The 54,493-nt window shown below is 71.4% G+C and carries 53 protein-coding genes and 4 pseudogenes (2 of these 57 cut by a window edge); 25 read left to right on the top strand and 32 right to left on the bottom strand.

All coding sequences use genetic code 11. From position 1 onward, the window contains the following. The 6 genes and pseudogenes from ACFVIU_RS30620 to ACFVIU_RS30595 form a co-directional block, all read right to left on the bottom strand. Positions 1-169: the beginning of a hypothetical protein gene (locus ACFVIU_RS30620; RefSeq protein ID WP_385846474.1), read on the bottom strand. The gene continues 395 nt to the left of window position 1, outside the view; 169 of the gene's 564 nt are visible here — the first part of the coding sequence; its start codon is at positions 167-169; the stop codon falls past the left edge of the window. A gap of 185 nt (positions 170-354) precedes the next feature. Then, a complete protein-coding gene (locus ACFVIU_RS30615) occupies positions 355-1,185 on the bottom strand; it encodes a nucleotidyltransferase domain-containing protein (RefSeq protein WP_385846473.1) in 831 nt (276 codons plus the stop codon). A gap of 185 nt (positions 1,186-1,370) precedes the next feature. Then, a pseudogene (locus tag ACFVIU_RS30610) lies at positions 1,371-1,535 on the bottom strand (transposase); the annotation flags it as partial. Further along, entirely contained in the window at positions 1,529-1,831 is a 303-nt protein-coding gene (locus tag ACFVIU_RS30605) for an antibiotic biosynthesis monooxygenase (RefSeq protein ID WP_385846472.1), read from the bottom strand. The gene ACFVIU_RS30605 and the pseudogene ACFVIU_RS30610, both read right to left, overlap by 7 nt. 395 nt (positions 1,832-2,226) lie before the next feature. After that, the gene (locus tag ACFVIU_RS30600) at positions 2,227-2,601 is read right to left on the bottom strand and encodes a nuclear transport factor 2 family protein (protein WP_385846471.1); all 375 of its coding nucleotides are present in this window, start codon (positions 2,599-2,601) and stop codon (positions 2,227-2,229) included. Positions 2,602-2,682: 81 nt separating this feature from the next. Next, positions 2,683-2,892 (bottom strand): hypothetical protein, encoded by a 210-nt coding sequence (locus ACFVIU_RS30595; protein ID WP_385846470.1) that lies wholly within the window; start codon positions 2,890-2,892, stop codon positions 2,683-2,685. A 673-nt stretch (positions 2,893-3,565) separates the two neighbouring features. On the opposite strand from ACFVIU_RS30595, the gene ACFVIU_RS30590 reads away from it, so the two are divergent. The 5 genes from ACFVIU_RS30590 (at position 3,566) to ACFVIU_RS30570 (ending at position 6,646) form a co-directional block, all read left to right on the top strand. Continuing rightward, positions 3,566-4,180: a hypothetical protein gene (locus tag ACFVIU_RS30590; protein ID WP_385846469.1), complete on the top strand. Its 615-nt coding sequence runs from the start codon at positions 3,566-3,568 to the stop codon at positions 4,178-4,180. A gap of 258 nt (positions 4,181-4,438) precedes the next feature. Continuing rightward, positions 4,439-4,975, top strand: coding sequence for a cysteine hydrolase family protein (locus tag ACFVIU_RS30585; protein ID WP_385846468.1), 537 nt, complete (start codon positions 4,439-4,441; stop codon positions 4,973-4,975). 153 nt (positions 4,976-5,128) lie between these two features. Next, the gene (locus ACFVIU_RS30580) at positions 5,129-5,926 is read left to right on the top strand and encodes a restriction endonuclease (protein WP_385846467.1); all 798 of its coding nucleotides are present in this window, start codon (positions 5,129-5,131) and stop codon (positions 5,924-5,926) included. Between the two features lie 121 nt (positions 5,927-6,047). Then, the gene (locus ACFVIU_RS30575; protein ID WP_385846466.1) at positions 6,048-6,272 is read left to right on the top strand and encodes a helix-turn-helix domain-containing protein; all 225 of its coding nucleotides are present in this window, start codon (positions 6,048-6,050) and stop codon (positions 6,270-6,272) included. Between the two features lie 128 nt (positions 6,273-6,400). Beyond that, entirely contained in the window at positions 6,401-6,646 is a 246-nt protein-coding gene (locus tag ACFVIU_RS30570) for a DUF5133 domain-containing protein (RefSeq protein ID WP_385846465.1), read from the top strand. 607 nt (positions 6,647-7,253) lie between these two features. On the opposite strand, the gene ACFVIU_RS30565 is transcribed toward ACFVIU_RS30570, so the two are convergent. Next, a complete protein-coding gene (locus ACFVIU_RS30565; protein ID WP_385846464.1) occupies positions 7,254-7,742 on the bottom strand; it encodes a hypothetical protein in 489 nt (162 codons plus the stop codon). 242 nt (positions 7,743-7,984) lie between these two features. On the opposite strand from ACFVIU_RS30565, the gene ACFVIU_RS30560 reads away from it, so the two are divergent. Next, the gene (locus ACFVIU_RS30560; RefSeq protein WP_385846462.1) at positions 7,985-9,019 is read left to right on the top strand and encodes a helix-turn-helix transcriptional regulator; all 1,035 of its coding nucleotides are present in this window, start codon (positions 7,985-7,987) and stop codon (positions 9,017-9,019) included. Positions 9,020-9,063: 44 nt separating this feature from the next. Here ACFVIU_RS30560 and ACFVIU_RS30555 read toward each other — a convergent pair whose 3' ends face one another. Together ACFVIU_RS30555 and ACFVIU_RS30550 are read right to left on the bottom strand one after the other, a co-directional pair. Then, positions 9,064-10,029: an SDR family oxidoreductase gene (locus ACFVIU_RS30555; protein ID WP_385846461.1), complete on the bottom strand. Its 966-nt coding sequence runs from the start codon at positions 10,027-10,029 to the stop codon at positions 9,064-9,066. A gap of 41 nt (positions 10,030-10,070) precedes the next feature. Continuing rightward, complete coding sequence (locus tag ACFVIU_RS30550; protein WP_385846459.1) at positions 10,071-11,264, bottom strand: serine hydrolase domain-containing protein; 1,194 nt, start codon at positions 11,262-11,264, stop codon at positions 10,071-10,073. 213 nt (positions 11,265-11,477) lie between these two features. Between ACFVIU_RS30550 and ACFVIU_RS30545 the strand changes: the two genes are divergently transcribed. After that, complete coding sequence (locus ACFVIU_RS30545; protein WP_385846458.1) at positions 11,478-12,023, top strand: hypothetical protein; 546 nt, start codon at positions 11,478-11,480, stop codon at positions 12,021-12,023. A gap of 293 nt (positions 12,024-12,316) precedes the next feature. Here the strand turns inward: ACFVIU_RS30545 and ACFVIU_RS30540 are convergent, their stop codons facing one another. Beyond that, on the bottom strand, positions 12,317-13,165 hold the full coding sequence (locus ACFVIU_RS30540; protein ID WP_385846457.1) for a helix-turn-helix transcriptional regulator: 849 nt from the start codon (positions 13,163-13,165) through the stop codon (positions 12,317-12,319). A 139-nt stretch (positions 13,166-13,304) separates the two neighbouring features. On the opposite strand from ACFVIU_RS30540, the gene ACFVIU_RS30535 reads away from it, so the two are divergent. From ACFVIU_RS30535 to ACFVIU_RS30525, 3 genes and pseudogenes are all read left to right on the top strand, one after another. Then, positions 13,305-14,084 (top strand): NAD(P)H-dependent oxidoreductase, encoded by a 780-nt coding sequence (locus ACFVIU_RS30535; protein WP_385846456.1) that lies wholly within the window; start codon positions 13,305-13,307, stop codon positions 14,082-14,084. A 46-nt stretch (positions 14,085-14,130) separates the two neighbouring features. Beyond that, a pseudogene (locus ACFVIU_RS30530) lies at positions 14,131-14,219 on the top strand (IS5/IS1182 family transposase); the annotation flags it as partial. 509 nt (positions 14,220-14,728) lie between these two features. Then, a complete protein-coding gene (locus ACFVIU_RS30525; RefSeq protein WP_385846455.1) occupies positions 14,729-15,979 on the top strand; it encodes an alpha/beta hydrolase family protein in 1,251 nt (416 codons plus the stop codon). Between the two features lie 164 nt (positions 15,980-16,143). Here ACFVIU_RS30525 and ACFVIU_RS30520 read toward each other — a convergent pair whose 3' ends face one another. Beyond that, on the bottom strand, positions 16,144-16,905 hold the full coding sequence (locus ACFVIU_RS30520) for a DeoR/GlpR family DNA-binding transcription regulator (RefSeq protein WP_385846453.1): 762 nt from the start codon (positions 16,903-16,905) through the stop codon (positions 16,144-16,146). A 90-nt stretch (positions 16,906-16,995) separates the two neighbouring features. Here ACFVIU_RS30520 and ACFVIU_RS30515 point away from each other — a divergent pair, with 90 nt between their 5' ends. Then, positions 16,996-18,222: an MFS transporter gene (locus ACFVIU_RS30515; RefSeq protein ID WP_385846452.1), complete on the top strand. Its 1,227-nt coding sequence runs from the start codon at positions 16,996-16,998 to the stop codon at positions 18,220-18,222. 167 nt (positions 18,223-18,389) lie between these two features. Here the strand turns inward: ACFVIU_RS30515 and ACFVIU_RS30510 are convergent. Then, positions 18,390-18,593 (bottom strand): annotated as a pseudogene (locus ACFVIU_RS30510) (FAD-dependent oxidoreductase); the annotation flags it as partial. Between the two features lie 197 nt (positions 18,594-18,790). Between ACFVIU_RS30510 and ACFVIU_RS30505 the strand changes: the two are divergent. Further along, positions 18,791-20,164, top strand: coding sequence for a cryptochrome/photolyase family protein (locus tag ACFVIU_RS30505; RefSeq protein ID WP_385846450.1), 1,374 nt, complete (start codon positions 18,791-18,793; stop codon positions 20,162-20,164). Between the two features lie 36 nt (positions 20,165-20,200). Here the strand turns inward: ACFVIU_RS30505 and ACFVIU_RS30500 are convergent, their stop codons facing one another. The 4 genes from ACFVIU_RS30500 to ACFVIU_RS30485 all read right to left on the bottom strand — a co-directional run bounded on the left by ACFVIU_RS30500 (position 20,201) and on the right by ACFVIU_RS30485 (position 24,772). After that, complete coding sequence (locus ACFVIU_RS30500; RefSeq protein ID WP_385846486.1) at positions 20,201-21,106, bottom strand: cobalamin-dependent protein; 906 nt, start codon at positions 21,104-21,106, stop codon at positions 20,201-20,203. A 187-nt stretch (positions 21,107-21,293) separates the two neighbouring features. Next, positions 21,294-21,890: an RNA polymerase sigma factor gene (locus tag ACFVIU_RS30495; protein ID WP_385846448.1), complete on the bottom strand. Its 597-nt coding sequence runs from the start codon at positions 21,888-21,890 to the stop codon at positions 21,294-21,296. Positions 21,891-22,007: 117 nt separating this feature from the next. Further along, positions 22,008-24,140, bottom strand: a complete 2,133-nt coding sequence (locus tag ACFVIU_RS30490) for an MMPL family transporter (protein ID WP_385846447.1) — start codon at positions 24,138-24,140, stop codon at positions 22,008-22,010. A 188-nt stretch (positions 24,141-24,328) separates the two neighbouring features. Further along, entirely contained in the window at positions 24,329-24,772 is a 444-nt protein-coding gene (locus tag ACFVIU_RS30485) for a flavodoxin family protein (protein ID WP_385846446.1), read from the bottom strand. Between the two features lie 162 nt (positions 24,773-24,934). On the opposite strand from ACFVIU_RS30485, the gene ACFVIU_RS30480 reads away from it, so the two are divergent. Continuing rightward, on the top strand, positions 24,935-27,031 hold the full coding sequence (locus tag ACFVIU_RS30480; protein WP_385846445.1) for a CHAT domain-containing protein: 2,097 nt from the start codon (positions 24,935-24,937) through the stop codon (positions 27,029-27,031). Between the two features lie 239 nt (positions 27,032-27,270). After that, entirely contained in the window at positions 27,271-27,513 is a 243-nt protein-coding gene (locus ACFVIU_RS30475) for a hypothetical protein (protein WP_385846443.1), read from the top strand. Positions 27,514-27,547: 34 nt separating this feature from the next. Here the strand turns inward: ACFVIU_RS30475 and ACFVIU_RS30470 are convergent, their stop codons facing one another. Next, positions 27,548-28,441 (bottom strand): LysR family transcriptional regulator, encoded by an 894-nt coding sequence (locus ACFVIU_RS30470; protein ID WP_385846442.1) that lies wholly within the window; start codon positions 28,439-28,441, stop codon positions 27,548-27,550. A gap of 101 nt (positions 28,442-28,542) precedes the next feature. On the opposite strand from ACFVIU_RS30470, the gene ACFVIU_RS30465 reads away from it, so the two are divergent. Then, the gene (locus tag ACFVIU_RS30465) at positions 28,543-29,649 is read left to right on the top strand and encodes an alcohol dehydrogenase catalytic domain-containing protein (protein ID WP_385846441.1); all 1,107 of its coding nucleotides are present in this window, start codon (positions 28,543-28,545) and stop codon (positions 29,647-29,649) included. A 119-nt stretch (positions 29,650-29,768) separates the two neighbouring features. On the opposite strand, the gene htpG is transcribed toward ACFVIU_RS30465, so the two are convergent. Further along, positions 29,769-31,679 carry a molecular chaperone HtpG gene (htpG, locus tag ACFVIU_RS30460; RefSeq protein ID WP_385846439.1) on the bottom strand — a complete coding sequence of 637 codons (1,911 nt, stop codon included), beginning with the start codon at positions 31,677-31,679 and terminating at the stop codon, positions 29,769-29,771. A 420-nt stretch (positions 31,680-32,099) separates the two neighbouring features. Between htpG and ACFVIU_RS30455 the strand changes: the two genes are divergently transcribed. Further along, entirely contained in the window at positions 32,100-32,240 is a 141-nt protein-coding gene (locus ACFVIU_RS30455) for a hypothetical protein (RefSeq protein WP_385846438.1), read from the top strand. Positions 32,241-32,449: 209 nt separating this feature from the next. On the opposite strand, the gene ACFVIU_RS30450 is transcribed toward ACFVIU_RS30455, so the two are convergent. Then, positions 32,450-33,418 carry an ArsR/SmtB family transcription factor gene (locus ACFVIU_RS30450; RefSeq protein WP_385846437.1) on the bottom strand — a complete coding sequence of 323 codons (969 nt, stop codon included), beginning with the start codon at positions 33,416-33,418 and terminating at the stop codon, positions 32,450-32,452. Positions 33,419-33,601: 183 nt separating this feature from the next. On the opposite strand from ACFVIU_RS30450, the gene ACFVIU_RS30445 reads away from it, so the two are divergent. Next, on the top strand, positions 33,602-34,147 hold the full coding sequence (locus ACFVIU_RS30445; protein ID WP_385846436.1) for a hypothetical protein: 546 nt from the start codon (positions 33,602-33,604) through the stop codon (positions 34,145-34,147). A 149-nt stretch (positions 34,148-34,296) separates the two neighbouring features. Here ACFVIU_RS30445 and coaD read toward each other — a convergent pair whose 3' ends face one another. The 6 genes from coaD to ACFVIU_RS30415 form a co-directional block, all read right to left on the bottom strand. Continuing rightward, positions 34,297-34,734, bottom strand: a complete 438-nt coding sequence (coaD, locus tag ACFVIU_RS30440; protein WP_385846435.1) for a pantetheine-phosphate adenylyltransferase — start codon at positions 34,732-34,734, stop codon at positions 34,297-34,299. A 14-nt stretch (positions 34,735-34,748) separates the two neighbouring features. Continuing rightward, on the bottom strand, positions 34,749-35,477 hold the full coding sequence (locus tag ACFVIU_RS30435) for a GNAT family N-acetyltransferase (protein ID WP_385846434.1): 729 nt from the start codon (positions 35,475-35,477) through the stop codon (positions 34,749-34,751). A 161-nt stretch (positions 35,478-35,638) separates the two neighbouring features. Then, positions 35,639-36,166: a hypothetical protein gene (locus tag ACFVIU_RS30430; RefSeq protein ID WP_385846432.1), complete on the bottom strand. Its 528-nt coding sequence runs from the start codon at positions 36,164-36,166 to the stop codon at positions 35,639-35,641. A gap of 177 nt (positions 36,167-36,343) precedes the next feature. Beyond that, positions 36,344-38,137 carry an ATP-binding cassette domain-containing protein gene (locus ACFVIU_RS30425; protein WP_385846484.1) on the bottom strand — a complete coding sequence of 598 codons (1,794 nt, stop codon included), beginning with the start codon at positions 38,135-38,137 and terminating at the stop codon, positions 36,344-36,346. Between the two features lie 119 nt (positions 38,138-38,256). Further along, positions 38,257-38,691, bottom strand: a complete 435-nt coding sequence (locus ACFVIU_RS30420) for an NUDIX domain-containing protein (protein WP_385846431.1) — start codon at positions 38,689-38,691, stop codon at positions 38,257-38,259. Beyond that, complete coding sequence (locus ACFVIU_RS30415; protein ID WP_385846430.1) at positions 38,688-39,572, bottom strand: aminoglycoside phosphotransferase family protein; 885 nt, start codon at positions 39,570-39,572, stop codon at positions 38,688-38,690. The genes ACFVIU_RS30420 and ACFVIU_RS30415 overlap by 4 nt, the downstream gene beginning before the upstream one ends. Positions 39,573-40,201: 629 nt before the next feature. Here ACFVIU_RS30415 and ACFVIU_RS30410 point away from each other — a divergent pair. Beyond that, the gene (locus ACFVIU_RS30410) at positions 40,202-41,185 is read left to right on the top strand and encodes a sigma-70 family RNA polymerase sigma factor (RefSeq protein WP_385846429.1); all 984 of its coding nucleotides are present in this window, start codon (positions 40,202-40,204) and stop codon (positions 41,183-41,185) included. Between the two features lie 65 nt (positions 41,186-41,250). Further along, positions 41,251-41,703 carry a YbhB/YbcL family Raf kinase inhibitor-like protein gene (locus ACFVIU_RS30405; RefSeq protein WP_385846427.1) on the top strand — a complete coding sequence of 151 codons (453 nt, stop codon included), beginning with the start codon at positions 41,251-41,253 and terminating at the stop codon, positions 41,701-41,703. On the opposite strand, the gene ACFVIU_RS30400 is transcribed toward ACFVIU_RS30405, so the two are convergent. Beyond that, a complete protein-coding gene (locus ACFVIU_RS30400; RefSeq protein ID WP_385846426.1) occupies positions 41,691-42,386 on the bottom strand; it encodes a dienelactone hydrolase family protein in 696 nt (231 codons plus the stop codon). The two genes, ACFVIU_RS30405 and ACFVIU_RS30400, sit on opposite strands and share 13 nt — an antisense overlap. 257 nt (positions 42,387-42,643) lie before the next feature. Here ACFVIU_RS30400 and ACFVIU_RS30395 point away from each other — a divergent pair, with 257 nt between their 5' ends. Next, entirely contained in the window at positions 42,644-43,309 is a 666-nt protein-coding gene (locus ACFVIU_RS30395; RefSeq protein WP_385846425.1) for a phosphoribosyltransferase, read from the top strand. 33 nt (positions 43,310-43,342) lie between these two features. On the opposite strand, the gene ACFVIU_RS30390 is transcribed toward ACFVIU_RS30395, so the two are convergent. Then, positions 43,343-44,020 carry a macro domain-containing protein gene (locus tag ACFVIU_RS30390; protein WP_385846424.1) on the bottom strand — a complete coding sequence of 226 codons (678 nt, stop codon included), beginning with the start codon at positions 44,018-44,020 and terminating at the stop codon, positions 43,343-43,345. A gap of 329 nt (positions 44,021-44,349) precedes the next feature. On the opposite strand from ACFVIU_RS30390, the gene ACFVIU_RS30385 reads away from it, so the two are divergent. Continuing rightward, entirely contained in the window at positions 44,350-45,969 is a 1,620-nt protein-coding gene (locus tag ACFVIU_RS30385; RefSeq protein ID WP_385846423.1) for an ADP-ribosyltransferase domain-containing protein, read from the top strand. A gap of 34 nt (positions 45,970-46,003) precedes the next feature. On the opposite strand, the gene ACFVIU_RS30380 is transcribed toward ACFVIU_RS30385, so the two are convergent. Next, positions 46,004-46,909, bottom strand: a complete 906-nt coding sequence (locus ACFVIU_RS30380; protein ID WP_385846421.1) for a polysaccharide deacetylase family protein — start codon at positions 46,907-46,909, stop codon at positions 46,004-46,006. 229 nt (positions 46,910-47,138) lie between these two features. On the opposite strand from ACFVIU_RS30380, the gene ACFVIU_RS30375 reads away from it, so the two are divergent. Then, positions 47,139-48,119: a trypsin-like serine peptidase gene (locus ACFVIU_RS30375; protein WP_385846420.1), complete on the top strand. Its 981-nt coding sequence runs from the start codon at positions 47,139-47,141 to the stop codon at positions 48,117-48,119. 144 nt (positions 48,120-48,263) lie between these two features. Here the strand turns inward: ACFVIU_RS30375 and ACFVIU_RS30370 are convergent, their stop codons facing one another. Further along, positions 48,264-49,136 carry an SGNH/GDSL hydrolase family protein gene (locus tag ACFVIU_RS30370; RefSeq protein ID WP_385846419.1) on the bottom strand — a complete coding sequence of 291 codons (873 nt, stop codon included), beginning with the start codon at positions 49,134-49,136 and terminating at the stop codon, positions 48,264-48,266. Between the two features lie 421 nt (positions 49,137-49,557). Here ACFVIU_RS30370 and ACFVIU_RS30365 point away from each other — a divergent pair, with 421 nt between their 5' ends. The 3 genes from ACFVIU_RS30365 (at position 49,558) to ACFVIU_RS30355 (ending at position 52,471) form a co-directional block, all read left to right on the top strand. Further along, the gene (locus ACFVIU_RS30365) at positions 49,558-50,118 is read left to right on the top strand and encodes a DUF2243 domain-containing protein (RefSeq protein WP_385846418.1); all 561 of its coding nucleotides are present in this window, start codon (positions 49,558-49,560) and stop codon (positions 50,116-50,118) included. Beyond that, a complete protein-coding gene (locus tag ACFVIU_RS30360; protein WP_385846417.1) occupies positions 50,118-50,927 on the top strand; it encodes a cytochrome c oxidase assembly protein in 810 nt (269 codons plus the stop codon). The genes ACFVIU_RS30365 and ACFVIU_RS30360 overlap by 1 nt, the downstream gene beginning before the upstream one ends. A gap of 158 nt (positions 50,928-51,085) precedes the next feature. Further along, positions 51,086-52,471: a glycoside hydrolase family 43 protein gene (locus tag ACFVIU_RS30355; RefSeq protein ID WP_385846416.1), complete on the top strand. Its 1,386-nt coding sequence runs from the start codon at positions 51,086-51,088 to the stop codon at positions 52,469-52,471. A gap of 16 nt (positions 52,472-52,487) precedes the next feature. Here the strand turns inward: ACFVIU_RS30355 and ACFVIU_RS30350 are convergent, their stop codons facing one another. The 3 genes and pseudogenes from ACFVIU_RS30350 to ACFVIU_RS30340 all read right to left on the bottom strand — a co-directional run. Beyond that, a complete protein-coding gene (locus tag ACFVIU_RS30350) occupies positions 52,488-53,495 on the bottom strand; it encodes a YihY/virulence factor BrkB family protein (RefSeq protein ID WP_385846415.1) in 1,008 nt (335 codons plus the stop codon). A gap of 71 nt (positions 53,496-53,566) precedes the next feature. Then, entirely contained in the window at positions 53,567-54,043 is a 477-nt protein-coding gene (locus tag ACFVIU_RS30345) for a hydrogenase maturation protease (protein WP_385846413.1), read from the bottom strand. Then, positions 54,040-54,493: pseudogene (locus tag ACFVIU_RS30340) on the bottom strand (Ni/Fe hydrogenase subunit alpha); it runs 682 nt beyond the window's last position. Before ACFVIU_RS30340 ends, ACFVIU_RS30345 begins: the two are co-directional and overlap by 4 nt.

Genomic DNA, 54,493 nt, shown 5'->3' with positions numbered 1-54,493 from the left:
ATGGGTGGTCGGGCGATTCCCGGCTCCAGAAGAACTCGGCCAATCCGTAGTCGCGCCACATGCTGTAGTCGTCAAGGGAGTTCTCGGCAAAATCGGAACCCAGGATCGCGCTGACCTTGTCGGGACTGTCCGTCGGCTTGGCGCCGAGGACGGTTCCAGATGTGATCACGTCCACATAGAACGCGAGGGAGTGCGGAGTCAGTTGCTTTCTCCTTAGCTGGGGCGAGGTGGCCGGGAGCGGCCGTCTCAGCCTGGGTGGCAGGGGCGCCGCTAAGGCCCGGCGGACAGGCCCCTGGGACCGGGGCCGCCAGGCTGGTGCTACCGGATGAGTCCGGTAGCCCCAGCGGGATGTGGTCAGCGAGGGTCGTTCAGGCGGCTGCTGATTTGTTCGTGGAGTTCGTGCGGCAGGTGAATGGCCCAGCGGTCAGCGGCCTCGGAGGCGAGGTCGCGGCTCCAGCGCCAGCTGTTGCGTGCCGCCGTGCGCACGTCCTGGTCGCGGGCGACAGCTGTGGTGGCGACGTAACGATGACGGTCGGTGTCGGGCAGGTCCTGTTCGAACGCGCGGCTGGGGGTGAGCCAGTGGGCTGTGCTGTTGCGCAACAGGCGGCAGAGTCGCAGTTGCTGGGGCGCGATGACGGTGTGCAGCAGGGCGTGGGCGCGGGCGATCTCGCCGCGGGCCAGTACATGGGCGAGCATGAGGGTCCAGTTGGTCAGCTCGTCGGTGAGCTGCTGGGCGGTGGTCACCGGCTCGGGCGGCTGGAAGGTGGCTAGCTGCCGGGCGGCCTGGGTGAGCCGGCCGCGGCGGTCGAGCAGGACGGCGTCGTCGGGGCGGGGTAGGTGCACCATGCCTCGCCAGGTGGGCACTTCGTCGATGCCGGGACCGGCGGGGGTGAGGTGGAACTCGCCGCGCATCAGGTCGTCGAAGACGACGGAGAGGATGCCGTGCATGTTGGTGTAGCAGAGCTGGAGCGGTGCGAGCTGTGCCAGGAAGGCGGGGCCGTCGAAATCGGCGAGGCGGTCGTCCTGGATGTAGAGGTATGCCTCGATGTCGGAATGGGCGTCGGCCTCGCCCAGGGTCCACGAGCCGTAGAGCAGCACGCCCTCCAGCCGGGTGTCGGCGTGGGCGAGCTGTCGCAGGCGTGCGATGCGGTCGTCCAGGGCGGAACAGGCAGAGTGAACGGACATGGTGTGGTCGTGTCTCCTGAGGCGAGCGTGCGGGCACGCTGACGGAGCCCGGCACCTGCCGGGCCAATGTCTGTGGACCGTCGCGGCCCGCTCAGGAGAAGTTGCCCATGATCGAGATCATAGGGGACGGCTCCGCTTCCAATCCGGCGGAACACAGATCAGGCTGGCCGCGATACCGGCGAAGGACCCTTGTCTCCATGGAGCTTGGCGGGCCGCCGTCGGCGGGGCCCACGCCGGGAACGGATGGGAGGTATGCCCCGTACCAGGGGTTCAAGCCCCTGGCTTTCGTGCTTGTTCGCGGTGGAGACACCGATCGAGAGGGGCAGACCGGTCCGCTCCGAGATCAAATGTCACGGGGTTCTGCGAGAAGGTCGTCCACCACATGACATCGAATGGTGGGGAGGTGCTCAGCGATCGCCTCACTCATCATGGCTTCCCCTTCCGGGTCCACGTCTGGGCAGCCCTCGCGAGTGGCGGCATCCGGCCACCGTGCGTACGCCACCCAGGTGCCGTCATCGGCCTGATGCAGACGTGATCCGTAGCTGCCGCAGTGCTTGTGCATCGCACGTGTCACGCGATGCCAACCAGCTGCGAACTGCTGCTCCTTGCCTTCGTGCAAACGCCACCGGTAGATCACCGCAAACATGCCACGACCGCCCTTTGACCTCCGCGCCTCCGGAATCCGGTGGGCGCGCCCTGCCTACCCATCAGTCCAGATCGGCACTGTACATGTCAGCCTATGAGGTCGGGGCGGTCTATGACGATCGCAACAAGGCCACCGCCGCAGCCGGCGGATCCGGCTCTGGACCGGTTCCCGGACCGGGTCTTCGCCTTCGATGAGTCAGGGCGCCTGGCGATCCGGCCCACCTGCACACCGCGGGCTCCTGCTGGACGAAAACAGGGCAAGCCAAACCGGCTGCCGGCGGCCTACCGCCGCGCTCACGGCGTCACCTGCTTTCACGGCTGCTCATCCGCGGACGACGACCGCCGGTAGGGCGTCATCCCGCGAACCGCAGCCCCCGAGCGCCGAAGGGGGCCCGTTCAGGTGGACGGTTCGATCTCCCCCGCAAAGACGATGACCTGGTCGATGAGGCTTCGCCGCAGATGGACGACGTCCGTTCCCGTCAGGCGGGGACCTCCGTCCGGCGTGGTGAAGACCCACTGGTACCGGGCCCACTCGTCAGGCATGTCCACCGCCGAGCAGCGCACCATCGTGCCGGTCCCCGCCGGGTGGCGCCGGATGTCCAGCACGAACCGCTCGACCGCCGCGATTCCTTCGCTGCGCCCCAACGGCCCCCAGAAGACCACGTCCGAGGTCAGAGCCTGGGAGAGCAGAGCAGTCACATAGCTGTCGTCGGAGGCGTTGAACGCGGAGATGAATGTGTCGATCGCGGAGCGTGCAATCTCTTCCTGCATGCCCCAGTAATACCAGCCGTTTCGCGTGCACTCGTCCCGCGGGCCGGTTTCCGATCACGGTGAACCATCCCGGTCACGGCACTAGCGGTGCAGGACGGTCCTGCCGTCGATGCCCCAGAGGCTGGGCGGAACCGCGCCGCACCTGACGACTTCGGTGTGTGTCTGGGAGTTGATCCGGTTCCAGCCGACCCGGCGCTGGTGCTGCTCGTCGGCCGGGTAGAAGGTGAGGCCGGCCTCCGGGTGCTGGCCCTCGTCGAAGAGGTACGGCTCACCGTCGACGGGAGTGATCACGATCTGCGAGATGTTCTGCCGGCCTCGGTCACTGCACGTCGCCGTCCCTGTCCGCCAAGGCTGGGGGCTCCTGCCAGGTCAGCGTCTCAAGCGGGGACCCCAGGCAGTTCGCCGGACCGGGCAGCGGCCGCATCACGGCGGACGCCTCGTCGCTGAAAAGGACCAGGGGCTTGTCCGGGCGTCGGACGGTCGTGGGTGCTGCCGTACTCGATGACTTCCTCGTGCTGGTCATCTCTTCCCCCTGTGTCGTTGCAGGTCATGCTCGGTCGAAGGCCGGCCCACGGACCGGCTGCGAAAGGGTATCCGGATAGGGAACCGAGGCTCGACGCGATTTCCCCAGGCTCCTCCCCCGGGGGCTTCCTCCGCTCCCGGCCGGCCCCCAGTGGGAGTTCAGAGGGTGTCGGGTGACCAAGACGAGGGGAATCTCACGGGTCGTCGCGGTGCGTGGGTCGCATACGAGGGCACGGCGGCCACCACCGCCGGCCACAGGTCCGTTCACCACCAGCTCGGGGATCACCTGGATGGTCGAGTTCGGCGGCCTGGCGTTGTGACGCCGTGGTCGGGATGGCTGTTCGGGGCCCACCCCCACCAGCGGGGATCGGCTCCGGACGGATACGCAGCCACCGCGTGATGCGGCTTGAAGCAGCGACCGGTCGTCCACAACGCTGTCACCATGCGTTCCCCGAGCTTCACCGCGCCGACGAACGATTCTGAGCCTCCCGCCGTCGACGCCTTCCTCTCGGCCGTCGACCATGCGATGAACAGCAACACCTTGCTCCTCACGGCGGAGAGCGACGTACCTCTCTCAGCCGAGAATCGCCAGGATGTCCTGCACGCGTTCCTGCGCAACGCCCTCTTCCCGCAGCTGATGCGTGCAGCAGACGTGCGCCGCAACTGGTACAACCTGTCGGAGGAGTACGACACTGAGGCCTTCGTGCTCCCGCTCCTGCGCGAGGGCTTCCGCGCCACGGTCAGCCCGCTTGGCCATGCAGGATTCCTGGCACGGCTGCGCTGGATGCTCTGCGAGGCGTTCAGCCCGTACGGCCACCACTACCCGGCGGCGGATGCCGAGCGGCTGGTGCGGGGCTTCCTCCGCGAACTGCTCGGCGCAGACGGCCCGGCGTGGTCCTTCGCCGCTGTCAGCCCCGATTTCATGCGTTCCACCGGCTACTACAGCGGTGAGGAGCCACAGCTACCGGTGTACTTCGATGGCAGCGGTTCCGACACCGCCACGCTCGTCCACCGGGACCACATCTTCCACCTGCTGCTGACGAACGGCTCGCCTTGAGGGGCGCGGCCGGCACGACTGTTCGGCCAGGTTGCCCGGGTCAGCGGTGCAGAGCGGTCAGGTGGAACCAGGCCGATGTTCGTGGCGCCGGGGCGGCGGGTCCGGTTCGCCGCAGACTTGGGGGAACACCGCACGCTGCTTGGCGTTCCTCACGAGTCGCTGTTGCACATATGTGCCGAAGAGGGTGTTTACTCCGACCTGTGATCCGGAACGGCGACAGTGATCACCTGCCTCACCCCTGGACGGAGATCTGACACCGTGAGCAAGGTCGCTCTCATCATCATCGACATGATCAACACGTACGACCACGAGGACGCGGAACTGCTGCTGCCGTCGGCCGAGTCGGTCGTACCGGTCGTAGCCGACCTTGCCGAACGCGCTCGGCGCCGTGCCGTACCGGTCGTCTACGTCAACGACAATTTCGGTGAATGGCGATCCCACCACGGTGAGCTGCTCAACCGCGCTCTCGCGGGGCCTCATGCCGATCTCGTGGAACCTCTGCGGCCCGATGAGGAGTCGCTGTTCGTTCTCAAGACCCGGCACTCCATCTTCTTCGACACCCCGCTTCAGTATCTGCTGCAACAGCAGGGCATCGAGCAGTTGGTGCTCTGCGGCCAGGTCACCGAGCAGTGCGTGCTCTATTCGGCCCTGGACGCCCACATCCGTCATTTCCAGGTGACCGTTCCCGAGGACGCTGTTGCGCACATCCACGAAGATCTCGCTCGGGCGGCACTGCGGATGATGGAGCGGAACATGGGCGCGCGCGTGTGCACGAGCCACGACCTCTGGAAGTGACAGCTCCTGCGGTGTGCGGGCCGATACGGAGCCGGTGTGCGGGCTTGCCATGGGGGTCGTACGGCCCGGCGTCGCCACTGTCGGCTGCTGAGTGCTCGTTCCGGGGCATGCGTAGATCACTGATCTTCACTCGCTGCCCAGGAGGAAGCCGGGATGGCCATACCGACACGCCCTGTTCGCCGTGCGGGTCGTGAACGGCGGTTCGATCTGCGCGTCACCGCTCTGTTCTTCATACTGCTGGCGATCATCTTCTGCGTTCTGGTGTTCTTGGTGCGCACCGCGGCAGGCATCGTCGAGCGCCGTCCCCTGTGGGCCGTTGCCCTGGCCCTGCTCGGCGTCGGGGCCGCTCTGACGTCCCGGTCCCGGTGGCGCAAGGCGTCCGTCACCCGCTACGCCGGCCGCGCCGCCCGGGCGCTGGAGGAAGCAGCCGAGATGGCGTCCGATGACCTGCGCGACACGAGGGTGGTGGAAGCCGGCCGGCCGGCGCCGCCGGCGGAGGAACCGGCAGAGGACGTCGCTGACCCGGTGCCGACGGCCACTGACGCCTGCTTGGCCGACTACACCGGACTGGAACCCGAAGCTTTCGAGCGAGCCATAGCCGACCTGTGCGCCGACAACGGCTGTCACGCGGTGGAAGTGGTCGGGGGCGCGGGCGATTTGGGGGCGGACGTCGTCGCGCTCACGCCGGACGGGCGGCGCGTGGTCATCCAGTGCAAACAGTACGGCGGCACCCACAAAGTCGGCTCGCAGGACGTGCAGCGCTTCGGGGGTACCTGTTTCGCCATTCACGAGGCCGATGTCGCAGCGCTCGTCACGACGAGCGAGTTCACGGAGCCTGCCCTGGAGTACGCCCGGCAGTGCGGAATCGTCTGCGTGGACGGCTCCGGCCTGGTGGCCTGGTGCCACGGCACCGGCCCGAGCCCATGGCAACAGACCGGCACCGATTCCTGAGCCGGCCGCACCCAGCCACGCGGCGGTGACGTCCTGCCGAACTAAGGGCGACGGCGGTCACATGGAAGGCGCCGATGCGGGCACCAGTGATCACACTCCCACTTCCGGAGAGGAGATCTTCGTGCACAAGACAACGAGCAAGGGTAAGTGGATCACCGGTGGCGCACGCGAGAAGCTGGCGGAAGTCTTCGCCGGGGAGTACAAGGAGGGCCGGTCGATCAGGGCCATAGCCGAGGCACACGGCCGGTCCTACGGGTTCGTGCATCGCGTGCTCACCGAAGCGGACGTACCGCTCAGGAGCCGCGGGGGCGACGTGCGTTCCGGCACCTCCCGGCAGCCGGGGTGACGACCGCCCGCGGCTGCGCAGGGTCGGCGCCCGACGGCGGCAGGAGAGTGCATACGGTGTCCGCGCGGGGGCAGACGGAAGTCGCCGGGCCAGGTGAAACGGCCTGTGTTTCGAGAAAGGTTGTCGCTGTGCTGCTGCCTGCCGAAAGGGAACTGCGTGCCGTACTGGCCCACTTCGCCGAGGCCCGTTTCCGCCATGACCTGCGGCCCACAGGCCGGTCGAGCCGGGACCTGGAGGACACCTCCCGCAGGCTGTGCGCCATGACCGGCACCGAGTCGGTGGACGAGGCCCTGGCTGCCGCCGACGCCCTCCTGGAACAGCTTCGAGCCGACCGCCAGGGGTCCGGCACAGCCAGCCGGGTTCTGGCCGCCTGACGCGCCGGCGCGTCCACCGGTGAGCGGGACGGCGAGCGGAGTTCCGTGCCGGCCGGCGTCTCGCGCGCCGGCGTCGTCATCGCCAGGCCGAGTGGCTCTGGAGCGCGACCAGGTGGTGAGGCTGCCGCCGATGGCTTCGGCGGGCAGAACGCCCCCTCCCCGCAACCGTGTTCTCTTCCTGGCTCCGGTGGCGGCCGGCTGCACGGCCTGCCCGCCCCGCCACGCCCCTTACGGATGCCCCCCGCGTAGGCTCGTCCGAGTCGCTTGGCGAAGTCCCGTTTCCCCCACCGATCCACACACCCCCGTTCCTAGACTCGGGGTGTCAGGGGGACGGCATCGCACAGCGGGGGGCATTGTGGGCGAGCAGTGGAAAGGCATGCCTGATCCAGGCAAGGCCGTTGATCTGGCCGCGTTCATCGGTTTGCTGGGTGGACTGCGTGCACGGGCGGGGACGCCGTCCTGTCGCTCGCTGGCCAAGCGGGTCGGGCCACTGACGGCCCGCTCGGGTCGTCTCGCCGTACACGGTCGTGGATGCGTCTCCGTCTCCGGGCGGAGCGCCGCCCACCCGCCTAAGACCTGCGAGTGGGCGCACACGCCGCCCGAAGTGTCAGAATTCCTGGATTCGGCCGCTCTGAGCGCCCCCGTAGTAGGCGTAGACGCCGTTGATGGTGGCCCAGTACCCGGCCTGGACGACGTAGGTGCCCTGCGACGGATCCCCCCACCAGTTCGGTGCGTAGACGTCTTGGGTGGCGCTGCTCGACCATCCGACACACTCCAGGTTGTATGCCTGGGACGTAGTGCCATTGGCGTTGACGCGTTCTACCTGCGCACAGACGTCGATGGGCATGTGGTTCGGGTTCTGGACGTAGATCTCGCCGCCGATCTGGTCGGATCCCTCGAATACCAGGCCGATGGAACACGGCTTGAGCAGAATTCCGCCGGGTTCGGAGGCGTATCCGCTGAGCCGGCAGCTTCCGGAGCTGACGTTCGCCTGCGCGGCCTGGCCGGTAACGACTCCGGCCGCCAGCAGTGCTCCGGTAAATGCGGCTGCGGTCGCAACCCGTGCCCTGTACCTGGCAGTAGCCCGCCGTTTCATGGGTGGCCCCCCATCCCCCGCCGCCTGGATCGGACCAGGCCCGGGAACGCGATTTCGGCGGTTGAGCGTACCGCCGGTGGTGAGGCGGAGGACAGGGTTCACGAACATCCCCGGCCCCAGGAACTGTGCCGCGCCGCTGGGAACACAGCCGTACGGAGCGGCCAGGGCAGTTGAGGCAGCAGGTGGGGTGTGCCAGGCGTGAGCAGGAGCGTCGCGGGTGCCGGGTCCGCGATCCTTGAGGCATGCGTGCCGCCCGCCTGATCCGCATGGCTCTCCTGCTCCAGTCGAGCCCCGGTCTGACCGCCGAAGCCCTTGCCCGTGAGCTGGACGTCTCCAGACGCACCGTGATACGCGACGCCCAGGCCTTGCAGGAGGCGGGCGTTCCCGTCCGGTCCGAACGCGGCCGCGCCGGCGGATACCACCTCGCGCCGGGCCACCGGACCCGGCTCACCACACTCCGACCCACCGAGGCGGAGACCCTCTACCTCTCCGGTCTGCCGACGGCCCTGCGCGATCTCGGGCTGTCGGACGCGGCGGGCACGGCCCGGCTGAAGTTGTCGGCCACCCTGCTCCCGTCACTGCGTGCGGCCGCCGAGTCGTCGGTGCGCCGCTTCCACCTGGACGCCCCGGCCTGGTTCCGCGAGCCGTCGGCACCAGAGCTGCTGCCCGAGCTGGCCCGCGCTGTGTGGTCCGACCGCACCGTGGAACTGACCTACGCCCGGCCGGGACGCGACGGCACCCCACCCCGCACGGTGGCCCGCCTCCTGGAGCCGTACGGGCTCGTCCTGAAAGCAGGGGTCTGGTACGTCGTGGGCCGCGTCCCCGGTGAGCCGACGGGCCGGGACGGCACCTGGCGCACCTACCGCGTGGACCGCGTCACGGCGCTCACCCCTGCTCCCGGCGCCGACGAACCCTTCGTACGCGACCCGTCCTTCGACCTGGCCGCCCACTGGCAGGCGCACGCAGCCGCATTCGCCCGGGCCCTGCTGCGTACGACCATCACCGTGCGTGTGACCGAGCAAGGCCTGCGGCGCCTGCCCACCGTGGTGGACCCGGCCGGCGTGGACGAGGCGCTGGCGTCCGCGACCACGCCGGACGCCGCCGGGCGCGTCACGCTCGGCCTGCCGGTCGAGTCGGAGGACGTCGCCTTCGCCCAGTTGGCCGGGCTGGGCGCGGACGTGGAGGTGCTGGCTCCCGAGGGCCTGCGCGCTCGCTTTCGCGAGCATGCGCGGGCCCTCGCCGCCTTGTACGGTGCGGAGCCGGAGGATCGAGGGTAGTCGTCCGCCCTGCCGTATCAGCAGTGGTCGTCCGCCGTGCCGTATCAGCGGTAGTCGTCCGCCGTGGCGTCCTTCCCGCCGTACCTGACCTCCTCGAAGTACGCCCAGGCGTCGGGCTGGCTGCCGTCCACATCGCGCACGCCGTAGGTCCTGGCGAGTTCCGCGCTGGAGGTGGACTTGCCGTTCCAGCGGGCCGCCCGGTCCGGGTCGGCGGCGAGCGCGGCGACCGCGCGGGCGAGGTAGTGCGGCGACTCGGCGATGGCGAAGTCCGGTTCCTGGGCGACGGCGTCCCGCCAGTTGTCCTCCGTGACGCCGAAGTGGGTGAGCATCTGCTCCGAGCGCAGGAAGCCCGGCGTGACGGCGACCGCCGTGCCCCCGTACTCCGCCAGTTCCTCTCCCAGCCCGAAGGCGATCCGGATCGGTGCGTTCTTCGCCAGGTCGTAGTAGAGGTTCTCGCGGTACCGGCGGTTGGAGACCGCCGTACCGTCGGTGACCTCGACGTGCAGCGGCGCGTCCGAGCGGACCAGCAGCGGCAGGGCGAGTGCCGCGGTGATCACGTGGGAGCGTACGCCCAGCTCCAGGATGCGCAGGCCGTCGGCGAGCGGCGTCTGCCAGCTCTTCTTGCCGAAGACGGAGCCGACGAGCAGGTGCTCGCCGCCCCACAGGTCGTTGACCAGGATGTCGAGCCGCCCCTGGTCGCGGTCGATCCTGTCGACGAGAGCCCGTACCTGGTCCTCGTCCAGATGATCGGTGGGTACGGCGATACCGGTGCCGCCGGCCTGCGTGACCAGCTCCGCGGTCTCCTCGATGGTCTCCGTGGTCCGGCCGACCTCGCTGACGTGGGCGCGGGTGGTGCGGCCGGTGACGTAGACGGTGGCACCGGCACGGCCGAGTTCGACGGCGAGAGCACGTCCGGCGCCGCGTGTGGCCCCGGCGACGAGCGCGATCCGGCCGGCGAGCGGGCCCTGCTGGCTGATGCCCTCGCTGTTGGTGTCCTTGTTCTTCTCCATGCCACCACGGTGCACGCCCAAGGTGACAGATCTTGTCACCCTTACCGAGTGCCGGGCGCCCGGGCACACAGTGCGTGGTCGATCAGGGCGCTGGCCGCGTTCTCCTGCGCCACTATGTGCTGCGCGGTGTCGCCGCGGGCCTCGGACATGGAGACCACCGCGCTTCGCCTGCCGTCGTCGGTGACGCCGTTGAGGGTGATGTAGCCGCCGTCCCCGCCCTCATGGCCCCAGTAGGTCCCTCCGCAGCTGAGGGGGCGTTCGACCAGGCCGAGCCCGTATCGGCCGCCGGGCCACAGCCGTTGGACCTCCGCGCTCACGGGGACGGTCTGCTTCATCTTCGCCAGCTGCCGTGCCGGAAGGAGGCGGCCGCCGAGCAGCGCGCGGAAGAAACGGTTCTCGTCCCGCGTGGTCGTGACCCACGAAAGGTTCTCGTGATCCACCGGTATCTGGTCGGTGACATCCACCCGGGAGCCGGGGCCGAAGAACTGGTAGGCCTGGGCATGGGGCCGGGGCAGGCTGGGCGAGGTCCCCATCCACCGGGTCTGGTCCAGGCCCAGCGGGCGCAGGATGCGGATGTCGATCTCCTGGTGGACGGGGTGGCCGGTGACCTTCTGGATGATCATGCCGAGCAGGACGTAGTTGGTGTTGGAGTATGTCCAGCCCTCGCCGGGCGGGAAATCCGGCTTGTGGGCCATGGCGAGGTCGATCAGCTGCTCGGGCTCGTGGACGCGGTGGCGCTGCTGGTAGTACTCCTTGGGCGTGGTGTATCCGGGCAGGGCGTCGTGGATACCGCTGGTGTGCTGGAGCAGTCGGCGGATGGTGACCCGGCTGCCGTCGTTGCCGTGACCGCGCACCACCCCGGGCAGCCAGTGGTCGACCGTGTCGTCCAGGGACAGCCTGCCCTCGGCCTCCAGTTGCAGGACCACAGTGGCAATCAGCGTCTTGGAGGTGCTGGCCATGCGGAAGTAGCCGTCGGACGTGACCGGGCGGCCGGTGTTCACGTCGGCGGTGCCGCTGGTGGCGACGGACTGCCGGCCGTCGGGCGCAACGACGCGGGCCTGCACACCGCTGACACCGAGGTGGTGGATCGTTGCGGCGTCCTTGCGGAGCTGCTCCGCAGCGGAGCGAGGGGCAGGTTGGGCAGCGGGGGTACCCGAGCAGGAGGTGAGCAGCGTAGCGACACCGAAGGCGGTGACGGTGGCGATGGCGAGGCGCTTTCGCAGAATCGAACCCATGGCCGAACGCTAGTTTCGCCCCCGCGGAGGGCACGATCCGGCGCACCCCAAGATCACAACGGGGGGTATCCCCCGGAGCGGGTTGTTACCGGTCTGACGCTGACCTGCCACCACGCGGCGCGCCGGTGAGCAGCTCGGAATCGATCAGCACAGTCGCAGGCCTCCGGCGTGTGTGGGCGGGCGCCGGGGCCCTCGGGGCGCGAAGCTAAGAGGGTGACGATCAAAAGCGAGCATCCGGCGAGTGCTGAGCAGATCTACGCAGCATTGGTCGCTCTCGGGGCCGTACCGGCGACGGATCCCAAGGCACGGCCCGAGGGAGCACAGCAATCGGACCGTCTGCGGCTGCTGGGCAATCTGCTGGCCAAGACAGAGGCGGAGATCACCACCGCCACCCGCCTGACCGAGGAAGGAGAGATCGAGGACGTCCTCGACACCATGCTCGGCTGGACGGACCAGCTCGGCTCCGACCCCAGCCTTGCGGTCAACGTCCTGAGCAACAGACTGCAACGCACCGCCATGCAAGTCTCGGAATCCGACGCAGAGGACACCCCTCCGGGCCAGGAGGCGTCCTTCGCCGCCGCCATGACGGCGCTGTACACCCTCAGCGCCCAAGTCCACGCCGACCAAGGTGACGTGGAGGGAACCCGCCGGGCTCTGAGCGGAGCGGAAGAAGCCCTCATCGACATCATCCAAGGCATGCACGACCTGCGCGTCGCCATCGGCGACGCGCCCGGGCCCGAGCACGAGACCGACGTCTGACCTGCGTGACTCCTCTCCCGCACGAGCAGACCTGTCTGCGCTGAGGTTGTCGCCGTGGGCCACGTCCTTCGGCAGCCGAGCGCACACGGTCGCTCCGGCGACGAGGCCGGCCGGGCCGTCCAGGACCGGGGAGGACGGCGCGGGCGCGAGCGGCCGCGTGCGGCCGGCTGCTGCCGTACGGCGACACGGTCGATGTCGATGCCGTACCACCGCGCGGTCCCGTTCCGTCCCCGGAGCGCCCCAGACCGCCGACAGCGTGTCACGCTTCGGCGGCACCGCCCCACCGCTCAGGGCTACTCGCGCACCTCGGCGTTCACTGCGCGGGGCACGTCACCGCTGTCCGCGTCGAGGCTCGCGAGCAGGCGCAGTCCGTCCTCGGCGGGGCTGCCGGGAGCGGCGGACAGGACCAGTAGCTCCATGCCCGATTCGTCGGGCAGCGCGAAGTTCTCCTGGTGCAGTTCGAGGAGTCCGACCAGGGGGTGCCGGTAGGCCTTGCGTCCATGGGTGCGGGCGCGTACGTCGGCGCGGGCCCACAGCCGGCGGAAGCGCTCGCTGCCCATCGCCAGCTCGCCGACGAGCGAGGTCAGGCGGGGGTCGTCGGGGTACGTGCCGGCGGCCAGGCGCAGGTGCCCGACCACGTCGAGGGTGCATGTCTCCCAGTCGGCGTACAGACCGCGCTCGGCCTCCTCGAGGAAGATGTGCCGGGCGATGTTCAGGCCCGGTATCGGCTTGCCGAACAGGAGCCCGGCGAGGCGGTTGCCCGCGAGCACGTCCAGGCGGTGGTCCATGATCAGCGCGGGTGCGTCGGTGACCAGACCGAGGACGCGCAGCAGCTCCGGCCGGACCCGGCCGCTCGGCGCCTTCGTGCGGCGGCGGCGCTGCCGGGCGAGCCGCTCGAGGTGCCCGCGTTCGGTCTCGTCCAGACCGAGGACGCGGGCGAGCGCGTCGAGGACCTGTTCGGACGGCTGGGTCGCGCGGCCCTGTTCCAGGCGTATGTAGTAGTCGACGCTGACCCCGGACAGGTGCGCGACCTCTTCACGGCGCAGCCCCTGGACCCGGCGGCGGCTGCCGGCGGGGATGCCGGCGGCGGCCGGGTCGACTCGGGCACGCCGTGTCCGGAGGAAGCCCGCAAGATCGTCCATGCCTCCAGTATGGCCTCGGCACTGCCCGTGAAGGTGGCCCTGCCAGTACCAGGAAGCCCAGTCCGATGGACGAAGCGTCCCTGAACGCCGGGCGCCACCGCGTCCAGGATCGAAGGCATCCGATCCGAAGGAGCCCGTCATGAAGACGCTGATCGTCCACGCCCACCCGGAGCCGAAGTCGCTCAACAGCTCGCTGAAGAACCTCGCGGTGTCCACGCTGGAGAGCGCCGGGCACGAGGTGCGGGTGAGCGATCTCTACGCGATGAACTGGAAGGCGGTCGTGGACGCCACGGACTACGGCCCCAACGCCTCGACGCCGCTGAGGGTCGCCGCGGATTCCGGCCGGGCCTTCCAGGCCGGGACACTCACCCCGGACGTCGTCGCCGAGCAGGAGAAGCTGCTGTGGGCCGACATGATCATCTTCCAGTTCCCGCTGTGGTGGTACAGCATGCCCGCGATCCTCAAAGGCTGGGTGGACCGGGTCTTCACCTACCGCTTCGCGTACGGCGTCGGCGAGCACAGCGACACCAAGTACGGCGAGCGCTTCGGCGAAGGCACCCTCGCCGGCAGGAAGGCCCTGCTGTCGGTGACCGTCGGCGGCCCCGAATCGCACTACGCCGCCCGCGGGATCAACGGCCCCATCGACGATCTGCTCTTCCCGATCCAGCACGGCATCCTCTACTACCCGGGCATCGAGGTGCTGCCACCGTTCGTACTGTTCGGCACCGACCGGCTGGGCGAGGAGGACTACCCGGACATCGCCAAGGCCTGGGAAGAGCGCCTGCTCACCCTGGAGTCGACCGAGCCGATCGCGTTCCGGCGGCAGAACTTCGGTGACTACGAGATCCCCTCCCTGCACCTGAAGGAGGGGCTGGAGCCCGCGGGCCGTACAGGTTTCGGGCTGCATGTGCGCGGCTGAGCCGCGCAAAGCGGATGTGCCCGTCGGGTGAGTGATCACTGACGCGATGTGGGACCGGATCGAGCCGCCGATGCCGGCCGATCCGGTCCGCGGTCGTGGTGGGCCGATCACCATCGGACTCAGGAGGCCATCGCACGCGTGCTTTTGCCCGCTGTCGCGGCTGCAAGGAGCCTGACGGCATCGGGCCATCTCTTACGGGCACCCTGCCGCGCGATGCCCCGGACGGCTCCCAGCTGCCGGTCGAATCCTGGAGGTCTGGTCGGGTTTGCAGCGTGGTCGGCCCAGGCCGGTGCGGGGAACTCGGATGCGTTCGAGTAGCGGGCGTGCGCAGATGCTGTCGTGGCGTTGGCCGTGCGTCAGCAGGATCGCGAGCGGGCGTCCTTTGCCGTCGCAGGCACGGTGGATTTCGCTGGTCAGTCCGCCACGGGATCGACCGAGGGCGTGCTCGACCGGTTCGTCCTGGGGGTGGTCACCCCCCTCCTGGCGTCAGCTCGGCACGGTGGTCTCGTTCTGCCCCGGAGGTACCGGGGGTTGTCCCCACCCCAACACTCCCGGCAGCTCCCTCGTTCGCGGCTCGCCCCGCTGGAAGCGTAGGGGGCACCGGAAGACCCCCGGCAGCGCAACCGAACGAAGGGCAGACTTCGATGACCGACCCCATACCGAAGCAGCAGTCGCGCCGCCGCACCGCCCTGCGGCTGTCCGCAGGCGCCGCCGTCCTCTGCCTGACCGCCGGGGCCGGCAGCGCCACCGCGACGGCGGCCGACCTGGGCGCCGGCCGGGCGCACCGCGGCACCGTGGTCTCGGTCACCCCGCTCGCCTTGCTGGACAGCCGGCAGGCCACCAACAGTGTCCGGGACGCCGGCTTCGTCACCCCGGCCGAACGGGGCGGGGTCGAGCTGGAGCGCGTGGTCTACCGGACCGTCACCCCGAAGGGGCGGCCCACCACCGCGAGCGGGCTGGTGGCACTCCCGCGTGATCCGGGGCCGCGCGCACTGACCACCGTCGAGTACGCGCACGGCACCATGGCCTACCGAGGTGAGGCTCCGTCAGTGGCGGACGGGCCCAACCGCGCGGCGGCTGTGATGTTCGCCGGGGACGGCTTCGCCGCGGTGGCACCGGACTACCTCGGGCTGGGAGTCGGGCCCGGCACCCACCCGTACCTGGACGCGCCCTCGGAGACCACGGCCTCGACCGACCTGCTGGTCGCCGCCCGGGAGGTCGAGGCCCGGCACGGCATGCGCGCCGACGGCAGGGTGCTGGTGACCGGCTTCTCCGAGGGTGGGGCGGCCGCAATGAGCATCGGGCGGGCGTTGCAGCACGGGCAGGTCCCCGGGTACCGGCTGACCGCACTGGCCCCGGTGAGCGGACCGTACGACCTGACGGGCAGCGAGCTACCGGCCGCCCTCGACGGCCGACTTCTCGGCACACATGCCACGTTCTACGCCTCGGACATGGTGGTCGCGTGGAACCGGCTGCATCGGCTCTACGGCTCGCCCTCCGACGCCTTCCAGGCGCCCTACGACCGCACCGTCACGGACCTGTTCGACGGCGAGCACACCGACCCGCAGGTGGCCGCCGCCCTCCCGGACAGCCTGCGGCAGCTGTTCACCCCCGCCTTCCTGCGGCAACTCCAACATCCGACCGGCAAGTTGGCGCAGATGTTCCGGGTGGCGGACAGCGCCTGCCAGTGGGCCCCGCACGTACCGGTCCGGCTCTACGACGCGGACGGCGACCGGGATGTGGCACCCGCCAACACCCTCAGCTGCAAAGCCCAGTTGGCGGCTGCCGGGGTCGACGCGCCGGTGATGGACGCGGGCGCCGCCGACCACAACGGCTCGGCGCTGGTCTCCTACCCCCTCATCCGCACCTGGTTCGACACCCTCGCCGGACACTGAGGCCCAGCTGTCGCCAGGCGTACTGACACTCGCCCGGCGCTACTACCTCCATCTCAGCCCGGAAAGTGCCGTGACGGCGGATCCTCGTCCTACCTGCCTGCCGGAGAGGTGTCGGCAGCAGATGAGTGCCCGCCCGGAAAGCTGCCCCCTGCCCAGGGCCGTCGTCAGACGGTGGTGACCGTGGCGCCTGCCGCTTCGAGTGCGGTGATCTGATCGGCGGGGGCGCCGGTGTCGGTGACGAGGGTGTGCAGGAGTCGTACGGGGCCGACGTGGGCGAAGGCGGTGCGGCCGAGTTTGCCGCTGTCGGCGGCCACGATCGTACGGCGGGCGGCGGCCATGGCGGCCTTCTTGACGGTGGCGTCGTCGAGGTCGTAGGCGGTCAGACCGTCGGCGGCGCCGAGGCCGCAGCAGCCGAGGACGGCGGTGTCGAAGCGCAGGGCGGAGATCGAGGCGAGGGCCAGGGGGCCGGTGAGGGCGCCTTCGGCGGCGCGGGGGCGGCCACCGGGGACAAGGAGGGTGGCCGGTCCGGGGGTGTCCCCGAAGACGTGCACGGCGGGCAGGGACAGCGGCATCACGGTCACGGGGCGTTCGCGCAGCAGACGGGCCACCTCCAGGCAGGTCGTTCCGCTGTCGAGGAGCACGGTCTCGCCGTCGGTGATCAGCGCGGAGACGGCGGCGGCGATCCGGCGCTTGGCGTCGACGGCCTCGCGGGCGCGCAGCGCGAACGGCGGTTCCTCGCCGCGCAGGAGCAGGGTGCGGGCACCGCCGCGGAAGCGTTCCAGGATGCCCTGGGCTGCCAGGGTGTCGAGGTCCCGCCGGATGGTCATCTCGGAGGCGGCGGTGAGTTCGGCGAGTTCGAGGACGGTCGCGCTGCCGGCGTCCCGGACGGTCTCGGCGATCAGGGTGTGACGCTCCGCGGTGTTCATACCGAGATTGAACCCCATCCAGCCAACACACAACAATGATGTTCGTTAGATGAGTTTCGAACATGGAATATGTTCGTTATGGTCGAGGGCATGAAACCCTCCCTCCGGGCCGCCCGCGTGGCGACCTACGTCTACTTCGTTCTCTGCGGCACCCTCATGGGCGCATGGGTCGTCCACATCCCCGCCATCGAAACGCGCGTAGGCATCAGTCACGCCACCCTCGGCGGCCTGCTCGTGCTGCTCGGCCTCGGTGCCTTCGCAGGCATGCAGGCTGCCGGCCGCGTCACCGACCGCCGCGGCGCCCGCGTCGTCGTCCCCGCGTCCGGGGCCCTGTGCGCCGGGTCGCTGGTGCTGCCCGGTCTCGCGCCGAACCCGTGGACGCTGGCCGTCGCGCTGGTGGTCTTCGGGTTCACCAACGGCTGCCTGGACGTGAGCATGAACGCCCACGCCGTCCACGTGGAGAAGGCCTACGGGCGGCCGGTCATGTCCGGCTTCCACGCCACCTTCTCCGTCGGCGGAGTGATCGCCGCCCTGGCCGCCGCCGCGGCCACCGCTGCCGGCCTCGGCCCGACCGCCACCCTCGCCCTCCTCGGCGCCGCGGGCCTCGCCACCGCCCTGCTCACCGCCGGCAGCCTGCTGCCCGCCACCACACCGCCCGCCGAAGCCGACCACGCCGGAAGCGGCACCGCCAAAGCCCCTGCGGCCAGCGGCACCGGCAACGTCCGCCGCCGGATCCGGATCTTCGCCGTCCTCGCGCTGATGGTCATGCTGTGCGAAGGCGCGGCCAACGACTGGAGCGCTCTGCACCTCAAGGACGTCCTCGGCACGCCCGCGAGCACGGCGGCATGCGCGTACGGCACCTACGCCGCCGCGATGACCACCGGCCGCCTGCTCGCCGACCGGATCGTGACCCGCTACGGCTCGATGGCGGTCCTGCGCTACGGTGCGCTCACCGCGGCCGTCGGCATCACCGTCGCCGCCCTGACCCCCTGGGTATGGGCGGCCTTCGCAGGATGGGCGCTGTTCGGCCTCGGCCTGTCCGGCTGCGTTCCCCAGCTGCTCAGCGCCGCCGGCCACGCCGACCCCGCCGCCGCAGGAGCCAACGTCTCCCGCGTCGCCGCACTCGGCTACCTCGGCATGCTCGCCGGCCCCGCCGTCATCGGCTGGCTCACCCACGTCACCGCCCTCAACCACGCCTTCCTGCTGCTCACCTTGATGTGCGCCGCCACTGCCGCGACCGCCGGGGTCCTGCGCACCACCACCCCCGGCACGCCCGCGGCCGGCCCGACACCCGCCCCGGCGAACAGTGCCCGCTGACCAGGAGGTTGCTGCCGAGCGCAACGCCGGGTGCCGGGACGCTGCGCTGCGCGAGCCGGACCGCCCCCACGAGGAGTGGTACGGGCTATGGGTCACCGCAAGGAGGCCCCCGCTCTGACACCGCCGTCGGCCGCGCGGACTGCGGACTACTGGACGGTTGAATCCCTGGCCGGGTCCACGCACGGGAAGCCGCGGTCCACCGTGAACCCGTCCACCCGGTCGGTGCGCATCCGTCCGCCGACCGCGTCGTCCGCCTCCAGCACCGTGACGTCGAGCCCGGCGACGGCCAGGTCGTGGGCACACGCGAGCCCGGCGACCCCGGCACCCACCACGACGACGTCCGCGGCCACCGATCCACCCGGCACGGCCACCACCTCTCCTCGTTCCTCAAGCGGCGTTTCCCCCGCGGAACCGGCACTCCGGCGTCTTCCCGGACACTTCCCCGCCGGCCGCCCCCGCGGATGCGCACGCACCCGAACGGGGCCGCCGGCGGCCCGCCGCATCCGCCACCGGCCGACGATGCGAAACCATCCGAGAGTCACCTCACCGGAAGCGGAAGTGAGCCCCCATGCAGACGTCGGTCGTCGTGTTCACCTGTGATCTGCGTCTGTCCGACCACCCGCCGCTGCACGCCGCAGTGCAGGGAGGAGGCCGGGTGGTACCGCTGTTCGTGCGGGACCCGGCCGTCGACGCAGCGGAGTTCGCCGCGCCGAACCGGCTCGCGTTCCTCGCCGACTGCCTGCGGGACCTCGATGCCCGGCTGCGGGAGCGGGGCGGCCGGCTGGTGCTGCGCGAGGGCGACACCGTCACGCAGGTGTGCCGGGTGGCCGCCGAGGCGGACGCCGACGAGGTGCACATGGCCGCCGACGTGAGCGCCTTCGCGCAGGCCCGCGAACGGCGGCTGCGCCGGGCGCTGGAGGCCGACGGGCGGCGCCTGTACGTACACGACACGGTGAGCACCGCCGTGGCCCCGGGGGCAGTGACGCCGGCCTCCTCCGACCACTTCGCGGTGTTCACGCCGTACTACCGGCGCTGGACCGAACACGGCCTGCGGGATGTGCTGGAAGCGCCGCGCAGGGTCAGCGTGCCGGAGGAGGTGGGTTCGGCCGCGCTGCCGGAGCGGGGCGAGGTGAGCGGCGTGTCCCCCGGACTGTGCGCGGGCGGCGAGACGGTGGGGCGGCGCAGGCTCACCGCGTGGCTGCGCTCCGGCGTGGCCGGCTACGAGGCACGGCACGACGACCTGGCGGGCGACGCCACCTCCCGGCTCTCCCCCCATCTGCACTTCGGCACCGTGTCCCCGGTCGAGGTGGTGCACCGGGCGCGCAGGGCCAGCGGGGCGGGGGCGGATGCCTTCGTACGGCAGATCGCCTGGCGCGACTTCAACCGCCAGGTGCTCGCCGCACGCCCCGACGCCGCGGCGCACGACTACCGCACGCGCCGCGACCGGTGGCGCGCCGGCATGACGGCGGAGGCGGATGCCGAGGCATGGCGGGAGGGCCGTACCGGCTACCCGATGGTGGACGCGGCGATGCGGCAGCTGCGCCAGGAGGGCTGGATGCACAACCGGGGCCGGCTGCTGACGGCGAGTTTCCTCACCAAGACGCTGTACGTCGACTGGCGGGTCGGGGCCCGGCACTTCCTCGGCCTGCTCGTCGACGGCGACGTGGCGAACAACCAGCTGAACTGGCAGTGGATGGCGGGCACCGGCACCGACACCCGGCCCAACCGGGTGCTCAACCCCGTCGCCCAGGGCAAGCGGTACGACCCGGACGGAGCGTATGTACGGCGCTGGGTGGAGGAACTCGCGGACGTGCCGGGGGCCACCGTGCACGAACCGTGGAAACTCCCCCCGCGGGAGCGCTCCAGGACCGGTTACCCCGAGCCGGTGGTGTCCCTGGCCGAGGGTCTGGAACGCTTCAAGCGGGCCCGAGAGCGAACCTGAACCTCCCGTGTCGGTCCGCTCGCGGTGGCCGTCCGCTCACCCCCTGGTGGACAGAGCCCGCAGCGCCTCCACCGCCTGCGCCAGCCCGGCCGGCCTGAGAACGCCGGCGGGCCGGGAGGGGCTCCACCCGGGTCCGCCCAGCAGCACCGCCGGACCACGCCGGGTCCCCTTCATGCCCCAGCGGAGCGCGGCGACATGGCGGGCCAGGGCCGGGTCTGCACTCGCGCTCCCCTGGGCCCACAGCACGACCGCGGCCGGGCCGAGCCGGCGTACCGCCGCGTCCAGCGCCTCGGCGGGCACCGCGGCGCCCAGCATCCGCACCGGCAGGCCCTCCCGGCCGAGCGCCGCGTGCAGCGCTTCCAGGGGCAGGGTGTGCTGTTCGCCGGGGACGCAGGCCAGCAGGACGCAGCCGGCCGCGGCGGAGGCCGCGGGGACGGCGGGCGGCGCGCTGCGGCGCAGCACGGTGGAGACATGCCAGGACAGCAGGTGCTCCACCTCCACGTACCGGTCACCGGAGGAGGCCCAGCGGCGTCCTACGGCGTGCAGGGTGGGCACCATCACCTCCTGCCAGGCGACGACGAGGCCGTGGCGCTCGACGGCGGCGGCGAGCTGCTCGTCGAGCGCGGGGGCGTCCAGCCGTACGGCGGCGCGCGCCAGGCCGCGGCACTCCTGACGGACGTCACCGAGCGGCAGCGCGCCGGCGGCCCGTGATCGCCCCGCGGGTGGTGGGGGTGCGGGAGCGGCGGCCTCGGCCGGGACGGACGGGGCGGCGGTGGCCGTACGGGCGGCACGGGCCGCGTCGGCGGGCGGGATGCCGGTCGCCGTCAGCCGGCACATCTCCTCCACCGTCAGCACGTCCGCCGCCGTCCAGCGGCGGTGGCCGCCCTCGGTGCGTACGGTCGGTCCGATGCCGTAGCGTCGGTCCCAGGAGCGCAGGGTCATGGGCGACACGCCGAGGCGGCGGGCCAGTCCTCCGGTGCTCAGACCGGCATCGCCCGGCACGGCGGGCTGCTGGGCGGAAGGCTGCTCGGCGGAGTTCACGGCGGTCAAGTGTTCCCCTCTTCACGGTCCCCGGCGAGTTCACGGTCTGCGGCGAGCCGAAGGGGAGCCGCACCCGCGAGCCGTCCGGTCAGCCTGCCCGCTCCCCCGGCTCGACCGTCAGACTCCGGCCGAGGCGCAGGAGACCGCGCCGGGCGTGGCTCTTGACCGTACCCAGCGGCCATCCGGTGACGTCGGCGATCTGGGTCTGCGTCAGGTCGCCGTAGAACGCCAGGCAGAGCACCCGCCGCTGGGCCTCGGGCAGGCGCCGCAGCTCGCGGGTGACGTCCACACGGTTCAGGGCCGCGTCCTGCGCGTACGAGGGGTCCGGGACACAGGCCGATGCACGCGCCGCCGCCGTGGCGACGTCGGCACGCCGGGTGCGGGCGGACAACGCGTCGGCGATCTTGCGCCGTGCGATGCCCACGAGCCAGGCGGGCAGCGGCCCACGGCCCGGAAGGTAGCCGTGGCGGCCCCGCCAGGCGGCGAGGAACACCGTCTGGGTGACGTCCTCGGCTTCCGCACCGTCCCCCAGCGACTGCCGCGCCAGCGACAGGACGAGGGGACCCCAGCGGCGGTAGACCGCCTCCATGACGTCCTCGTCCCCCGCCGCGAAACGCGAGGCCAGCTCGTTCTCCGGGTCCGCCGTGGGCGCGGGTGCGGCTTCGGTGACAGCCAGTGCGGTCATGTGGCCTGCTCCTTGTCCGGTGGCTCCCTGCCTCACGGCCACGCTCCGCCCGGGCCCGCCAGGGCGGCAACTCGCATCGACTCTGCATCGGGTCCTTCGGGGGGCACAAGGCGGCCGTCAGGCACTCTCCCCTTCCCGGAAGAGGGTGCGGGGTCGCCGTTCCCCTGCCGGGAAGCGGCCGCCCGGATGCCCCGCGGCGGGCCGGGTGGGCCACCACACCGGGTCCCCGAGGTCCCGTACGAGGGCAGGCACCAGCAGAGAGCGCACCACCAGGGTGTCCAGCAGCACGCCGAAGGCGACGATGAAGGCGATCTGCACCAGGAAGGCGAGCGGGATGACGCCGAGCGCGGCAAAGGTCGCGGCGAGCACCACGCCGGCGGAGGTGATGACCCCGCCGGTGGTGACGAGCCCGCGCCGTACGCCGTCGCGGGTGCCGTGGAGCAGGGTCTCCTCGCGGACCCGGGACATCAGGAAGATGTTGTAGTCGACGCCGAGGGCGACCAGGAAGACGAACCCGTACAGCGGCACCGACGGATCGGTTCCGCTGAAGCCGAACAGGCGTCGGAAGACCAGGGCCGCCACTCCGAGGGTCGCGGTGAAGTTGAGGGCGACGGTCAGCACCAGCAGGAGGGGCACAGCGAACGAGCGCAGCAGCAGAACGAGGACGCCCAGGACGACGGCGAGCACCACCGGGACGACGACGGCGCGGTCGCGTTCGGCCGCGCGCAGGGTGTCGTACTGCTGGGCGGTGTAGCCGCCGACGAGGGCGTCCGCGCCGGGCAGGGCGTGCAGCTCGGTGCGCAGCCGGCCCACGGTGTCCCGGGCGGCCTCGGTGTCGGGAGCCGCCTGTGCGGTCGCTTCCAGCCTGACCCGGCCGTCCACGACCCACGGCTCCCCCGTCCGGTGGTCCGCGGCGCCGGTCGCGGTCACCGCCGCGACGCCGGGGGTGTCGTGCACGGTGCGCTCCACCCGGGAGGCGGAGGCGGCGTCGGCGAGGATCACCACGGGCGTGCCCGCGCCGGCCGGGAAGTGCCGGGCCAGGGTCTGCTGGGCGGCCACGGACGGCACGTCCCGCACGAACATCTCGTCCAGCGGCACGCCGCGCGAGTCCAGGGTGAAAGCGCCCGCCGAGCAGACGAGGAGGCCGGTGAGGGTGAACGCCCACACCCGGCGTGGCGCCCGGTCGACCAGGCGGGCGACGCGCTGCCACAGTCCGGCGGCACCCGCCACGCTCTCGGGTGTGGCGGGCCAGTAGGCGCGGCGGCCGAGGAGGGCGAGGACGGCGGGCAGGAAGGTGAGCGCGCTCAGCAGGGCGCAGGCGATGCCGACGGCGCCGACCGGGCCCAGGGCGCGGTTGTTGGTGAGGTCGCTCAGCAGCAGGGCGATCAGTCCGAGGGCGACGGTGGCGGCGCTGGCCAGGACCGCCGGGGTCGAGCGGCGCAGGGCGGCGCGGGCGGCGTCGGCGCGGTCCCGGCCTGCGGCCAGTTCCTCCCGGCAGCGGGCGGTGACCAGCAGCGCGTAGTCCGTCGCGGCGCCGATGACGAGGATCGACAGGATGCCCTGCACCTGGCCGTCGACGCGCACCAGGCCGTGGTCGGCGAGTGCATACACGACGGCGCAGGCCAGCCCCAGGGCGAACACCGCACCGGCGATGACGACGAGCGGCAGCAGCAGGGAGCGGTAGACCAGCAGCAGGATGACCAGGACGGCGGCCAGGGCGACCCCGAGGAGCACCCCGTCGATGCCGGAGAAGGCGTCCGCCAGGTCGGCCCGGGTCGCGGCAGGTCCGGCCAGCTGGACCCGGGTGCCGGGCACCTTCTCGGCCACCGCCCGCACCCGTTCCAGGGTGGGCGCGAGCCGGTCGCCCTGGTCGGGGCGCAGCGGTACGACGGCCTGGAGTGCGGCGCCGTCCTGTGCGGGCAGCGCCGGGGAAGGGGGCCCGGCCACTCCGGGCGTACGGGCGAGCCCGGCGACCGCCGCGGTGGCCGCCCGCTGCCGCCCGGTGACGGCCTCTCCGCCGTCGGCGGTCCACACCACGATGACCGGCAGGGTCTCGCGCTGCTGGAAGGTGGTCTGCTCGCGCAGGACGCGGGTGGACTCGGCGCCGCGCGGCAGGAACGCGGCCTGGTCGTCGGTGGCGACCTCGCCCAGCCGTCCGGCGAAGGGCCCCAGAAGCGCCCCGACCACCAGCCATACGGCGATCAGAGCGAGCGGGACGAGGCTGCGCGTTCGGCGGCGCGGGGGCGTCATGTGACTCCTCGGGGCGTTGAGCAGCGGGGAAAGGCTCGGCCGTGAACGATGTCGGTGGTCGAGCCGTCCCGCGTCGCGGGGCTGTCCCTCCGCTGCTTGCTTCCCTCCGCGCCGAACAGTCGGATGCGGGTCGCCGCCCATGGTGCGGGCGGCGCATCATCGACCCGCGCGGGCGGGCCGGACACGTCCTAGACGGTGCGCCTCAGATTCTCGGCGAATGCGCGTGCCGCCGCGAGATCCGTGTGGTCAGGTCGCCCCTTGCGGATGCCACCGACCAGTTTGAACGGTGCCCAGGTGTCGAAGCCGCGGCAGGAGAAGGTGTCTTCCACCGCCAGGCCCTTGTCTTCCAGCAGTCGCACCATCGGGCCGAAGCGAGGCGAGGGCAGACCGCTTGTCGCGAACACGAACGCCCGTCCCCGCCCCTGGGGAAGCGCGGCGGCGAACTCGCGCAGACACGGGTGGAACTTCTGGAGGAAGATTCCCGAGCCGAAGCCGACGAGGTCGTATCCCTCCAGGCTGTGGGCCTCTTCCGGCTCCACCACGGGCGCTCCCAGCACCTCGCCCATGACCTCGGCGACCCTGCGCGTGTTTCCGTGCGACACCGACGTGCAGATGATCAGGGTTTTGCCCATCGTTTTCTCCCTCTGCCGTTGTTGCGCCTGCCTCATCCGAGCACACGGGGACCGTCGGGTTGCAAGCGGGGGCGCAGGTGCGTGAGAAGATGCACGGGAATGTGCCCGGGCCAGGGAGAGGCCGACGGGCAGGCCTGGACAGCAGGGGCGGCGGGAGGGCTCATGCGGCTTCACGAGCTGTTTCCCTCCGTGGCCGCGCATGTGCCGGCCGGGGCGGAAGTGTCCGGGCACCTCGGCGATCCGCCCACCGTCCTGGCCGTTGCGCAGATACTGCGCGAGCAGCAGGACCGGCTGTCGGATTCCCCTCGCCTGCTGGATCAGTTCACTCTCGGCGTGTTGAGCGATGTCCAGCGGTTGCGGGCTGCCGACCCTGCCGTGCCCGAGGCGGCCTGTGTCGCGCTGGCCATGCTGACGTGCTGGGTTCCGGCGCGGCACGCGTTCGAGCACGCGCAGCCGCTGGAGATGTGGCGGTGGCTGCACAGCGCGTTCGGTGCTCCCGTCACCCGGGAAGCCGGCACCGCCGACATCGACCTGGCGCCGTTGGACCGTGCCCTTCGAAGCGACACATGGACTGTGCTGGTGCAGCCTGCCTTGATCATGCTGGCCCCGGTCCTGTTCCACCTGAACACCACCGCTCAGACGGCCGAGGAACTGGCCCGGCAGCTGTGCCAACCCGTCCTCGGCCTGTGCCGGGCCCTGCTCGCGAGGGGCGACGTGTTCGTGGTGGAGGCGGCTGTGCATCTGGTGAAGTACCTGGTCCGGCAAGAGCAGCGCGACGACGCCCGTGAACTGGGGCACGCGTTGGAGGAGCTGCTGTATGCGCGTCCCGGCCATCCCATGGCGGGTGCCATCGCCGTACTGCTGTCCGGTGAGCAGCCGCCGATCACCCACCGGCGGCCGGACCGGATCGCCCAGTGGGCTCTCGGCCGCCTCACCCTGAACCCGTACACCGTGCTGGCATTGAGCACGAACACGGCGGTGCGGATGAGCGCTGGCGAACTGGCCGCGTTCTTTCCCACGGTCCTGTCCCGGCTGGAGACGGTGGTCGGCCTCGTCGAGCAGGAGGAGGATGCGGCGCAGCGATCGCGGGACCGGGGCACGGTGTGGTCCATGTCCGGGCCGCTGGTGCACTCGCTGCTCCAGGCAGGCGACGTCGAGCGTCTGATGCAGTGGGTGTCGGTCTGGTACGGCGTCGGGCCGGGAGAGCGGCGCACGGGACGGTGCATCGTGCTCGCTGCCGGAGGCAGTCGTGCCTGGTACCGGCCGCAGACGGCTCCCAGCTCCGGGGACAACGCCGCGCTGGTGCGACTGACCGCGGCGATGAACGCAGCCCTCGGCCAGAGCCTGGTCACGACAGGCCTGGCTGACACGGCGCTGACGACTCCCGCGACCGGCCGCAAGTCCTTCGCCTGTGCCGGCGAGTTGGAGGACGCGCTGCTCGCCTACCTCGACGTGGCCGACCTGGCGGACTACGCGGGCAGCGAGAAGGCCGAAGCGTTCGTGTCGACGCTGCCCGCGCTGACACCGGTCCAGGCGCTGCTGGCACGCCGGAGCGGGCCGGTGCTTCCGCTGGCGGTCAGTCTGCGCCAACCGCTGGCGGACCGCTCCGTCGCGGCGGTGCAACTGTGGTGCGGGGACGCTCCCTTCGCCCGCGCGGAGGCCGAGGTACTGAAGACGGTCTTCTCCTACGCGGGGATCCGCTGCGACGTCGTGGACGGCGACGAGGTGACCTGCGCCAACTTCCTGGCCTCGTACGAGCGCGACGACTACGACGTGCTGTGGGTGGCTGCGCACGGACGGCACCCGCTGCTGGATCCCGACCACTCCGCGATCCTGCTGACCGCCACCGAGCAGGTGCCGCTGGCGGACTTGGCAGCCGCTCCCCTGCCGCCCACGGCGGGGCGACGCTTGCTCGTTCTCAACACCTGCGACAGCGCCGCAGCCAATGCCCAGGGACCTTACGACGACCATGGGCCGGCCCGTTCCGTCGCCGGCCCCCGGCAGGCCGTCATCGGGCACCTGTGGCCGGTCCCCGGAGGAGCTGCCGTCGTCTTCGGCGCCCTCCTGGCCTGCGAACTGGCCGACGGATCGGAGTTCGCGCGGGCCTTTGCGGAGGCCCTGCGGCGGCTCCAGGACCCGTGGCCCGACCTCGCGCGCCGACTCGGCGACCGCGGCATCGGCGCCCAGATCGCCGAGGCCCTGGACGACTTCCGCGATCCCACCCTGCTCGACTGGGGCAGTCCCGCCTTCCTCGAGTAGTCGGTTCGGGAGCGTGCCGGCCCGTGGAAGCCACGGCTCGCCGCTTCGTCCGGGTCGGTCTCCGCCCGCCTCCGCCACTGCGGCTCCCAGGATTCCGTCACCACGGCGAACTGCCCCGGTTTCATGAGCACCGTTTCCGCCTCCCGCCACAACGACCCCGGCATCCGCGACGGCCGTACCCGAACGGACGATGAGTGAGTTCGCCGGCTGAGCCCACCCGCCCTCTAGGATCCGTGTCTGTGGCAGAGGTCCCCGATGAGCTGATCAGGCTGGAACGACTCGCAGAGGAAGAGCGCGCGAAACTCGCGGGCCTGACCGGCGACGATTACGACGCCCAGTTGCGCCGCTGGCGCGAGGCGTCCGACACGGTGCAGGAAGCCATCACCTCCTACGCCGAGGCCACCGAAGCCGGCCGTGGCCAGCTGGAGCAGGCCGTGCGGAAGGCCGTACAGCGCACCCAGGAGGACCCGGCCGTCGAGTAGCCTGCGCCCGCCTCCGCCCGCCTCCGGGGGCCTGTCAGACGGTCGAGGTGATCGCCCGGGTGACGGCCGTGATCGCGGGAGTGGGGCGGCCGGGCAGCCGCGCCACGAGAACGCGGCGGATCTCGGACGGCGCACCCTCGACGTGCACCAGGCTCACCCCCGGCGGCAGCACGGGCGAGAGCCGGGACGGCACCGTCGTCACCCCGAAGCCGCCCGCGACCAGCTGGAGTTTGGTCAGCCAGTCGCGTGCGCGGTGGACGATCCGCGGCCGGCCCGGCAGGCCGGGCCAGACGCCGAGCAATGGCTCGGAGTGCGACGACGGGGTGGCGATCCAGGCGGTGTCGACCAGTTCGTCGACGTGCACCGTGGTGCGGCCGGCGAACTTCCCGGTCGATGGCGTCGCCAGGACCAGTTCGGTGTCCAGGACGGTCTCGACGTGCAGGCGCGGCGACTCGCCGTCCAAGGGCCGGTGGGGTGGGCGGGATGTCAGCACGGCGAGGTCGATCGAGCCCGCCCGCAGCGCGCGGATCAGGGTGGGCGTGGTGCCCTCGGTCGTCGTGACCGTGATCTGCGGGTCGGTGGCCGCGAGGTGGGAGAGCGCCGCGGGCAGGATGGCGGCGCCCGCGCTCAGGAACAGTCCGAGCCGCACCGGTTCGGCCCGTGGGCCGGTGCCGGTGAGGTCGGACTCGGCCGCCGCGAGACACTCCAGGATGGTGCGGGCGTGGCGCAGCAGGGTCAGCCCCGCGGGGGTGAGCCGCACCCCGTCGGGGCGGCGGTCGAACAGGGTGGTGCCCGCGCTCCGTTCGAGGGAGACGGCCTGTCGTGAGACCGCGGACTGCGTGTAGCCGAGCCTGGTGGCTGCCGCGGTGAAGCTGCCGGATTCCGCGATCTGCTGGAGGACCCGCAGATGCGTGCTGGAGATGTCCATGCACCCTACGCATACCACGCATGCTCGATCGTCGCTTTCCGCATGGCCGGCGGGCTCCTAGTGTCGATGCCGACGAGCCCGGAGAACATGGAGGTCATCGCGTGCGAGCAGCAGTACTGACGCGGTTCGGCGCACCGCTCACGGTGCGGGAGATGCCCGACCCGGAGGCCGGCGGGGGTGAGGTGGTGGTCGAGGTGCTGGCTGCCTGCGTGCCCCCGTACGCGGCCGAGGTCTTCTCCGGCGAACGGAACTACCCCCTGGTCCCTCCCGTCGCACCCGGCGTCGGCGCCGTGGGACGGATCGTCCACGTGGGTCCGGACGCCACCCGGCTGCGCGCCGGGGACCTGGTGTGGTGCGACTGCACGGTGCGCTCGCGGGACGACGCCCTGACTCCCGACATCACGCTTCAGGGCTGGAGTTCCCGCGGGGAGGGTGGTGCACGGCTGGCCCGGCACCTGCACGACGGGGCGTTCGCCGAACTCATGCGGGTCCCCACGGAGAACGTCTTCCCGCTGCCGGCCGCCGCGGGGGACGACCCGGCCCGCTGGGCCGCACTCACCGTGCACACCATCTCCTACGGCGGGCTGCTGGCAGGCGGGCTCGCGGCGGGTGAGACGCTGCTCGTCAGCGGGGCCACCGGCAACCTGGGCAGCAGTGCGGTCGCGGTCGCGCTCGCGATGGGCGCCGGCCGCGTCATCGCGCCGGGCCGCAACCAGGCGGCACTCGACCTGCTCGCCGACCGGTTCGGCCCGCGGGTGCGCCCGGTGCCGCTGACCGGGGACGAGGCCGTCGACCGGGCGGCGATGTCCGCGGCGGCCGACGGCCCGATCGACATGGTGATCGATCTGCTCCCGCCGAGCGCCCCCACCTCCGCGGTGCGTACGGCGGCCATGACCGTGCGCGAGTACGGTCGCGTCGTCCTCATGGGCGGCGTCGGCATGCTCGGCGGCGACGCCCTCGCCCTCCCGTATCCATGGCTCATGCGCAACTCGGTCACCGTGCGCGGCCAGTGGATGTACCCGCGGGCAGCGAACGTCGGCATCATCCGGCTCCTTGCCTCGGGCACGCTGGATCTCGCTCCCGAACGCGTCCGGTCGTTCGGCCTCGATGCCGTCAACGACGCCGTCGCGTACGCCGCCTCACACGGCGGCCCCTTCGACCGCACCGCCCTCGTCCCCGGCGCGTCCGTCAGGCCCGGGAGCAGATGATCACCTCGCACGCCAGGTTGGGACCGGCCCTCCCACCCACGCACCTTCGACGAGGGTGTCGCATGCCACCGGCCGCCGACTCGGGGTCGACGGCCGGTGGTGGGGGGTGTGGGACGGACCTACAGAGCCCGTTCCAAGCGGTTCGTCATCAGCTTCACGAAACGGGCCGGGTCCTTCGGCTGGCCGCCCTCCGCGAGCACCGCCAGGCCGTAGAGGAGTTCGGCCATCTCGGTGAGGTCGGTACGGTCCTCGCGCTCGCTGTGTGCCTGGTTGAGGGCCTTCACCAGCTGGTGGCCGGGGTTGAGTTCCAGGATCCGCTTGGCGCGGGGAACCTCGCGGCCCATCGCCCGGTACATGTTCTCCAGCGCCGGGGTGAGGTCCTGGGTGTCGGACACCAGGCACGCCGGGGAGACGGTCAGCCGGGAGGTCAGGCGGACCTCCTTGACGTCCTCCTCGAGCTGCTCCTTCATCCAGGCGAGCAGGGCGGCGTACTCGGCGGTCTGCTTCTCCCGCTCTTCCTCGGGGGTGTCCTCGCCCGCGGCGTCGAGGTCGATGTGGCCCTTGGCGATGGACCGCAGCTTCTTGCCCTCGTACTCGCCGACGGCGTCGGTCCACACCTCGTCGACGGGGTCGGTCAGCAGCAGGACCTCGATGCCCCGGTCCCGGAACGCCTCCATGTGCGGGGAGTTCTCGATGCTCTGCCGGGACTCGCCGGTCAGGTAGTAGATGTCCTCCTGTCCGTCCTTCATCCGGGCCACGTACTGTTCGAGCGTGGTGGGCTCGGTGTCGTGGTGGGTGCTGGCGAAGGAGGCGACGGCGAGGACCGCGTCGCGGTTCTCCGGGTCGGTGACCAGGCCCTCCTTCAGGACGGCGCCGAACTCCCGCCAGAGGGTGGCGTAGCGGTCCTGGTCCTTGGTCCTGATCTCCTTGACCGTGGAGAGGACCTTCTTGGTCAGCCGCCGGCGCATCATCTCGATCCGGCGGTCCTGCTGGAGGATCTCGCGGGACACGTTGAGCGAGAGGTCGGCCGCGTCGACGACACCCTTGACGAAGCGGAGGTACGGCGGCAGCAGCGCCTCGCAGTCGTCCATGATCAGGACGCGCTTGACGTAGAGTTGCAGGCCGCGCTTGACGTCCCCGGTGAACAGGTCGTGGGGGGCGTGGGCGGGCAGGAAGAGCAGGGCCTGGTACTCGAAGGTGCCCTCCGCCTGGAGCCGGACCGTCTCCAGGGGGTCGCGCCAGTCGTGGGCGAGGTGCTTGTACAGCTCGTGGTACTCCTCGTCGGAGACCTGGTCACGCGGCCGCGCCCACAGTGCCTTCATGGAGTTGAGCGTCTCGGGCTCCGGCGCCTCGTCGCTCTCGCCGGTGCCGGCGGGCCCGGCGGGGAGCATGCGGATGGGCCAGGTGATGAAGTCCGAGTAGCGCTTGACGATCTCCCGGATCTTCCACGGGGAGGTGTAGTCGTGGAGCTGGTTCTCCGGGTCGGCCGGCTTGAGGTGCAGCGTCACCGAGGTGCCCTGGGGGGCGTCGTCGACCGCCTCGAGGGTGTAGGTGCCCTCGCCCCGCGACGTCCAGCGGGTGCCCTGCGTCTCGCCGGCGCGCCGGGTCACCAGCGTCATCTCGTCCGCGACCATGAAGCCGGAGTAGAAGCCGACGCCGAACTGGCCGATGAGCCCCTCGGCACCGGCCGGGTCCTTGGCCTCCCGCAGCTCCTGGAGGAACTTGGCGGTGCCCGAGTTGGCGATCGTACCGATGAGCTGCCCGACCTCGTCGTACGACATCCCGATGCCGTTGTCCCGCACGGTGAGGGTACGGGCGTCGCTGTCGGCGTCGATCTCGATGTGCAGGTCGGACACGTCGGCGTCGAGGGTGTCGTCCCGCAGCTTCTCGAGGCGCAGCTTGTCCAGTGCGTCGGAGGCGTTGGAGACGAGTTCTCGGAGGAAGACGTCCTTGTCGGAGTAGACCGAGTGGATCATCAGCTGGAGCAGCTGACGGGCCTCCACCTGAAACTCATGCGTTTCAGCGGGCATGATCGCGAATACCTCACAGGTCCTGTTGCCGGAACTGATGGCTGCCACTGTAAAACACCACGTCAGGGTGGTGGCCGGAATGGGGGGTGGTGGCTCGATCCATGCGGTCTCGGCCGGGCTCAGCGGCTGTTCTTGATCTTCTTCATCGTGAGGTGGAATTTCAGGCGCAGGACGGCGGGCAGGCCGCTGAGCTTCTCGGTGAGGAAGGGTCTCGACTCCGGGGGATCGTTTCGAGTTCCCGCTGATCATCCCCCGCCGCCTCTCCAGGGCGTACGGCACTTCCGCCCTGCGCGACGAGGCGTACGCGCTGGCCACGGGGGAACGGGCCCCTTCATGGCCGGGCCGGCGCGTCATGTGGGTGCAGGTCCACCTGCACGTGTACTGGGCGGGCAGTGGGATCACCGGAGCCTGCTCGGCTCCGTGATCCCGGACGCCGCCACCGGTCCGGACTTCGCTCTCTTCGGCGCGGTAACCGCCCGGCTGCTCTTCCCCGGTCAGCGGCTCCTGGCCGCCTCCGCCCTGTTCACCGCCGCTCTGCTCGCCCGGCGACTGCCTGCGTGACCTGCCCCTGGCCCAGGTGCGCGGCCTCGCCCCGCTGGGCGCCTGGCGGTCACGGTCGGGCTGCACCTGTGGCGCCGGAACGCGACTCCTGTGCCGGCGTGCAGCCGGACCATCTCCTGTCGGTCCTTGTCCGTCGGCTCGTAGCCGAGGTGGCACTGCACCTGCGTTGCCGCCTCGGGGCGCGCTGGTCGGCACAGACGATCTGGACGTCACACCCGCTGGTACAGGACACGGCGGGAATGCCGGGTGCGGCTGACGAGCCCGGCTCGGTGCAGGATCTGTAGGTGGTAGGACACGGTCGCCGGGCTGAGGTACAGGCGTTGAGCGATTTCCGTGCTCGAACGGGGCTGGCTCAGCTGGGCCAGGATGGTGGTGCGCGTCGCGCCGATGAGTTGGTGTGCTCCCGCCGGTGCGAGGCGGTCGGCCTGGGCGGCCGGGTAGATGATCAGCGGATTCCGTGGTGCGGGGGCGCCTGGGGGTTCCGCGGCGCAGAACACGGCCCGGTCGGTGAACGCACTGGGGACCAGGACCGCGGTCTCCGCGTCCAGGGCGAGGCGGTGGCGGCTGCCGGGTCGCAGGTGAACGACCAGTGCGCCATCGCGCCATTCCAGGTTGGGGGCCAGATGGTTGAGCGTCTCCGCGAGTCCGTGCAGCGCGATCGCGGAGGCCCGCGCGGCGACGTCGGCCTCCAATCGGGCCCGGACGGCGGGCCAGGAAGGCGCGAGCGCCGAGCGCCAGAAGCGCGCCATCTCCTCGGTCAACCGCTCGGCGAGGTGGTCCTCGCCCTGTTCGAGAGCCCGCAGGAGGAGCCGGGGTGGCCGACATGCCGGTCCGGAGCCCCAGGAGTGGCCGCCGACGGCCGCGGACAGTTCGTAACGGATTCGTTCAGCAGGGGTGCGGGCCACCTGGTGCAGGGCGGCGTCGAGAGTCATGTCGAGACCCTCCGGCTCGGGTCTGAGGAAGTCGGGGGCGTAACCGAGCGGGCCGCCCCCGCCCACGATCGCCAGAAGCCCCAGTCGCTGCTGGACCAACGCCTCCCTGGCCCTGGACACCCAGCGCGCGCCGAGCCTCTCGGGTGCGTTGCGGAGGCCGAAGAGCAGGTCCTTGGCCGGGTCCAACGGTGACGCGGCGAACCTGACGCCGCCCAAGCCGTGAACGCCGAGGTTGATACGGATCACGAGCACCCCCCCAACGCCAGTGCATTCGAAAACCATCGAATCATTCGCTCGGTACGGACGACAGGGCTTTCCTGGAAGCACCTCGAAGCCATCGAGCCGTCAGGCGGCCCCTCCGTGGAGCGAGCTGATGCTCCGCCGCGATCGCTGTCGTGACATCCCACCGTTCTGCTGAGGAGACTCTCCATGCGGAAGATCCGACGCGCCCTCGCCATGACAGCCGCGGCTCTCGCCCTGTCGCTGGGCGGCAGCGTCACCGCTGCTCACGCCGACGGCAGCACCGCCTACGGGTGGCAGATCGGACACGACTACGTCCTCGGCTCGCACTGGTCGGGCGGCTGTCTCGACGACTCCGACGACTTCGGTCTGCGCACCTATGAGTGCAACCAGAACAGTGTGGACGGGGGCTGGCAGCGTTGGCGCGTCATCAACTGGTCGTCCGGCTACGGTCAGCTCAAGAACGTCAACACCGGCCGCTGTCTCGACTGGTCCTCCGATTTCGGCCTGCGCACCTATGACTGCAACGCCCCCAGCTTCACCAACGGCTACCAGAAGTGGGCGCTGGAACTGTTCACCACCAGCTACGGTGTGAACATCCAGGTGGTCCGCAACGGTATCAACGCCCCCTGGAACTGCCTCGACGAATCCGAGTACGGCGTCCGCGGATACCCGTGCAACGACCCTTCGAAGAACGACGGCTACCAGTCCTGGTGGGTGGACAACGCCTACTGACCGGTCGTTCCGGGACGAACGAGGTGCAGCGGGGTGACGGCTTGGCGGCGCCTTCGGGGCTGGGCCAGGACGGGGGTCTGGCCCAGCCTTCCACCTTCCATCCCTCCAGCTCGCCTACCGGCATCATCGGCTTGAGACGACTCGGAACCTCACTCCGAAACGACCGGCTGGACAGGGTCCTGGTGGCTCATCGTGGTGACGAGGGTGGAGGATATGTGGGCCAGGGCAGGGTCGGCAGCGATGAAGAACGTCTCGACTCCCGCCAGTTCGTGGTTCATGCGGGCCATCGGCATCTCGTAGTCCAGATCGCGAACGCCACGGACGCCGCGGATGACCACGTCGATTCCGGCTCGGCGGCAGTAGTCGACCAGCAGGCCGCCGGTGTGGGAGTCGACCGTGACATTGCTCAGGTCGGCTGCTGCCGTGCGGAGCCGGTCTAGCCGTTCCGCGACGGGGAAGCGGCCGGTCTTGTTCGCGTTGAACATCACGCACACGACGACCTCGTCGAACAGGCCAGCAGCGCGCCGCAGTACGTCCTGGTGCCCTTGAGTGACCGGGTCGAAGGATCCTGGGAAGAGGGCTCGCATGATCGGAAAGAGTATCAAGCGGCCGGCAGCCGTACGCTGAGTTGGAAACCCAGTTCCTGGAAGCCCAGCGCACGCGCCACACGCTTCGAGGGATGCACCCGTGCTCTCCACTGCGGAAGCAACCCGGCGTCAAGGGCGTGCGCCACCGCCGTGGACGCCACGGCCCGCGCCAGTCCTCGTCCTCGGTGCCCCGGCGCGACGAGCACGCTCAGATGGGCCACCGACCGCGGCCATTCCCGATAGCCGGCCGCGGCGACCACCTCGTCGCCTTCACAGAAGACGAAGGCGGGAGAGTTGATGTCCTCCAAGCCGCTTTCGGCGGCGTCCTCTTCGCCGGCGCGGGCCAGGAGCCCGGCCAGCTCATCGCCGTTGGCCACCGCCTTCACGGCAGAGGCATCGCGTCGCATCGGCAGGAAGTCGGCGCTGTCGAGATAGAAGAGGGAAGCGGGACCGAGGACGTCGAGAACGGTCAACACCTCGCGGAGTCGGTCCGCGTCGACGAGTTCCGCACCTGACAGCTGCTGTGAGACGCCCGCCATCAGCTGGGCGGCCCGCTCGCTCGGCGCGGTGATGATGCCGCTTCCGCCGAGTACCACGATCCCGGTCCACAGCGGCGGACACAGCCGCGAGGCGGGAGAGACCACGACGTCGGCCGTGTGCGGCGAGGAGGAGAACTCGACGGGTTTCACCGCGAGTTCGGTCCATAGGCGCCGGGCACGGTGCAGCAGGGGATCGGCGTTCATGGCCGTATCGTGGTTCACCGCGCGCTCCTGGGCGACCGGTTTACGGAGCCAGGAAGCCCAGAATGCCCAGGACGCCCAGGGCGCGCCCTCACACGCTCTGGCGCCCCTCCCCCGCCCCCGCCGTGCAGTAACAGTTCAGCGGGAGCGGGGCCTTGTGCGGGTCAGTTCAGGCCTACGGCGTCGAGCGCCGTCGTCCAGTCGGTGGCGATCGCCTTCTGCGCGGGAGCCAGCTGGATCGTTCCTGCACAGACCGCCTTGTACAGCTTGTACTCCACGGTGTCCTTGTCGGTGGCGCTGTAAGTGCCCGTGTCGTAGCGGGGTTCGGGCCACAGGTTCTGCGGGCTGGTCGGGTTGCCGCCCAGCGACAGGGGGATGAGGTGGTCTTCCTCGTAGTCCGCGGTGTTGGTGTCGCTGTAGCCGTACTCGGCGATCTGCTTCACCTTCAGGGCGTTGGTGTAGCTGGTGGACGGACGGATCGAGGTGCTGTAGCCGGAGACGCAGATCGTGGAGTGGATCGTGGACTGCGTGACGGCCGAGTTGAGGGCGCCGGGCTGACAGGTGGGGTCCTGGAGCGGCAGGTAGGACTGCGAGCAGCCGGCCGCGTGGGCGCTGCCGCTGGTGAGCACGAGACCGCCGGCGGCCAGCGCCAAGGACGAGGCGGCCACGGCGAGTTGACGTATGCGGGACATGGGGACTCCCGGTGGAGTGGACGCACTCCGACGGACGACCGGAGTGTCACTGACATGACAACACCGGGGCATCTATGCGGGTAGACCCTTGAAGTGAACAACTTGTGACGGAAAAGTGACCCTCGCCGGGGGCCGGAAGAAGGCGGGTGCCGCCCGCGGCCGGGCGGCACCCCTGTCTCAGCGGTCCCGGGAGAGTTCCAGGAGACGGGCGAAGGTGCCGTTGGCGGCCGCCAGGTCGTCGTAGCGGCCCTGTTCGGTGATCCGGCCCTCCTCCATCACGATGATGTGGTCGGCGATCTTCGTGTTCTCCAGTCGGTGCGTCACGACGATCGTGATGCGGTCCGCGGCCATCGACTTGAGCGTCTCGAACATGCGGTGTTCACCCTGCGGGTCCACCTGGGAGGTGGGCTCGTCCAGGATCAGCAGCTCCGGCAGCCGGTACAGGCCCCGGGCGCAGGCCACCCGCTGCCACTGCCCGCCGGACAGCTCCACCCCGCTGAAGATCTCCCGGGCCAGCAGCGTGTCGAGTCCGTCGGGCAGGTCCTCGACCGCCTTGCGCAGGCCGACCGCGTCGACCGCCTGCCAGACCGGATCGTCGTCCTCCGTGCGGGGCTGGCCGAGGGTGATGTTCTCTCGCAGCCGCAGCGGCCACTGCGCGAAGTACTGCGGCACCAGGCCGGTCAACTGCCACACGGAATCCGGGTCGACACCGGAGAGATCCGCTCCGTTCCAGGTCACCCGGCCCTTGTCGGGCAGGAGGATGCCGGCGAGCAGACGGGTGAGGGTGGTCTTGCCGGAGCCGTTGGTGCCGACCAGGGCCAGGATCTGACCGCGCCGCAGGGACAGCGACAGCCCGTCGACGGCTGCTCTGTCCTTGCCGGGATAGCGGTAGCTCACCTGTTCCAGGCGGACCTCCTCGACGGGTGCCCGCACCACCGACTCGCCCCGGTTCGGCGCCTGTCGGGCGGCCTCCTCGAAGAAGTCGGCCATGTCTCCGAGATAGAGACTGGTGTGGAAGACATAGGCGGCGCTCCGCACCAGCTGGGTGAGCGCACCGAGGGTGGTCTGGACGGCGACGACCGCGGTCGCGGCGATCGCCAGGGGGATGCGGCCGCCGGCGGCGAGCCAGTACAGCGCCGCCCACGTGCTCACCAGGAACACCCCTCCGCAGGCCGCGGAGGCCAGGGAGATCCGCAGGATCCGCGGGGCCGCGCCGAGGGTGCGGGCGTCGGCGCGCTGTGCCAGCGCCCGGTACCAGTACAGCAGGTAGCCGGTCATCGAGTTGGCGCGGACCTCGTCGGCGAACTTGGCGCTGGTGGCCCACCAGCGCATCATGCCGCGGACGTTGCGGTCGGAGATGTTCGCGTAGTGGATCTCGTGGTCCACCCGGGCCGTGAGGACGGCGCCGATCCCGGTGGGGAGCACGGCCAGCAGCAGGAACGGCAGCAGCAGCGGGTCGAGCACCGACAGGACTCCGCACGCCGTGACCATTTTGATCAGGGAGGACAGCAGCTGCTGCGCGTCGCCGACCATCACCAGGGTGCGCATCACCCCCATCTCCGCGGCTTCCTGGCGGTCGTGGAAGCCGTCCTGACTGTAGGTGGCGGCCTCCACCCGGCAGACCGCCTCGACCAGTGTGGTGTCCGCCTCGGTGGTGAGTCTGGGGGTGAGCCGCCGTTCCCCGTAGACCGACAGGGCTCCCGCGGCACGCACCAGGGCGGCCATGCAGGCGACGACGATCACCGCGGGCAGGGCCGCGTGCAGCCGCGCCGGTACGCTGCCGCCGCTCAGCAGGGGCCCCATCGCGCGGGAGGTCGCGGCGAGCTGGCCGGCCGCGGCCAGCCCGACGGTGACCAGGCAGACCAGCAGCAGGACGACGGCCGCCCGGTCGACGGCCCAGGACATCCGGGCGATCCGCCAGAGCACCGAGGGGATACGGCCGCACAGCCGGCGCAGCGACGCCCCGGCCATCGGGTTCACCGAGTACTGCCCGGTGTACGTGATCTCCGCCGGCGGGGGCGGCGGCACCTGGGCCCGGCCGGGGGCGGCGGTGTGCTGGGCCCGCTTCTGCGGGGGTACGGTCGGTCCGCTCATGCGCCACCTCCGGTCGCGGGTGCGGTGATGTCGGCGTACAGGCGCCCGGCCGTGAAGGTGGCCAGGATCTGCCGGGTGACGGGGTGGCAGTCCGAGGGCGGCCGGCCGGGGTCGATCCACAGGATGCCGTCGTGTTGGTGGGGTGCGGCGTTGCGGGGTTCGCCCAGCCACCGCTGCGCGGTGAACGCCACGGCGATCACCGGCCTGCCGTCGGGGCCCGGGCAGTGCACGGTCTGGCAGAACTCCAGGTCCCTGCGGGCGACGCGGACACCGGCCTCCTCGGCCGCTGCGCGCAGCGCTCCGTCGTCCAGGAACTCGCCCGCCGCCGGCTTGCCGCCGATCACGGTGACCGCGTTGTGCCGTACGGCGAGGACGCGTCCGTCGTCGCGCTGGAGCAGCACCATGGCGTGGTTCAGATGCGTCGTGCTCATGCGGTGCGCGCCTCCCGCCGGGCCGGTGTGGCCCGTCCGCGTACGGCGACCTCGCGGTCCCCGTTCGGCACGCCCCGGGCGACGGCGTCGAGTGCGGAGAGGCAGCGCAGCGCCAGCTCCTCGGCGGCCGTGGGGGTACGGCCGTAGCCCTCGAAGAACGCGTTGCGCAGGTCGGGGCGGTCGGCCCAGGGGCCACGGGCGAGAGGGACGAAGTCGGCGACGGCGGCGTGCGGCCGGGCGCGTGCGAAGTCCACCGCTGCGAACACGGCGCCCGCGGGATGGCGGGCCAGCAGCCAGTTGCTTTGCTGGTAGTCGCCGTGGACGTATCCGGCGGGCAGCGGTCCGAGGCGGGTGAGTTCGGCGGCGTGCTCCCGTACGGTCCGTTGCCGCTCGGGACCGAGCAGGTCTCCGGCCCGGTCGAGGTGGTCCGCGCCGCTGTGGGCGATGCGGCGGACCTCGGCGGCGGCGTCCCTGTGGTCCTGGGCGGACAGATCACCGGGGGCGCCGTGGAAGCGGCGCAGCCAGACGCCCGCCTGCCGGTGCAGGCGGCGCTGCCCGGCAGGGGTGAGGACGAGGGCCGGCACCGGGTCGCCGGGGACGGCCGAGAACAGCAGGCTCTGTCGGTGCGGGTCGGCGGCCAGCAGTGCGGGTGCCGTGCCCGGGTCCATGCCGGGTGCGACTTCCCGCAGGGCGCGGGTCTCCCGGGCGAAGGCCCCGGGGCTCGGCGCGAGCTTCAGATAGGCGCGCCCGGTCGCGCCGGTCAGCTGCCACACCCGGGAGGTGGGGCGGTCACGGGGGACGTGGTGCGCGTCCTGCACCGGGCCGAGGGTGCGCTGCGCCCAGATCAGTACGGGGGCCGGGATCGGTTGTACGAGAGTCATGCACCCCACCTCTGGTCCGGGCATGAGAGGTCCACGGTGATGGCCCGGGCGGCGTCAACGCCGTGCACCGGGTGGGGCCGCAGGGGCGCAGGGGTCTGGACCCGGTGTTCGAAAGCGGGGAGAACGAGGGTGAGGGCGGGCACGGGATTCATGGGTTCCTCCTGCGGGGGTCGTCCGGTCGGGCGACTCAACAACTCCCCTGCTGGGCACGGCGTTACGGCCTGCGCGGGGCGAAGCGTCGAGCGAAGGTTCGATGGGTGGGCGCAGGCCTTGGGGCGCCTGACGGATGCGGCCGGGACACGGTGTTCGATCACTCGCACAGCGGGGCGTCACCCGATCGCGGGATTGCTCCGGGCCCGGAGGCTGCCCGAAGGCGGGGGCAGTGGCAGGCGTCTCGGTCGGGGTGAGCGTGGCGAGTTGGCCGCCCGTCTTGCCAGGTGTTGCGGGAGTGGCCGTAAAGCGTGGGCCGGTTCCGTCGGGCGGGGCAGCGCAGGGGGCACCGGCCCCGTCGGGCTCCGTTGCGGGTGCGGGAGGGGCGCCGGGTTGGCCCTCGGCCGCCCGGGTACCCGAGACCTCCGGGACGCGACAAGAAGAGGAACGTGACGATGGCTCCCGCGACGAGTAGGCCGATGGGTTCCGCGCAGGCAGGTGGCCGGCCCCGGGCCGGGAGGCGGCTCAGCGCCGCGCCCGAGCCCGACGGGGAGCCGGACCTGCTGGGGCAGTACCTGAGGCAGATCGCGGCCACGCCGCTGCTCGACGCCGCCGGCGAGGTCCGGCTGGCTCAACGCATCGAGGCCGGGGTGCACGCCCTGGAGGAGCTGGCGGAGGCGGAGGCCGGCACCCGCACGCTCACGCCGGTGAGACGGCAGGAGTTGGAGGACGCCGTACGGGACGGGCAGGCGGCGAAGGACCACATGGTGCGCGCCAATCTGCGTCTCGTGGTGTCGATGGCGAAGCGCCACGCCCATCGCGGGCTGCCCCTGCTCGATGTCATCCAGGAGGGCAACCTGGGCCTGATCAGGGCCGTGGAGAAGTTCGACCACACCAAGGGCTTCAAGTTCTCCACCTACGCGACCTGGTGGATCCGGCAGGCCATCGAACGCGGCGTCGCGACGCACGCCCGCGCGGTACGGCTGCCGGTCCATGTCGTGGAGCAGTTGCAGAAGCTCGGCAAGATCGAACGCGCACTCCAGCTACGGCTCGGCCGGGAGCCGACCGTGGAGGAGGTGGCCCGCGAGAGCGGTTTCGCCGCGGACAAGGTCGGCTGGCTGCGCCGGGTCGGACGGGAGGCCGTCAGCCTGGACACGCCGGTGGACGACACCGGGGACACGGTCGTCGGAGACCTCATCCCCGACCGTGACGTCCTCCAGGCTCCCGAGGTCGCCGAGTTCCAGGCGCTCGCCGAGGAACTCAGGGGGGCCATCGACACGCTCGCGGCGCGCGAGGCACTGATCCTCAGCCTGCGGTACGGCCTGCACGACGGCCGGCAGCGCACCCTGCAAGAGGTCGCCGACCAGGTGGGGCTGACCCGGGAACGCGTCCGCCAGCTGGAGAAGCTCTCCCTGAAGCAGCTGCGGCAACAGAGCGAGCGGCTCGTGGCGTGGGCGAGCTGACCCGGTGGGCCCCGGCGGATCCGCGCTGCGCGGTACGCCGGGGCCCACCCGGGTACCCAGCTCCCATGGCCGACATCGAACTCATCAGTAGCGCGTTCAACGACCACGCCGTGCTGGACCGCCGGTACGCCTTCGAGGGCGAGAACCTTTCCCCACCCCTGGCCTGGAGCGGTGTTCCGGACGGGGCGACCGAGCTGGTGCTGCTGTGCGAGGACCCCGATGCGCCCTCGGGCACCTTCGTGCACTGGGCGGTGGTCGGTATCGATCCTCGCAGCAGGGGCACGGAAACGGGGAAGAGTCCGCCGGGCGGCACGGAACTCGTCAACGGCTTCGGCGAGCTGGGCTGGGGCGGGCCGCACCCGCCGCCCGGGGACGACGCGCACCGGTACTTCTTCCGCATCTACGCGCTCGCGGAACCGTGTGTCCTTCCGGACTCGCCCAGCGCCGAACGGGTGCACCAGGCCGTGGAGAAGCGCCAGCTGGCCAGTGGCACCCTGGTGGCGCTCTACCGGCGCTGACCCGTACGGGTAGGTGCCGTCTCCTGGGCTCTGCGGGCGGAGCGGACGCGCTCGTCGCACCACTGCCGGGCCGTCTCGGCGACCTGTTCCAGCGCGCCGGGTTCCTCGAACAGATGAGCGGCGCCCGGGATGACGTGGAGGGCGTGCGGGGCCGACAGCCGGCGGGCCGCTTCCTCGTTCAGTTCCAGGACCTGCTGGTCCTGGCCGCCGACGATCAGCAGGACCGGTGATGTGACCTGTTCCAGGGCATCGCCCGCGAGATCGGGCCGCCCGCCACGCGACACCACGGTGAGCACGCGCTCGGGGCGCTCGGCCGCGGCCACCAGGGCAGCGGCGGCGCCCGTGCTGGCGCCGAACAGGACGACCGGCAGGCCACGGGCGTCGGGCTGGGTGTCCAGCCAGTCGATCGCCCCCACGAGCCGTCGGGCGAGGAACGGGATGTCGAAGCGGTGCTCGGCGGTGACCGCGTCGTGCCGCTCCTCCCGTTCGCTGAGCAGGTCCATCAGCAGCGTGCCGAACCCGGCGGTGCGCAGTTCCGCCGCGACCATCCGGTTGCGTGAGCTGTGCCGGCAGCTGCCGCTGCCGTGTGCGAAGAGCACCACGGCCCGTGCCGGTGCCGGTACGACGAGGTCACCGGAGAGCGTGGCATCGCTGGTGTGCACCAGAACCATGTCGGAGATCATCGGCCTCAACCTTCCACGCCTGCCGATCATGCGGGTCCTGACGACCCGGGTGTCCCCCACCGCGTACCCACCGATCGGCTGCGGATCCATGGATGCCGGGGTCGCCGGCGATCGGGTGGCGGCAACTTCAAGGGGCCCGCTACCGTACCCAGGGCGAAGCCGTTTGGGTGTCGTACGGCAGGAAACCCCGGACAGGGCACCGGTCGGATGACGCCGTCGGTCCGGCTCAGTCGTACGCGGAGAGCAGGTGAGCGGTCATGCGCTTCCAGGACCGTCGCCACGCGGGCCGGGAGCTGGCCGCCCGGCTGGTGGAGTGGTCGGCCGACAGTGGTCTCGTCGATCCTCTCGTCCTCGCGCTGCCCCGGGGCGGTGTCCCGGTGGCCGCGGAGGTCGCCCGGGCGCTCGGGGCACCGCTCGATGTGCTCGTGGCCCGGAAGATCGGCATCCCCGGCCGCCGGGAGACCGGCATTGGTGCGCTCGTGGCCGATGATCCGCCGCTGTTCGACGCCCGGGCACTGGAAATGCTCGGTCTGAGCCAGGAACGGCTCGCCCCCGACGTGGCGCGCGAGCGGGCGGAGCTGCACCGTCGCGAGACGCGCTACCGCGGTGAGCGGCCCCGGCCCCGGATCGAGGGCCGGACCGTGATCCTCGTCGACGACGGCCTCGCCACCGGTGTCACGGCGCGTGCCGCCCTGCGCCATCTGCGGAGCCGGAAGCCGCCGGCCCGGCTGGTCCTCGCGGTCCCCGTCTGCGCGCCCGAGGCGGCGGCGGAGCTGCGCGCGGACGCCGATGACCTGCTCTGTCTCCATCAGCCGTCGGGCTTCCGGGCGGTCGGCCTGTGGTACGACGACTTCGACCAGGTCGGTGATGACGAGGTGGTCGCGGTGCTGCACCGGCACGGCGCCGCAGCGGGCACGGGCTGAGGGCTCCCCGCACCGGGCCAGACGTCGGGCCGGTCAGCGGCGGGAAGTGGGGCGGGTGGGGGTGGCTATGCGCACCCGCTGCTCCTCGGGGGCGTTCTCGAGGTCGTCGAGCTGCGCGACGATCGTGCTGCGCAGGTCGTCGTAGTCCGCGAAGGAGTAGTCCTGGAAGAGCGTGTAGCCGGTCCACATCAGGTTGGCGCACACGCGGGCGGGGACCCGGCCGGTCTGGGCGCCCATGCCGACCAGGGCGACCGAGGCGATGCTGCCCGGCGCCTCGGCGTTCTGCCGGTGGATCGCCTGGAACGCGGCGGCGCAGGCCAAAGCCACGTTCAGAGTCTCGCTGACGTTCTGTGACGACTGTTCCATGGTCGGCGTCGAGATCAGGAACCTCGGGTTGACCGCGCCGGACGGGACGCACACGGCGCTGCCCACCGGGAGGCTGCCGGCGAAGCGGTCGCGGATCGCCCGCTGCACGCGCAGCTGGATACCCGCTCCGAGGTGCCGCTTGATGGCCGCGTCGACGCCGCCGTCCATCCGGCCCCGGGAGTTGGTCGGAGTGACCCAGGCGTCGGCCTTCTCGGTGAGGATCGAGCCCTTGCGGATCTCGATCTCGGGCATGTCGGCGAACGCCGCCCGCCAGGCCTCCACCACACGGGTGTTGATGTCGGTCAGTACCACCCTCAGCGGTGACTGCGCGCGGTTCTCGGTCATGATGCACTCCCCTCGGGACACGGCTCGTCCACTGATCACGACGCTACCGTGCCCCACTGACAACGCCCCTGCGAGCAGGATCGCGTGACGCACAGTCACGGTTGCGCGCTCGGCGCCCCGTGCTAGCCTGCCGCCAGATTTCCGCCGACCGAGCCCGTGGCTTTGGCGCCGAGGACGTGTGCGTCACCGGTCCGCCAGGACGGCGCTCGGCTTCCTCCGCCCTCATCTCCCGAGCACCGGCGCGGAGATCGAAGCAGACCGGGCGGGACCGCCCTCGTTCCCGTCGCCTCCCTGTCCGTACGGTTCGACACTTCGGAGCCTTTTTCGCGATGAGCGCTGCCAACACGCCCGCCCAGCCCGACCCGAACGACCCGCTGGCCCTCACCGAGCTGTTCCAGGGCGGCGGTGAACCGTGGCTTCCGCTGCTCAGGCCGGTCATCGAGGCGCAGCCGGACGCGGCCTCGTTCATCGGTCCCAACCGGGGGCAGGATGTCGTTCCCGTTCGCGAACTGACCTTCCAGGCGCTCAAGCCCAACCCGCCGCACAAGTGGAAGGTCGTCGTCTTCGGCCAGAACCCCTACCCGCGGCCGGAGAGCGCCACCGGCATCGCCATGTTCGACAACACCTTCCACGACTGGAAGGACAGCCAGTTCGGCAGGGTGGTCAGCATCCGCTGCATCATCAAGGCGGCGGCGATGTGGAAGTACGGCATACCCAAGAAGACCCCGATCGCGGACATCCGTGCGCTGTTGAAGAAGCAGGACACCGTGCAGCCGCCGGAGTGGTTCCAGGCGATGCTCACCCAGGGCGTGCTGCTGCTGAACGCGGCGCTGACCGCCAGCAGCGACGGGCCGCGGGGCGCCGACCCGCACACCGCTTTCTGGCGACCGGTCGCGGAGCGGATCGTCGAGGAGATCCTCAAGGCCAAGCAGGACGCCGACCCCGAGGACCGGGGTGTGGTGTTCGCCTGGTGGGGGGCGCACGCCCGCAGCCTGAAGAAGGTCGTCCTCCAGCTACAGAAGAAGTATCCCGAGGTCGAGGTACGGCACATCGACCACTGCAACCCGGCGGCGCAGGGTGACATCTTCTGCGACGGCGAACACTTCGCCATGGTGAACGACGCCCTCGCCTCGCTGGGCGCCGAGGGGATCGACTGGCTGCCGAGCAAGGGGTGGGACGCGGCCGCGGCGGAGGCCGACGGGACGGACGGCGGGGTCGCGGAGCGCATGGGCGCGTTCATCGCGTCCACCATGGAGCTGCACCAGCTGTATCTGGAGCGGCTCGCCGGCGTCAAGGACGAGGGGCTCGCCCTCCCCGAGATCACCGGCGTGTTCGACACCCCGCTCATGGAGTTCCCGGACGCGGTCGCGCCGGTCGCCGCGCTGCTGCCGGGTCTCGACCGGCACATCGGGCTGTCGCACGAGTTCGGCAAGCGGCGCTCGGACGACCCGGCCGGCAAGGGGCTGTCCGCCGACGCGATCGCCGCCCTGTACCTCTACACCTGCGAGTCCGCGTTCTACCGGGAGATCAACGCGATCCTGCGTGCCCCGGACCGCAGCAGGGTCGTACCGTATCTGGCCTATCTGCGGCTGCTGTTCGCGGCGGTGTCGGAACTGCCCGCCCGTACCGAGCCGTTGTGGCGCGGTGTGGCGCTGGACCTGCGGGGACAGTACCCGCTCGGCCGGACGGTGACCTGGTGGGGTGTGTCCTCCTGCACCTCCCAGCTCCAGGTGGCGCGGTCGTTCCTGGGGAGCCGGGGCAAGCGGACGCTCTTCGAGGTGGTCCCGTCCCGGGCGGTGGGAATCCGCGACTTCTCCGCGTTCACGGGTGAGGAGGAGTTCCTGCTGCTGCCGGGTACGCAGCTGAAGGTGACGGATGTGAAGGCGGAGCGCGGCGGGCTGTGCACCGTACGGCTGACGGAACTGGACGAGGCGCCCCTCGTCTCCTGAGCGACCGGTCGCGGCGGGCGGGGAGCGGTCGCGCTCACCGTCGCCGGGCCGGCAGGGCGTCCGAGAGGCGGACGAAGGTGTGGCCGCGGGACAGCAGGTGCGGCACCGCGGTCGCGATGCCCTGGGCGGTACCGCCTTCGGGGTGGTTCATGTGACACAGCACGATCGAACCGGCCGGCGCGGCGGCGACCGTGGAGTGCACCTGCTCGGCGGTGAAGGTGGCGCCGCCGTCGCCGTTGACGGAGAAGCTGGCGAAACGTTCACCCAGATCGCCGACGACCCGTGCGGCGACGTCGTCGCAGTAGGCGGTGCCCGACCGGAAGAAGCGCGGGGGCGCGCCCAGCAGCCGGGTGAGCTTGGCCCGGTTGCCGGCGATCTCGTCGTACACCTCGCCGACGTTTGCGGTCCCGGGGATGCCGTAGGCGGAACGGCCGGAGACGGACAGCGGGCGGTGCCGCGTGCCGTGGTTGGCGATCTCGAACTGCGGCTCGGCCGCCAGCCGGTGGAAGACGGCCGGGTTCTCGTCGATCCAGCGGGAGTTGAGGAACAGGGTCGCCGGGATGCGCCGCTCGCGCAGGAAGTCGATCAGATCCTGGTCGTAGTCGCCGCCGCCCGGGCCGCCGCAGGCGTCGAAGGTCAGCGCGATCTCGCGGCGCGCGCCCGGCAGGGAGTGCACCACTCCGGGAGCGTCGAAGCCCCAGGAGTGCGGTGTGCGGTGCCGGTACCGGGCCACGATCTCCGCACGGGTGACGGCGGGAAGGGCGGCGGGGGCCGGTGCCGAGGGAGCGGCGGCCGGGGCGTGCGGGGCAGGGGTGCCGGACGTGGGCGACGCGGCGGAGGGAGCGGCGGCCCCGTCGCCGTGCGACCCCGACGGTCCCGCACAGCCGGCGAGCACGCTGCCCGTCATCGCAGCCAGCACTGCGCGGCGACTGGTCGTCATCCGCTCCTCCACACCTGATCGCAGCCGTTCAGGGGCGCCTGACCGCCCCTCAGGGCAACCGTACGCACCGGACCGAGCGCAACCGTGCAGGCAGCGGTAAGAGATCTTCCAGAATCCCCTGCGCGGCCCAGCCCGCCGCCGCGAGGCCGAAAGCCGTGGCGCGCACTGCCGCCGGAGCGGCGGCGGGCCTATGGTGAGCCGTCCTGTGTGTCTGCGGGGAGGGGAACTGATGGTGCCCGGAACCAGCGTCCTGCGGTACGCCGCCGTGTGCGCGGCAGCTCTTCTGGCCTGTGCCGGACCCGCCCTGGCGGCGACCTCCGGCGGTGCTCCGGCCGACCCCGACCCGGACGCCGTACGCCTCGACGCGTACTGGACCCCCGACCGCATGGCCGCCGCCCTGCCCGCCGACATGCTGAAAGGCACCGACACGGAGGTCTCCGCCGCCGCGCCCGCCGTGGACGGGCCCCAGCCGGGCGAGTACATCCCGCCGAGCCGCAGTTTCGAGGGGATCCCGCAGGCCGGCACCTTCTTCTGGACGGACGCCACCGGGACCGGCCGCACGTGCAGCGGCTCCGTCGTCCGCAGCCCCGGCCACGACCTGGTCCTCAGCGCGGGGCACTGCCTGAAGGGCTACTCCGGTACGGCCCCGCGCCGCCGCCTCGCCTTCGTCCCGCAGTACCACGACGGCCTCAAGCCCTTCGGCATCTTCCCGGTGCGCACTGGCGGTGTCTATGTCCCGCAGGAGTACTACGACCTCGGCGAGCACGCCGGCGCCCCGTACGACATGGCCTTCGCGGTCACCGAGCCCAACCAGGACGGAACCCTGGTGCAGGACGCGGTCGGTGGCGTGCAGTTGCTCACCGGGACGGGCTACCGCCACGTGCCGGTGCGGATGATCGGCTATCCGGCGGGCGCGGAGAGGCCGCTGGAGTGCTGGAGCCGGACCACCAGGTGGGTCAGTGACGACCCGGCCGAGCCGGGAGTGTTCCCGCGCATCGCCTGCGACGGGTTCGTCGGCGGGACCAGCGGCGGCCCGATGCTCGTGCCGTGGCCCGGCGGCTGGGCGGTGATCGGGGCGATCGGCGGACTGCACACCGGCGGCGACACGCCCCAGGTCTCCTACAGCGCCTACTTCGGCGAGGCCGCGCGCTCGCTCTACCGCGCCGCGGCCACCGGCGCCCCGCCGGCGGGGGCCGGTGCGAGGCCGTGACCGGTGAGGACGGGTCGCGCGGCGGATCACCGGCGGGGGCCCGTGTGACGAGGGCGCGGGCCCTGGCCCGGGGCCGGGGTAGGAGGCGGGCGGCGTCGGCCGTACCGCCGCCGCCCTCCAGGTGCGCAGTCCGGGTGCGCCGGATCAGTCGAGTGCCAGGACGTCCGCCGTGCGCTCGGCCATGCGCTGCTCGCCGAGGGCGTTGGGGTGGACGGGGACGATGTTCCGGCCGAAGAGGAGCGGTTCGATCCACCGCGTGCCGACGGGCTGGCACGCGTCGTGGCCCGCGGAGGCCTGGGAGAAGTCCACGAAGGTGGCGCCGGTCTCCTGTGCGGCGCGCTGGACGACGGCGTTGAGGTGGGCCTGGAGGGCGTGCAGGTACGGCACGTCCCCGGAGGCGACCGGCAGTTTCGCGAAGCAGGACGGGTCGGCGGTGGCCGGCGTGATCCACGGGTAGCCCAGGATCGCCACCCGGGCGTCCGGCGCCTTGGCCTGGACGGTGCGCAGGGCGTTCTTGAGCGCGGGGTAGGTCTTGGCGTCGATGGCGTCGTCGAAGGAGGAGCCGTAGGTGTCCTTGCAGGGGCTGCCGGTGCCGCCGCTGAGGACGCCCAGGCTGCCGCAGGCCAGGATGGCGCCGATGAAGGTGTTGTTGTCGTTCCCGCCGATGGTCATGGTCACCAGTCCGGTGTCCGCGGTGACGGCGTCGGCCTGCGGGGCGACCCCGGGGTACTGCGAGGCGGTGAAGTCCTTGGTCTGGGCAGCGCCGCAGGTGACGTCGGTGAGGTGGGCGCCGGTGCGGGCGGCGATGACGTGCGGGTAGTTCGCCGTGGAACGCAGACAGACCAGATGGCCGAGGTCGACGGGCAGGACGCCGGAGGCGGCGCTGTAACTGTCGCCGAGTGCCACGTAGTTCAGGGGCTCCGTGGCGTGGGCGGGGCCGGCGGTGAGGCTGAGGGCGAGGGCTCCGGCGACGGCGGAGGTCGCGGCGAGGACACGGCGCAGTGCGGGCATGGGCATGTGCTCTCTCTTCTCGGGACGGGGAGTCACCGGGGCGTGCGGGCATGGCGGTGCCCGCAGGCGCACTGGTTCGCGAGAATGCGGCGGCTCGAGCAGGTGGGGGCGCCGGCTGCCGTGGCGTGGGTGGGGACGCACGCCGGACGACGGCCGGGACGGACGGGGCGCGGGATTACCGCTGGGTTCTACCGATAGGTAATGTGCGGCCACCGGGTGGCCCAGTCAACCTTGTTGACCGAACTTCTTACAGCCTTCACCCATCTCGGCGGTCCTCGTCGACGGCCTGGGACGCGGGTTGCCGCCCTGGCCGGTTTCCACCAGGCGGGCTCCGCGGTCCGGCAAATGGCCGACTGTGGTGGGGGCATCGGGGCCGGGGAACTGATAGCTCCTTGGGGGACAGCCGATGCCGAGGGGAAGGAAGGCCATGGCCGCCACCATGGACGGAACCGGGGCCACCGCCGGGCCGCCGCGTCTCCAACTGCCCGGGATCGTACTGGGGGTGGGGCTGGGCGGGTTTCTCGACGGCATCCTGCTGCACCAGCTCCTCCAGTGGCATCACATGCTCAGCAGCACCAACCACGACCGGATCGGCGTGCGCTACTACGACCCGCACACCGTGTCCGGGCTGGAGATGAACACCCTGTGGGACGGCATCTTCCATGTGGTGTGCTGGCTGGCGGTGCTGACCGGCCTGGGGGTGCTGTACGCGCGCGTGACGTCGGGCCGGCGCCAGGTGTGGGGCTCGCGGGTGCTGTGGGGGTGGATCCTGGCCGGCTGGGGTCTGTTCAACCTCGTCGAGGGCCTGCTGGACCACCAGATCCTGGGCATCCACCATGTCCACGGCGGTCCGCACCAGCTCTGGTGGGACCTCGGCTTCCTGGCCCTCGGCGCGCTGCTGGTCGCCGGCGGTCTGCTCCTGCGGCGCGGCGCGCGGCCCTTCGAGCCGCAGCCCACCGGCTCCGGGCGGGCGGGGCGGTCCGCCTGATGCACCACGACGGCCCGCACCCCGGGCACATGGACGGCTCCGGTCCGCTGGAGTTCCTGCTGCCGTCGCTCGCCCTGCTGGTGTGCGCGGGCGGCTATCTGCGCCTGGCATCCCGGGCGCGGCGCCGCAACCCCGGGCGCGGGTGGCATCCCTGGCGCACCGTCAGTTTCCTTACCGGGCTTGCTCTGCTGGCCCTGGCGCTGCTGCCACCCCTCGCCGGAGTGGCCCACCGCGACTTCCGCGGTCACATGGCCCAGCACCTGCTGATCGGCATGTACGCCCCGCTCGCCCTGGTGCTGGGCGCCCCGGTGACCCTTCTGCTGCGCGCCCTGCCCGCGTCCCGCGCACGGGTGCTCACCGGGGCGCTGCACAGCCGTCCGGCGCGGCTGCTCTCCCATCCGGCCGTCGCCCTGCCGCTGTCCACGGGCAGCCTCGCGGTCCTGTACTGCACACCGCTGTACAACACGGCGATGGCCCATCCGGCCGGTCACTGGCTGCTGCACGCGCACTTCCTGCTCTCCGGCTGCCTGTTCGCCCATGTCATCGCGGGCCCGGACCCCGCTCCGGCCCGTCCCGGGGTGCGGGCCAGGCTGGTCTGCCTGGGCTGCGCCATCGCCGTGCACGCGGTCGTGGCGCAGCTGATGTACGGCGGGTTCTGGGTCGACATCCGGGCCCCCATCCCCGAGGTGCAGGGCGGCGCGGAGATCATGTACTACGGCGGTGACATCGCCGAACTCCTGCTGGCGGCCGCGCTCGTGGCCACGTGGCGGCCGGAACGCGGCGTACGCCGACTGGCTGTGCGGGCGTAGCGCGCCGACGGTCGCGACAAGGCCCGCCTCTCCGCCGCTGACAGGCCCGCCTCCGTCGTCAACAGACCCGCTCCAAGTGATTGACGCGGACATGGTCGCGTCTTACGGTCTGACCGGTTATCCGAACCTTGTTCGATATATCGTCACCTGGAGTGCGTATGGCCCACCGTCCCCTCCCCTCGCGCCGCTCCTTCCTCGGCCTGGCCGCCGCGACCCCGCTCGCCATGAGCGGCGCGCTGAGCCTGGGTGCCGGAACCGCGCACGCCGCCGGATCCGCCTACGCGATGGCGTACTTCACCGAGTCGCCGAACGGCACCGGCACGGACTACGGGCTGCATCTGGCCGTCAGCACCGACGCCCTGAACTGGATGCCGCTGAACCAGAACAAGCCGCTCGTCACCCCCACCGAGGGGGCGCTCGGTCTGCGCGATCCGTTCATCCTGCGCAAGCAGGACGGCACCTTCGTCGTCCTCGCCACCGACCTCAAGGGCACCGACTGGAGCTATGTCAGCCAGTACGTGCACGTGTGGAACTCGACCGACCTGCGCACCTTCACCGGCTACCACCGGCTGAAGGTGCACGACATGAACACCCACGCCTGGGCCCCGGAAGCGTTCTGGGACGCGAGCCGGGGCCGGTACGCGCTCATCTACTCCGCGGTGAACAGCAGCGGCCACAACGTGATCATGGTGAACTACACCACCGACTTCGTCACCGTCTCGGCCCCTCAGGTCTTCTTCGACCCCGGTTACGACGTGATCGACGGTGACATGGCCGTCGGGGTGAACGGCGTCAATTACCTGTACTTCAAGAAGAACCAGACGCTGGTCGGAGCCCGCTCCACGAGCCTCGACCCGGGCAGCTTCACCGAGTTCAGCACGGGCGTCGCGCACGGCGGCACCGAGGCGCCCACCCTGGTCAGGTCCCAGGCGTCCGGCACTTGGTTCCTTTGGGGGGACACGTACACACCGAACGGGGTGTTCTACGCCTGGCAGAGCAGCGACCTGTCCTCGGGTACCTGGACCCCACTCGACCAGAAGGCCTACACCCAGCCGGTGAATTCCAAGCACTGCGGCATCACACCCATCAGCACCGGCGAGTACGACAACCTCGTGGCCGCGTGGGGCTCCCCCGCCTGGAACCGGCTCAAGTCCTACAACCACCCGTCCCGCTACGTCCGCCACGCCGACTACACCGGCCGCATCGACGAGTACCCCTTCGACCCGTACACCGACTCCCTGTGGAAGCTCGTGCCGGGCCTCGCCGACAGCTCGGGGGTCTCCTTCCAGTCGGTCAACTTCCCGACCCGCTACCTGCGCCACTACGACTACCAGCTCCGGCTGGACGTGAACGACGGCACGTCCACGTTCGCGGCGGACGCCACCTTCCACCGCGAAGCGGGCCTCGCGGACGCGACCTGGTCGTCGTTCCGGTCGCACAACTTCCCCACCCGCTACATCCGCCACTCGGACTACGTGCTGCGGATCGACCCGGTCGCCACGGCCACCGACCGGCAGGACGCGACGTTCCGGGTCGGCTACTGATCACCAAGGGTCCCGGTCAGGGCCTCCGCGTCTCGTCGGGCGGGGGCTCCGGGGGCGGGCCGAAGCGGACCTGGATCTTCTCGAAGCCCTTGAAGGCCTCGGTGGTCGCGTACGACCGGTAGGCGCGACGGTCGGCCGGGCTGAGCCGCACCCGGTCGGTGAACGGGGTCAGCAGACTGCGCGGCCACAGCCGCAACACCCGCACCGCACCCACCTCCACCGTGATCAGGAAGATCAGCGCCCCCAGGTACAGCCACGCGAGCAGGCCGAGGACGATGCCGAACATGCCGTACGTCGCCGTGGCTCCCTTGAGGACATGGCTGACGTAGTAGGAACCGCCCCACTGGAGCACCTGCCAGGCGCAGGCACCGCCGCAGGACGCCCAGGCCAGCCGCCGCAGGGGCAGCTCGCGCTCGGTCAGGACCCGTTGGCTGAGCAGAAGCAGCCCGGTGTTCAGCACCACCGCCGCGACGACGGCGCCGAACCTGGCGCCGATCGCCGGGCGGGTGCCGAACACCGTCGCCGTCGACACCGCCCAGGACAGCAGCGTGGTCACGCACAGCCCGAGCCCGAGGATCACCAGGAACAGCAGCCCCCGCAGCCGCGAGCGCAGCGGGTCGGGGCGGGCGTGCCGGGGCACGGCCCAGATCTTGTTCAGCGCGTACTGCGCGGCCTGGGCCACGCCCAGCGCGCCGTAGACACTGCCCACCACGCCGACGGCCAGGGCGACGCCGTTGCCGTGCAGGGAGTGCACGTTCCGCCCTAGCTGATCGCCGATGACGGGGAACTCGGCCAGCGCGGAGTCGAACACATGGCGGCGCAGTTCGGGGTCGCCGCTGAGCAGGGTGCCGAGCACGGAGACCAGGATCAGCAGCAGCGGGAAGAGGGAGACGAAGGCGTAGTAGGCGAGCAGGGCGGCGAGGTAGGTGCCCTGGTCGTCGTAGAACTTGTAGACCACGGCCAGCGGGAAGCCCACCCAGCGGTGGCGGCGCTGGTACGCGTCCGTGTGCCCGACGAACCCCATGGCATACGAGTGCCCCGCTCCGGCCCCCGCATGAGCCGGCCCGCAGCCCCGGCGCGCTTCGGCCGCGCTCCTCAGGCGTTCCCGGCGTGCCTCACCGCTGCGGCGACGCGCTCGACGAGTTCGGGGAGTGCGGCGCGGACGGGCTCGCTCAGGCCCGTGCCCAGCCCGGTGTCGGCCACCTCCATGGCGTGGACGAGGAGCCTGTGCGGCAGCCGGTCGAGGGCTTCGGCGAGGGCGAGCGTCTCCCCGAGGCCGAGGGCGTGCGTGCTGGCCGTACCGCCGGTGCGGGCCGCGGCCTCGGCGGCCGACAGGGTGTGCAGCCGGCCCGGTGCGGCGGGCCGGGTGCGCAGCGCCTCCACCAGGACCACCAGGCCGGCGTCCCGCCACAGGTCCAGCAGCCGGGCCGGTTCGCCGTCGCTGACGACGAGGACGGTGCCGTGCGGTACCCGGTCGCACAGCGCCTCCACCACCGCCGGGCCCACCCCCTCGTCCCGGCGCAGGGGGTTGCCGACTCCGATCACCACGGTCGGCGCGGCCGAGCCGGTCATGCGCGCTCCACCGAGAGCCGGAGGAAGTGGGCGGAGCAGGAGATGCAGGGGTCGTGGTTGCGGACGGCCCGCTCGCACAGGACCGTGAGCTCCTCGTCCCCGGCGTCGGCCGCGCGGTCGAGACGCCGCTGTACGGCCCGGCGTACGTCGTCCTCGATGGCCGTCTGGTTCTGGGCGGTGGGCGCGATGATGCGGGCCCGGGTGAGGGTCCCGTCGGCGGTGAGGGCATAGCGGTGGTAGAGCAGTCCCCGGGGTGCCTCGGTGGCGCCCGTGCCGGTCGCCGCGCGGGGTGGTACGTCGAGCGCCGGGCGGGGCGGGGGTTCGTACGCCTCGATGATCCGAAGCGCCTCCTCCACGGCCTGGACGACCTCCACCGCACGCACGGCGATGCTGCGGAAGGGGTTGCGGCACACCGCGCCGGCCGCCGGATCGCCGAGGCCGGCCTCCCGT

The sequence above is a fragment of the Streptomyces sp. NPDC127190 genome (assembly GCF_042672505.1).
GTDB lineage: Bacteria > Actinomycetota > Actinomycetes > Streptomycetales > Streptomycetaceae > Streptomyces.
Note: the sequence above shows the minus strand (reverse complement) of the source record. Positions and strands in the feature narration are given on the sequence as shown.

Coding starts and splice junctions, on each gene's coding strand:
- ACFVIU_RS30385 (WP_385846423.1), top strand. CDS start 44,350: ATGAGCGCTGCCAACACGCCCGCCCAGCCCGACCCGAACGACCCGCTG.
- ACFVIU_RS30560 (WP_385846462.1), top strand. CDS start 7,985: ATGCGTGCCGCCCGCCTGATCCGCATGGCTCTCCTGCTCCAGTCGAGC.
- ACFVIU_RS30380 (WP_385846421.1), bottom strand. CDS start 46,909: ATGACGACCAGTCGCCGCGCAGTGCTGGCTGCGATGACGGGCAGCGTG.
- ACFVIU_RS30360 (WP_385846417.1), top strand. CDS start 50,118: ATGCACCACGACGGCCCGCACCCCGGGCACATGGACGGCTCCGGTCCG.
- coaD (WP_385846435.1), bottom strand. CDS start 34,734: ATGCGAGCCCTCTTCCCAGGATCCTTCGACCCGGTCACTCAAGGGCAC.
- ACFVIU_RS30605 (WP_385846472.1), bottom strand. CDS start 1,831: ATGTTTGCGGTGATCTACCGGTGGCGTTTGCACGAAGGCAAGGAGCAG.
- ACFVIU_RS30590 (WP_385846469.1), top strand. CDS start 3,566: ATGCGTTCCCCGAGCTTCACCGCGCCGACGAACGATTCTGAGCCTCCC.
- ACFVIU_RS30500 (WP_385846486.1), bottom strand. CDS start 21,106: ATGACCCTGCGCTCCTGGGACCGACGCTACGGCATCGGACCGACCGTA.
- ACFVIU_RS30410 (WP_385846429.1), top strand. CDS start 40,202: ATGGGTTCCGCGCAGGCAGGTGGCCGGCCCCGGGCCGGGAGGCGGCTC.
- ACFVIU_RS30365 (WP_385846418.1), top strand. CDS start 49,558: ATGGCCGCCACCATGGACGGAACCGGGGCCACCGCCGGGCCGCCGCGT.
- ACFVIU_RS30535 (WP_385846456.1), top strand. CDS start 13,305: ATGAAGACGCTGATCGTCCACGCCCACCCGGAGCCGAAGTCGCTCAAC.
- ACFVIU_RS30615 (WP_385846473.1), bottom strand. CDS start 1,185: ATGTCCGTTCACTCTGCCTGTTCCGCCCTGGACGACCGCATCGCACGC.
- ACFVIU_RS30445 (WP_385846436.1), top strand. CDS start 33,602: ATGCGGAAGATCCGACGCGCCCTCGCCATGACAGCCGCGGCTCTCGCC.
- ACFVIU_RS30515 (WP_385846452.1), top strand. CDS start 16,996: ATGAAACCCTCCCTCCGGGCCGCCCGCGTGGCGACCTACGTCTACTTC.
- ACFVIU_RS30350 (WP_385846415.1), bottom strand. CDS start 53,495: ATGGGGTTCGTCGGGCACACGGACGCGTACCAGCGCCGCCACCGCTGG.
- ACFVIU_RS30390 (WP_385846424.1), bottom strand. CDS start 44,020: ATGACCGAGAACCGCGCGCAGTCACCGCTGAGGGTGGTACTGACCGAC.
- ACFVIU_RS30425 (WP_385846484.1), bottom strand. CDS start 38,137: ATGGCCGGGGCGTCGCTGCGCCGGCTGTGCGGCCGTATCCCCTCGGTG.
- ACFVIU_RS30345 (WP_385846413.1), bottom strand. CDS start 54,043: ATGACCGGCTCGGCCGCGCCGACCGTGGTGATCGGAGTCGGCAACCCC.
- ACFVIU_RS30480 (WP_385846445.1), top strand. CDS start 24,935: ATGCGGCTTCACGAGCTGTTTCCCTCCGTGGCCGCGCATGTGCCGGCC.
- ACFVIU_RS30395 (WP_385846425.1), top strand. CDS start 42,644: ATGCGCTTCCAGGACCGTCGCCACGCGGGCCGGGAGCTGGCCGCCCGG.
- ACFVIU_RS30435 (WP_385846434.1), bottom strand. CDS start 35,477: ATGAACGCCGATCCCCTGCTGCACCGTGCCCGGCGCCTATGGACCGAA.
- ACFVIU_RS30580 (WP_385846467.1), top strand. CDS start 5,129: ATGGCCATACCGACACGCCCTGTTCGCCGTGCGGGTCGTGAACGGCGG.
- ACFVIU_RS30400 (WP_385846426.1), bottom strand. CDS start 42,386: ATGATCTCCGACATGGTTCTGGTGCACACCAGCGATGCCACGCTCTCC.
- ACFVIU_RS30415 (WP_385846430.1), bottom strand. CDS start 39,572: ATGACTCTCGTACAACCGATCCCGGCCCCCGTACTGATCTGGGCGCAG.
- ACFVIU_RS30420 (WP_385846431.1), bottom strand. CDS start 38,691: ATGAGCACGACGCATCTGAACCACGCCATGGTGCTGCTCCAGCGCGAC.
- ACFVIU_RS30430 (WP_385846432.1), bottom strand. CDS start 36,166: ATGTCCCGCATACGTCAACTCGCCGTGGCCGCCTCGTCCTTGGCGCTG.
- ACFVIU_RS30525 (WP_385846455.1), top strand. CDS start 14,729: ATGACCGACCCCATACCGAAGCAGCAGTCGCGCCGCCGCACCGCCCTG.
- ACFVIU_RS30370 (WP_385846419.1), bottom strand. CDS start 49,136: ATGCCCATGCCCGCACTGCGCCGTGTCCTCGCCGCGACCTCCGCCGTC.
- ACFVIU_RS30375 (WP_385846420.1), top strand. CDS start 47,139: ATGGTGCCCGGAACCAGCGTCCTGCGGTACGCCGCCGTGTGCGCGGCA.
- ACFVIU_RS30565 (WP_385846464.1), bottom strand. CDS start 7,742: ATGAAACGGCGGGCTACTGCCAGGTACAGGGCACGGGTTGCGACCGCA.
- ACFVIU_RS30540 (WP_385846457.1), bottom strand. CDS start 13,165: ATGGACGATCTTGCGGGCTTCCTCCGGACACGGCGTGCCCGAGTCGAC.
- ACFVIU_RS30485 (WP_385846446.1), bottom strand. CDS start 24,772: ATGGGCAAAACCCTGATCATCTGCACGTCGGTGTCGCACGGAAACACG.
- ACFVIU_RS30405 (WP_385846427.1), top strand. CDS start 41,251: ATGGCCGACATCGAACTCATCAGTAGCGCGTTCAACGACCACGCCGTG.
- ACFVIU_RS30355 (WP_385846416.1), top strand. CDS start 51,086: ATGGCCCACCGTCCCCTCCCCTCGCGCCGCTCCTTCCTCGGCCTGGCC.
- ACFVIU_RS30555 (WP_385846461.1), bottom strand. CDS start 10,029: ATGGAGAAGAACAAGGACACCAACAGCGAGGGCATCAGCCAGCAGGGC.
- ACFVIU_RS30550 (WP_385846459.1), bottom strand. CDS start 11,264: ATGGGTTCGATTCTGCGAAAGCGCCTCGCCATCGCCACCGTCACCGCC.
- ACFVIU_RS30505 (WP_385846450.1), top strand. CDS start 18,791: ATGCAGACGTCGGTCGTCGTGTTCACCTGTGATCTGCGTCTGTCCGAC.
- ACFVIU_RS30495 (WP_385846448.1), bottom strand. CDS start 21,890: ATGACCGCACTGGCTGTCACCGAAGCCGCACCCGCGCCCACGGCGGAC.
- ACFVIU_RS30470 (WP_385846442.1), bottom strand. CDS start 28,441: ATGGACATCTCCAGCACGCATCTGCGGGTCCTCCAGCAGATCGCGGAA.
- ACFVIU_RS30490 (WP_385846447.1), bottom strand. CDS start 24,140: ATGACGCCCCCGCGCCGCCGAACGCGCAGCCTCGTCCCGCTCGCTCTG.
- ACFVIU_RS30520 (WP_385846453.1), bottom strand. CDS start 16,905: ATGAACACCGCGGAGCGTCACACCCTGATCGCCGAGACCGTCCGGGAC.
- htpG (WP_385846439.1), bottom strand. CDS start 31,679: ATGCCCGCTGAAACGCATGAGTTTCAGGTGGAGGCCCGTCAGCTGCTC.
- ACFVIU_RS30600 (WP_385846471.1), bottom strand. CDS start 2,601: ATGCAGGAAGAGATTGCACGCTCCGCGATCGACACATTCATCTCCGCG.